The organism is Streptomyces sp. NPDC087906, from assembly GCF_055584925.1.
The window spans coordinates 1-57,671 of sequence record NZ_JBVJLC010000002.1 but is presented as its reverse complement, the minus strand read 5'-3'; the positions used below and the strand labels follow the sequence as shown (position 1 = coordinate 57,671).

The following is a 57,671-nucleotide window of genomic DNA, read 5'->3' as shown; positions in this document are numbered from 1 at the left end:
CCGTCGCCGACCAAGGGCGGCGAGGTGGGAGCGGCGCAGACGACGCCGCCCGCGCACAGCGGCACGAAGGCGTCCCGCAGGAAGGCGTCGAAGCCGGGCGAGGTGAGCTGGGAGACCCGGGTGCCGGTGGTGGCACCGAACTCGGCGATCTCCCAGGCGACGAAGTGGTGTACGGCGCGCAGGCTGCCGCGGATGCCCTTGGGACGGCCGGTCGTACCGGAAGTGAAGTACACGTAACCGCCGTCGGCGACACCGGAGTTGATCCAGTCGTCGGCCGACCACCGCCCTGACGCCACCTCGTCCGGACGCAGGATCTCAAGTGCGCCCCCGGGCGCCGCCGCAGCGAGCCGGGCCGCGGACTCCTCGTCGGCCACGGCGGTGCCGGGGCGGAGGGTGTCGAGTATCGCGTCGAGTACGCCCGCGGGGGTGTCGGCCGAAATCGGGGCGAACGTCCGCCCGGCCGCCATGCATCCGAGCATGGTGGCGATCACCTCGGCGGGGTCGGCGGACATCAGGAGCACCGGCGACGCCTCGGCGCGCCGGCCGCCCAGCCGTGCCTGGTAGCCGGCGACCCGTCCGGCCAACTCGGCGTAGCTGATCTCACGGTCCGCCGTGGCGATCGCGCACGCGGGGCCGAGCCGGGCGAGCCGGTGCGCCCACGTGCTCAGGATGGTCGACTCGGTCATAGCACTCCGTCCCTGATCTGTCGGGCCACAAGGGCCATGGGGTCGATGCTGGGCAGGACCGCCGACCGTCCGGCCGCCTCGATCGCCCGTGTCACCAGGTGCAGTTCCGTACAGCCCGCGATGAACGAGGTGACCCCGTACCGAGGCAGCACCCGCTCGACGAAGCGGACGGCGCTGCTCGCGTCGCCGTCGCGCTTGAGCTGGTAGAGGCGCCGGTGCAGCCGGGCCTGGTCGGCCTCGTCGGGCAGCACCACCCGCCCGCTCAGCTCCGCCCAGCGCTCGTGCCCGGTGAAGACCCCGCTGCTGCGGCTGCCGTCGGTGCACAGCAGCAGATGCCGCTCCGGGCGCAGCGCCAGCTCGTCGAAGACGAGATCGACCAGGGACACACAGCGGGACTTCATCGTCGCAGGCAGCAGTCGTACGGCGTGATGCGCGGTGACGCAGGCGACGACCACCCGGTAGGCGCCGGCCGCGAGCAGTTGGCCGACGGAGCGCTCCAGCGAGTCCGCCACCGCGCGCAGCCTGCCGGCGCTGATGGCCTCGGTACGGTCGTCCACGGCCGGATCGGACCACAGCAGGACGCGCGGGGCGCGCTGCTCGACGGCGGGTGGATCCAACCGGTAGATGGTGCTGAGCAGTTCGGCCGAGGCCAGCGGGCCCATCCCGCCGACCACACCGATCAGCGGGAGTCCGGCCCCCGCCTCGGGGTCGTGCGGCTCGGTCCGTGGCAGCAGGCGAGGCCCTGCGTCCGCGTGATGCGTCATCCCAGGCACGGCAGTTCGAACTCCTCCACGAAGAGGGCGAATGTGGCGGCGACCATCAAGTAGTCGGTGTCCAGGTGCGGGTGGACCTGGTGGGCGCCCGACCGTTGGCGCTGGACGAGGGAGGCGATCGTGCCCGGGTCGAAGTAGCCCTGGCGGCGGACCGTCGCGGGGGACAGCAGCTCGGCGAACCATTCGGAGCCGAGCAGATCGGTACTGGTGTGCCCGCGGAAACCGAACTTCTGACGGCGCAGCACCTCGGGGGGCACAAGACCGTCGGAGGCGCGGTGCAGCACCGCCTTCTCCTGCCCGTCGCGCACCATCAGCGACGGCGGGATCCGGGTGGCGTACTCCACGACGTCCCGGGCGAGGAAGGGAAAGCGCATCTCGACGGCGTTGGCCAGGGCCATGCGGTCGCCGTGGTCGCCGAGCAGATGGTCCGAGAGGCGGAGCCGGAAGTCCAGGTACGAGCGCTGGTGCAGCGGGTGGCGGCCGGTCAGCCGAGCGGGGTCGACGAGGCGCTCGGTGGTCACGGCGAAGGTGTCGAGGCCGGCCGCCAGGTCGGGGCTGTAGATCGGCCGGCGGCGCTCCAGCGCCGCGGCCTGATCCTGCTCGTAGCGCAGATCCAGGCCGAACATGTGCCGGTTGGCCTCACCCTCCAACTGCTCTTCCAGCAGGTCGCGCTGGGCAGCAGGGCCGGGCGTGCCGCCGGGGCCGCCCGCATCGAAGCGGTAGCCGGGGTAGCCGCCGAACAGCTCGTCGGCGCCCTCGCCGCTGAGGACGGCCCGGGTCCCGCTCGCGCGGGCCCGCCGCGACAGCAGGTAGGAACACACGTTGTAGGACTCGCGTACGGGGCACTCGGCGTGCCTGACCATGGAGCGCAGGACGTCCACAGCGGCCTGCTCGTCCAGGTGCACCTCGTGGTGGCGGGTGCCCAGCTTTTCCGCGACAAGACGCTGGTGCTCCGCCTCGTCGTACGACCCGCCGGGGAACGAGACGGAATAGCTGGGCCAGGCGTGCTCGGGGCGGGCCGCGGCCATCAGCCCGCCGATCAGACTGGAGTCGAGACCCCCGCTGAGGTAGAAGCCGACCGGGACGTCCGAGACCAGCCGCGATTCGACCGACTGCTCCAGCAGTTCGCGTACGCGTCCTGCGTGGTGGTCGAGTTCGGCGTCGGCATCGGACCACGGGCCGTCGAGATCGGCCGCCTGCGGGTAGTCGAGTTCCCAGTACAACTCCTTGCGGAGTACGCCGCGTTCGGCGGTGATCAGCTCGCCGGGTCGGACGGAAGCGACGCCCTCGAACATGGTCCGCGGGCTGACCAGACCAGGCAGCGACAGCACTTGGTCGAGGCCGCGCAGGTCCACCCCGCGCGGTACCCGCGGGTGCCGCAGCAGGCTCTTGACCTCCGAGGCGAACACCAGCTCCTCGCCGACGCGGGTGTAGAACAGCGGGATGACCCCGCAGCGGTCGCGGCACAGCAGCAACCGCCGATTGCGCCGGTCGTAGAGCGCGAACGCGAACTGCCCGTCCAAGTGCTCGGTCAGGCCAGGTCCGTACTCCTCGTAGAGGTGCACCAGCACCTCCGTGTCGGAGTGGGACCGGAAGCGGTGGCCCTTGCGCTGCAAACGGTCGCGCAGCTCGCGGTGGTTGAAGATCTCACCGTTGCACACCGAGACCACCGAGCCGTCCGTGGTGGCGTGCGGCTGACCGCCGCCCTCCAGGTCGATCAGCGCGAGCCGCCGGAAACCCAGGGCCACGGGCCCGTCCGCGAACGATCCGCCGGAGTCGGGGCCGCGGTGGGCCAGCTCGGCCGCCATCGCGGCGACATCCTCGGGGCGCGGGGAGGCTCCGTCGAGCCCGAATACACCTGCTATTCCGCACATGTGAAAGGTCCTCGCCTTAATTGCCGTGTTCCGGCCGGCTGATTCGTTCGGCATTCTTCACGTGTCGGTAATGATCTGCGGCAAGCGTAGGAGCGACCGGCTCGAAAGGTCAATGAAGAAAGGGCTGTTCGAAAGTGCAGTCTTTGCCCTGTACGGAAGTCGTGGGCCGATGTTGTTCCTGCGGCGGGGGGAAAATCCCGGCCGGCGGCCTAGGGTCGTAGAGCGTAGACCACGTGCCGACGACCGCGAAAGTGGACACGAGATGCGAATTCTTGGCTACAGCGGAATGCACAACGGAACAGACTTCAAGAGGCGGGCATTTCCCGACGCGGACCCGCGAATTCAGCGGTTCGCGCAGGGCTACGAGTCGGCTGCCGCCCTCGTGGTGGACGGCGAGACCGTCGCGGCAGCGGCTGAGGAGCGATTCACCGGAGAAAAGACCACAGGGGCGTTCCCCGTCAACGCGATCCGGTACTGCCTGGCGGAAGCCGGCCTCAAACTCGACGACATCGACCGGCTGGCGCACGGCTTCGCCTACCGCCCGTCGGGCCTGCCCGGCGAGCACGCACTCTCCGCGGCGCGCTACCGCGAGGTCTACTCCAAGGAGGCGCAGGTGCGCTGGGCCGAGGAGTTCCTCCCCGGCCGCTCCTGGGACGAGCGCTTCACCCCGGTCCCGCACCACCTGGCACACGCCGCCAGCACCTTCTACCCGAGCGGCTTCGACCGCTCCCTCGTCGTCGTCAGCGACGGCATGGGGGAGACCGAGAGCCTCAGCGTCTTCCTCGGCGCCGGCGACCGGCTCGAACCCGTCTCCACCATCCCCGCCATGCACTCCATCGGCATCCTGTACGCCCTGCTGACGCACCACCTCGGGTTCGTCCCCTTCATGGACGAGTACAAGGTGATGGGTCTTGCCCCCTTCGGCGACGCCAAGCGGTACTTCGACACCTTCGCCGAGCTGGTGCGGCTGCGCGACGACGGGACGTACACCGTCCCGCTGCTGGCCCGGGACCGCACCGCCGAGGAGCAGGAGACCCACGACGGTGTGCTGCGGGAGCTGGCGGAACGGCTCGGCCCCGCCAGGAAGCCCGGCGCCGAGGTCACCCGCGAGCACATCGACATCGCCGCCGCCCTCCAGGCGACCATCGAGAGCTCCCTGCTGCACGTGCTGCGCGCCGCCCGCGAGCAGACGGGGGAGCGCCGGCTGTGCCTGGCCGGAGGTGTCGCGCTCAACTGCTCGGCCAACGGACTCGTCTCCCGCAGCCGCCTCTTCGACGACATCTTCGTGCAACCCGCCGCCAGCGACGACGGCAGCGCCCTGGGCGCCGCCCTCCAGGCGGACGCGACAGCCTCGGCGCGCGCCGGCCGGATGGGGATGCCCTTCTGGGGACCCGGCTTCTCCGACGAGGAGCTGGCCGCGGCCGCCGGCGCGCCCGAGGGGTGCACCGTCCGGCACATCGGCACCGGCAGCACCGAACACACCGGCGGCACCGAACACACCGAAAACACCGGCACTGCGGACATCGCACTCGACGGCGACCGCGAACTCGCCGAACACGTCGCCGAGTTGCTGGAGGAGGGCCTGATCGTCGCCTGGTTCCAGGGCCGGATGGAATTCGGGCCGCGCGCCCTGGGCAACCGCAGCATCCTCGCCGACCCCCGGCAGGAAGGCATGCGGGACCGGATCAACGCGGTGGTCAAGGAGCGGGAGAGCTTCCGGCCCTTCGCCCCCGCCGTACGGGTCGAGGACGCGGCCGACTACTTCGACATCGCCCGCGGCTCCGAACACCGCTACGCCCACATGCTGTTCGTCACCAGCACCCGGGCCGAGCACCGCGCCGGGCTCGGCGCCGTCACGCACGTGGACGGCACCGCCCGCGTGCAGACCGTACGGGCCGAGGACAACCGCCGCTTCTGGGAGCTGATCGGTGCGTTCGGCCGGCGCACCGGAACGTCCGTCGTCCTCAACACGTCCTTCAACCTCAAGGGCCAGCCCGTCATCGCCACCCCCGAGGAGGCACTGCGGACCTTCCTGCGCTCCAAGCTGGACGTCCTGGTCCTGGGCCGCACGGTGATCCGTAAGGAGGCGCGCCGCGATGCCCGGTGACCTTGCCCGCCGCACCCGGGTGAGCCTCCCGTACGACCGCCCCCGGCCCCCGGTGCCCCAGTACCTGCGGGAGACGACGAGCACCGACCCCACCACCGGGAGCCTGCTCGCGAAGGCCGCAGCGCAGAACGGCGCGTCCCCGGCGGCGGTCGCCGTCGCCGCGGTCGCCGCCGTCCTCGGCGGGCGGACCCGCACCTCCCGTATCCCGCTGGCCGTCGCCGCTCCCGAGGCCGGGCCCGGTCTGCGCGCCGTGACCGTCGACGCCGCCGACCCGCTCGCCGCCGTCGTCGCGCTCGCCGCCGTCGAAGCCGGCCTGGCAGCCGCCGCGCCGCCCGGACAGGAGGCGGGCGTCGCCGTCCTCGTCCTCGCCGAGTCGGACGGCACCGGACCGTCCGACCTCGACCCCGATCTCGCCGACCGCGACCTGGTGCTCACCTTCACCCCCGAGGGCCCGGCCCACTGCGCGTACGACCGCGACCTGTACGAAGCGGCCGGCGTGGCCGCGTTCTGCGACGACGTGGGGCGGGTGCTGCGGCGGCTGCTGGACAGCCCGGACCTCCCCCTGGCCGACGACCCCGCCGCCCTCGGCGCCGGAACCCCGCAGGAGGAGCAGCCCCACCCCGGCCCCGAAGCGGCCCAGCCACCCGCCCGCGCACTCACCCCGACCGAACGCGTACTCGCCGAGGTCTGGGCCGAGGTCCTCGGCACCGACGCGCCCCATATCGACGCCGCCTCCGACTTCTTCGCCCTCGGCGGCCACTCCCTCCTCGCCGCGCGCACCGCCATGCGCGCCGGCCGCCTGCTCGGCGTCGAGATCGCCGTCGAGGACGTCTTCCGCGCCCCCACTCTCGGCGAACTGGCCGCCTTCGCCGACCAGGGCGCCCGCGCGCCCCTGGCAGCGCCCATCCCGCCCGCCCCGCAGGACGCGCCGCTGCCGCTGGCCCCCAGCCAGAGCGGCATCTGGTACGCGGAACAGGCCGACCCCGGCACCTCCCGCTACCACGTGCCGATCGCGTGGGAGCTGACCGGCCGCGTCGACCCCGACGCGCTGCGCCGGGCCCTGGAAGAGGTGATCCGGCGTCACGAACCGCTGCGCACGGCCGTCCTCGACGCCGGCGGCAGCGACGGCCCCCGCCAAACGGTCCTGCCGCCAGGCCCGGCCCCCCTGACCGTGCACGACCTGACCGGCACGCCTCCGGACACCCTCGAAGCGGCCGTGGACGCCGTCGTGACCCGCACGGCGGGCACACCCTTCGACCTCGCCGCCGCACCGCTGCGCGCCGCGCTCGCCTCCGTCGCCCCCGACAGGCACGTCCTCGTCCTGGTGGTCCACCACCTCGTCTGCGACCAGTGGTCGCTGGCCCAGGTGGTCCGCGACCTCTGCGCCGCCTACCGCGCCCCCGGCGGACCCGAGCCCAGGCCCACCCTCCGCTTCGCCGACTGGGTGCACTGGCAGGACACCCGCCTCGCCGACCGCATGCCCGAGCTGACCGCGTACTGGGCCGAGCGGACCGCCACCGCACCCAGCCCCCCGATCCCCGGGGCCCGGCTTCGCACCGCGGCCACGGACCGGACCGCGGGCACGCTCCGCTTCGACCTGCCTGCCGGCCTCGTCGCCTCGCTGCACACACTCGCCCAGGAGTGCGGCACCACCCTGTTCACCACCCTCTACACCGGCTTCCTCGCCCTCTTGCACCGCGCCGGCGGCGCGCGCGACATAGCCATCGGCACCTCGGTCGCAGGACGCGACCACCCCGCCCTTGAGGACCTGGTCGGCTCCTTCGTCAACATGGTGCTGCTGCGCACCGAGGTCGACCCCGGACTCGCATTCCGCGACCTGGCGCGGCAAGCCCGTACGACCGTCCTGGACGCCTACACACACCAGGACTATCCGCTCCAGGAGGCCCTGCGCGGGCGACGCGAGCGCGGCACCCCCGGTCCTTCGCCGCTCAATTCGGTCGTCTTCGAACTGCTCAGCGTCGATCCGGTGGAGCTCGACCTGCCCCAGGTGCGGGCGCGCGAAATCCCGGTGCGGGCCGGCGCGGCCAAGTACGACCTGCTGGTCACGCTCCAGTACGACGGCCCTGACCTGTACGGGATCGTCGAGTACGACACCGGCGTCCTGGACCACCCGGCCGCCGAGCGCCTCGCCGCCGACTACGCCGCGCTGCTGCGGGCAGTGGCGGACGACCCCGACCGGCGGATCGACACCCTCCCCGCCCCGGCGGCCGCCCCGCCGACCGTCCCCACGGAGCCGGTCGAGGCCGCGCCGACCACCGCCGACGAGGCAAAGGCCGAGGACCAGGCGCACCTCACCCCGCTCCTGGCCGTGCTGGAACGTGTCTGGGCAGAGGAACTGGGCCGCGACTCCGTCGGCGTGCACGACAACTTCTTCGACCTGGGCGGCTACTCCCTCTCCGCCACCCGGGTCCTCGCCCGGCTGCGCGACATGCTCGCGGTCAGAATCCCTCTGCGCGTGATGATCGGTGAAGGCACCGTCGCCGCCCTGGCCGCCCACATCGAATCCCACGTCGAGAACGCGAGCAGCCTCGACCGCGCGGTCCGCGTCGCCCGCATCATGCAGGCCGGCGAAGGCCGCACCGCCGCCGGGCGAGCCGTACGAGACGAAGGACTCCCCTCATGACCCTCACCGGACTCGAACCGTCGAAGCCGCAGCCGGCACCGCGCCCGCTGGCAGGCGCGCAGCGCACCGTCTGGCTCGCCCAGCAGGTCAACCGCGAACCGGCCCTCTACAACGTGCCGTTCGCCCTGCGGATCACGGGCCGGCTCTCGCTGCCCGCGCTGCGGCACGCACTTGGCGAGCTGACCCGGCTCCACGGCGAGCTGCGCTCCACCGTCCGCACCGTCGACGGCGAACCGTTCCGTGCCCCCGTTCCGCAGGCGCGGATCCCGCTGACGCTGCGCGAGGTGCGCGACGAGGACGAGGCCGGTGCCGTGATGGCCGAGGAGTCGGCCGTCCCCTTCGAACCGGCGGGCGAACCGCCGCTGCGGGTCCTGCTGCTGCGCCTGGCGGAGGACGACCACATCGTCCAGTTCACCGGCCACCACCTGGCGATGGACGGCTGGTCGGTCGGCATACTGGTCGAGGACTTCGCCGAACGGTACGCGCGGTACTTGCGGGCCGGGGCCGACCGGCTGCCGGACGGGACCCCGCTGGACGCGCCCGAGGCCCCGACGGAAGCTGGCGCCGCGCGCGTGCCCTCCGTCGAGGACGAACAGGAGGACCTCGACTTCTGGGTGCAGGTCCTGCACCACGCACCAGAAGGAGTCGAGCTGTCTCTCGGCAGCCCCCGCCCGGCCGTGCGTTCGTTCCGAGGCGCCACAGCCGAGCACCACGTCCCCCGCGAACTGGCCGACCGGATACGCGACTTCAGCCGCCGGCACCGGGTCAGCCCCGCGATGACCCTGCTGGCCGGGTTCGCCGTACTCCTGCACCGCTACACGGACCGCGACGACCTCGTACTGGGCACCTCGCTGGCCGGGCGGGACGACCCGGCGACCGAACGCCTGGTGTCCTGCCTGGTCCGTACCGTGCCCCTGCGCCTCGCCGTGGCTCCCACCGACGGCTTCGCCGCCGTACTCCACGGCGTGCGCGACGCCTTCGCCGACGCGATGGAGCACCAGGACGTCGCGATGGAGCGGCTCGCCGAGCGGCTGCGGCTCGCTCACGACCCCAGCCGCTCCCCGCTCTTCCAGATCGTCTTCGGCTACGAACGGGACACCCCCGCCCCCACCGTTCCCGGCGCTGACCTGCGCCGCCTCCCGCTCAGCACGCCCACCGCCAAGTACGACCTCACCTGGAACGTCGTCGACGACGGTGCGCGGATGCGTGTCGAGGCCGAGCACAGCACCGACCTGTTCGACGCCGCGGCCGTCCGGCAGTTGTTCGAGCACTGGGTGCGGTTGCTCGACGCGTGCACCGCTGTCCCCGAGACGCCGGTCGGGCTCGCCGAACTGCTCACGCCCGCAGAGCGGGACCGCATCGCCGACCGGACTCCGGCGATCGCCGAACTCGCCACCGCGCCGCGGTTGTTCGCGGATCAGGTGGCGGTGCGGGGTGGGTCGTTGGCGGTGGTTGACGGTGGGGGTGGTTCGTTGTCGTACGCGGGCTTGGATGCGTGGGCGGAGGTGGTCGCTGGGCGGTTGCGGGGTCTTGGGGTGGGGCGTGGTGATCGGGTGGGGTTGTGTTTGGGGCGTGGTGTGGGGATGGTCGCTGCGGTGCTGGGGGTGTGGCGCTGCGGGGCTGCGTATGTGCCGGTAGATCCGGTGTATCCGCGGGACCGTGTGGCGTTCGTGTTGAAGGATGCCGGTGTGCGTGTGGTGTTGGGCGAGGCGGGTGTCTTTCCGGAGCTGCCGGTGGGGGAGTGGGAGGTGGTGGAGCTGGGGGAGCCGCCGGTGCCGGGTCAGGCGCCGGAGGGTGATGTGTCTGCGTCACGGCCGGTGGTGGAGGGTCCCGGGCCGGATGATCCGGCGTATGTGATCTACACCTCGGGCTCCACCGGCACACCCAAGGGCGTCGAGGTGAGCCACGGCAACCTCGCAGCGCTCATCGAGGCCGGCCGCCGCACGGCCGACCCGGGCGGCGACGACGTGTGGACCCTGTTCCACTCCTTCGCCTTCGACTTCTCCGTGTGGGAGATCTGGGGGGCCCTCGCCTTCGGCGGACGCCTGGTCGTCGTGGCCGACGACACCGCCCGCGATCCCGGCGCCTTCGCCGACCTGCTGGTCAGGGAAGAGGTCACCGTCCTCTCCCAGACCCCGTCGGCGTTCCGTCAACTGGACGCGGAAGACGCCGCGAGGCCCCGCGACGGCCTGCGGCTACGGCTGGTGGTCTTCGGCGGGGAGGCACTCGACGCCGCCGCCGTGCGCGCCTGGCACCGCCGGCACCCTGCGGGCAGCCCGCTGCTGGTCAACATGTTCGGCACCACCGAGACCACGGTGCACGTGACGGCCGTGTCCCTGACCGAGGAGTCGCTGGCGCCGACCAGCAGCCCGATCGGCCACGCCATACCCGGCTGGAGCGTCCTCGTCCTCGACCGGTTCGGCAACCCGGCGCCGCCGGGCGTCACCGGTGAACTCTGCGTCGGCGGGGCCGGCGTGGCACGCGGCTACCTGGGCCGCCCCGGCCTCACCGCGGACCGGTTCGTGCCCGACCCGTACGGCGGGTCACCAGGCGCGCGCCTGTACCGGACGGGCGACCTGGGCCGATGGCTGCCGAACGGCGTCCTTGAGTACCTGGGCCGCGCCGACCAGCAGGTGAAGGTGCGCGGCTTCCGCATCGAACCGGGCGAGGTGGAGGCCCGGCTCGCCGAGCACGCGCAGGTCGCCGCGTGCGTGGTGGCAGCCGTGGGGGAGGGCGCGGAACGGCGCCTGGCCGGCTTCGTCGTGCCGTACCGCGGCGGCGCCGACCCCAGCGCGGACGACCTGCGCGCCTGGCTCGCCGCGCGGCTTCCGGCGTACATGGTGCCTTCGCTGTTCGTGCCGCTGGAGTCACTGCCGACGACGCCCAGCGGCAAGACCGACCGGGGCGCCCTGCCCGCCCTCGCGGGCACGGTGCGGGCGGCGGCCGTCAGCGGCTACCGGCCACCGCGCACCGGCACGGAGCGCACGCTCGCCCGGATCTGGGCCGAGGTCCTGCACGCGGACCGGGTGGGCGTCGACGACGACTTCTTCGACCTCGGCGGCGACTCGATCCGCGCCGTACGCATCAGCGGCGCGGCCCGCGAGAGCGGCATGCCCGTGTCCATCCCCGACCTCTACGAGTGCCGCACCGTCGGCGCGCTCGCCCGGCGTGCGGACGAGGCACCCGGTACGCGCGACGGCGAGGGAGCCGTACGAGAGCGCTCCGCACCGTTCTCACTCCTCGACCCCGAACGGCGCGCCGACTTCGGCGACGACGTCGTGGACGCCTACCCCATGACGACCCTTCAGCTCGGCATGGTCTACCACATGGCCTCCGACCCCGAGCGCCTGCCGTACCACAACGCGGCCGGCTACCGCGTGCCGCTGCGCTTCGACGAGGAGAGCTTCCGGCGCGCCCTGCGGGCCGTCGTGGCACGCCATCCGGTGCTGCGCACCGCCCTCGACCCGACCGCAGCGCCCGAACCGCTGCAAATCGTGCTCCGCGAGGCGGAGCCGGTCCTCGCCGTCACCGACCTGCGCGGGCTGCCGAAGACGCAGCAGGAGGAGCAGATCGACCGGGCGGTCGCGGCCGAGCGCCGGCAGCCCTTCGACCACCTGGCGCCGCCGCTGCTGCGCTTCGCCGTCCACGTCTGCGACGACAGCGCGTTCCACTGGACCGTTGTGGAGCACCACGCCATTCTCGACGGCTGGAGCCTCTGGTCGACGCTCTCCGAGATCCTCGCGCACTACCTCGGCCTGCTTGAGGGGCGCGCACCCGCCGAGGAGCCGCCGCCCGCCTCGGTCTTCCGCGACTTCGTGGCGGCCGAGCGCAGGGCCGTCGATTCCGCGGGCGCCGCCCGGTTCTGGGCGGAGACACTCGCCGGTTACGACCCGCTCACCCTGCCCGCACCGCCACGGCCCGCCGCCGGAACAGGGCGCAGGGACACCCATGTCCCGGTGCGACTGGCAAGCCAGGTCGAGGCCTTCGCCCGACGTCTCGGCGTCCCGGAGAAGACCGTCTACCTCGCCGCACACCTGCGGGTGCTGGCCGGACTGACCGGCCGCCAGGACGTGTGCTGCGGCATCACACTCAACGGACGGCTGGAGGAGACGGGCGGCACGGACGTGCGCGGCCTGTTCCTCAACACCGTCCCGCTGCGCACCCGGGTGGACGCCGAATCCGGTACGGAGCTGGTCGAGCGGGTCTTCGAGGCCGAGCGCCGCATCCTGCCGCACCGCAGGACGCCGCTGGCGCGCATCCACCAGATCGCCGGGCGGCACGAGCTGTTCGCGACGAACTTCGTCTACAACAACTTCCACGTGGCACGCGAGACCCTCGGCGCCGAAGGGGCCAGGCTGCTCGCCGACCTCGGCGACCTGACGGCCGCCAGGCGCGAGGAGCCGGCCGACGTGCCGCTGACCCTCACGATCTTCAAGAACCCGCTGGTGGGCGGCGTCCAGCTCTGCATGGACCACGACACCGAATACCTCCCGGCCGAGCAGGCCGACAGCGTCGCCGAGCGGCACCTGCGCGAGCTGGCGACCCTCGTCGGCGCCGAGCGGGACACCGTCCGCCAGGACCTGGTCGCCGAGTTGTTCGCGGGTCAGGTGGCTTTGCGGGGTGGGGCGTTGGCGGTGGTCGACGGTGGGGGTAGTTCGTTGTCGTACGCGGGTCTGGACGCGTGGGCGGAGGTGGTCGCTGGGCGGTTGCGGGGTCTTGGGGTGGGGCGTGGTGATCGGGTGGGGTTGTGTTTGGGGCGTGGTGTGGGGATGGTCGCGGCGGTGCTGGGGGTGTGGCGTTGCGGGGCTGCCTATGTGCCGATTGATCCGGCCTACCCGCGGGACCGTGTGGCGTTCATGTTGAAGGATGCCGGTGTGCGTGTGGTGTTGGGCGAGGCCGGTGTCTTTCCGGAGCTGCCGGTGGGGGAGTGGGAGGTGGTGGAGCTGGGGGAGCCACCCGTGCCGGGTCAGGCGCCGGAGTGTGATGTGTCTGCGGCACGGCCGGTGGTGGAGGGTCCTGGGCCGGATGATCTGGCATATGTGATCTACACCTCGGGCTCCACCGGCACACCCAAGGGCGTGCAGGTCGAACACCGCTCGCTGGACAACCTGGTGGACGTCGTGCGCCAGGTGATGGACCTGTGTCCCGAGGACCGGCTGTGGCAGTTCGCCTCCTTCGGCTTCGACGTCTCCGTCGGCGACATGGTGGCCGCCCTCACCACCGGCGCGACCCTGCTGGTCTCACCCGGCGGGGCGCAGCGGGTCGGCGAAGGACTGCGCGAGTCGATGCGGGCACTGAGCCCCACCGTGCTGTCCCTGCCGCCCAGCGTCCTCGCGGGACTCGACCCCGCCGAACTGCCCCAGGTACGGCGGGTCGTGGTGGCGGGTGAGGCGCTGCCGCCGGCCCTCGCCGCCCGCTGGAGCCCCACGGCCGAGGTGGTCAACGCCTACGGCCCCACCGAGGACACCGTCTACGCCACCAGCCACCTCTGCGACCGAGCGGAGGAGGCGCCCATCGGCCGCGCCGTCCCGGGCACCACCGCGTACGTACTCGACGCGCGGGGCCTGCCCGTGCCCGACGGCGAGCGCGGTGAACTCTGCGTCGGCGGGGCCGGGGTGGCACGCGGATACCTGCGGCGTCCCGGGCTGACCGCGGACCGCTTCGTACCCGACCCGTTCGGCGAGCGGCCCGGGGCGCGGCTGTACCGTACCGGCGACCTGGCCCGGCGCCGTCCCGACGGCGTCCTCGACTACCTCGGCCGCGCCGATCAGCAGGTCAAGGTGCACGGCCAGCGCATCGAACCGGGCGAGGTTGAGGCCCGGCTGACCGAGCATCCCGGGGTCGGCGCCTGCGCGGTCGCGGCCGTCGGGGAAGGCACCGAGCGGCGCCTGGTCGGGTTCGTGGTGCCGGAGCGGGACGCTCCCGTTCCTGACCCGGCGGACCTGCGCGCCCGGCTGAGTTCACAGCTCCCGGCGTACATGGTGCCGACGGCGTTCGTACCGCTGGACGCCCTGCCGATGACCCCCAGCGGCAAGATCGACCGTGCGGCGCTTCCGCGCCTCGCCGACGCGGGCCAGGACACCGCACCAGCCGCCGCGGACGCCGGCCACCGGCCGCCCCGCACCGACACGGAACGCACGCTCGCCCGGATCTGGGCCGAGGTCCTGAAAGTGGAACTGGTGGGCCTCGACGACGACTTCTTCGACCTCGGCGGCGACTCCATCCGAGCCGTCCAGATCGCCTTCCGCGCCCAGCGGGAGATCGGACTCGCGCTGAAACCGGTCGACGTGCAACTCCACCCCACCGTAGCCGAATTGGCCGGCATCGCCGGAACCTGACCTGACCAACGAGGAGACCGACATGTTCGACGACGCACTCGGCCTGGACTACAAGGTCGTGCTCAACGACGAGGAGCAGTACTCGATCTGGCCCGCCGACCGCGAGAGCCCCGCCGGATGGCGGGAGGCCGGCCGGCAGGGCCCCAAGCCGGACTGCCTGGAATGGATCGAGCGCACCTGGACGGACATGCGCCCCCGCAGCCTGCGCGAGGCGATGGACCACTAGGGCCTGATCCGAACGACAGGCCCCAGCTCGTGTCCGCGAAGTCCATGAACTGGTCCGGCCCCTGACCTGATCAGGAACCACCAGCCAGAGAGGTGACGGCCGAAGCCGCCGTCCGGATGTGTGGAGGACGACCCGTGCCACGCGACACCGCTTCACTCGTGTACCAACCGAACGACACCACCCGTCCGTCCGGCGCACGGCCGGCTCCGCTGCCGGTGTCGTACGCCCAGCGCCGCCTGTGGTTCCTGTCCCAGGTGGAGGGCGTCGGCGCGACCTACAACCTGCCCTGGGCGACCCGGCTCACCGGCCCGGCCGACCCGGCCGCGCTGGAGGCGGCGCTCCGTGACGTCCTCGCCCGCCACGAGGCACTGCGCACCGTGTTCGAGGAACGTGCGGGCCTGCCGTACCAGCGCGTGCTGGACGAGCACGAGGCCGCGGGGCTCCTCGACTTCGCGGTGGTCGACGCGGGCAAGGACACGGACGCGGCCGTCGACCTGGCCGCGAGTCACGTGTTCGACCTTGCCACCGAACTGCCGCTGCGCGCCCGCCTGTTCCGCCGCGGCCCGCACGACCACGTACTGCTCCTGGTCCTGCATCACATCGCAGCGGACGGCTGGTCGCTGGGACGGCTGGCCCACGACCTGGCGACCGCCTACGCCGCCCGCAGGGCCGGCGAGTCCGCCGGCTGGCACCCGCTGCCCCTCCAGTACGGCGACTACACGCTGCGCCAGCGCTCCGTCCTCGGCGCCGAGGACGACCCGGACAGCGCCTTCAGCGTCCAACTCGCCCACTGGAAGGCGTCCCTGAGCGGCCTGCCCGAGGAGATCGCGCTGCCCGCCGACCGGCCCAGGCCGGCCGTGCCGGGCCGCGGCTCCGGCGTGGTTCCCTTCCGTATCGGCGCGATCGCGCACCGGCGGCTCGCCGCGCTCGCCCGCACCTGCCGTACCAGTGTGTTCTCCGCGTTCCAGGCGGGTCTCGCCACGCTGCTCTCGCAGTTGGGCGCGGGCACGGACATCCCGATCGGCTCCGTGGTCGCCGGGCGCACCGACGCGGACGTGGACGACCTGATCGGCTGTTTCGTCAACACCGTGGTGCTGCGCACGGATTGCTCTGGCGACCCGTCCTTCCGGGACCTGGTGAAGCGGACAGGGCGCGCGGACCTCGCCGCCTGGGCGCACCAGGACGTGCCCTTCGAGAGCGTCGTGGAGGCCGTCAACCCGCCGCGCGTGGCCGGGCGCACCCCGCTCTTCCAGGTCAGCCTCTCGGCCCAGGACGCGGCCGGCGCCGAAGGACCGGACCACGTCTCCTGGGCCGGTCTGCACGCCGAGCCGCATCAGGTGGGGCTCCAGCAGGCCAAGTTCGACCTCAGCTTCGGCTTCGCCGAGGACCGCTCGGCCGACGGCGAGCCCGCCGGGATACACGGCGTGGTGGAGTACGCCGCCGACCTGTTCGACCACGAGACGGCCGCGCTGATCTCCCGGTGGCTGGTCCGCGTCGTGGAGCGACTCGCGGCCGACCCCGAGCTGCCGATCGGCAGCGTGTCCCTGCTCTCGCCCGCCGAGCGGCGTGCGGAGCTGGAGCGCGGCGAGGACCCCGACAGCGCCTCGATCGCCGCCGCCTCCGCCACGAGCGTGCCCGCGCTGTTCGCGGCACGGGTCGCGGCCACTCCCTCGGCCGTGGCGGTCGTCGGCGACACCGGCGCTCTCACCTACGCCGACCTCGACAACCGGTCCGAACGGCTGGCCGCCGGGCTGGCCGGCCTCGGGGTGGCTGCCGGGGACGCCGTGGTCGTCGACATGGAGCGCTCCGTGGCGCTCGTGGTCGCGCTGCTCGGCATCCTCAAGGCCGGCGCGCACTACGTACCGCTCCACCCCGACCACCCGGGCGAGCGCGTCGAGTTGATGGCCCGCGAGACGGGTGCCCGCACCGCCGTCGCGGACGCCGCCCGGTGCGGCGACGGGTCCCGGCTGCCGGCCCGTCTGCACGTGCTGGCCGTCGCGCCGGACGGCGCGTGGGCCGACACCGGTACGCGCGGTGACACCGGTGCCGGTAGCGACACCGGTCCTGACAGCGAGACGCGCACCGGCGGCTCCCCCTTCGTCGAGGCCCCGGACTCCGGCCACCCCGACCTGGCCGCGTACGTGATGTACACCTCCGGCACCACCGGGCGCCCCAAGGGCGTGGCGGTCCGGCACCGCGACGTGGCAGCGCTCGCGGCGGACCCGTGCTGGCAGGGCGGCGCCCACCGACGCGTGCTGCTGCACTCCCCGCACTCCTTCGACGCCTCGACCTACGAACTCTGGGTGCCCCTGCTCAACGGCGGCACCGTGGTGGTCCATCCGGCGGGCACCGTCGACGCGAGGAGTCTGCGGCGGTCCGTCACCGAGCGGGGAGTGACCGGCCTCTGGCTGACGTCGGCGCTCTTCGACCTGGTCACCGAGGACAGCCCCGACTGCCTGCGCGGGGTGCGGGACGTGTGGACCGGAGGCGACGTGGTGCCCCCGAACGCCGTGCGCCGCGCCCTGGCCGCGTGCCCCGGCCTGGTCGTCCACAACGGGTACGGCCCCACCGAGACCACGACCTTCGCCGCCCGGCACGAGATCCGCGAGCCGGACGAGGCGGCCGGCCCGGTTCCCCTCGGCCGCCCGATGGCGGGCAACCGCCTGTACGTCCTCGACAGCCGCCTTGAGCCGGCCCCGCCCGGTGTGGTGGGTGAGCTGTACATCGCCGGATCCGGACTGGCGCTGGGTTATGTGGCCCAGTCCGCGCTCACTGCGGGACGCTTCGTGCCGTGCCCGTTCGGTCCGCCAGGTGAACGCATGTACCGCACCGGCGACCTGGTGCGCGGGACCCGGGACGGGCTCCTGTCCTTCGTCGGGCGCGCGGACGGACAGGTGAAGATCCGCGGTTTCCGGATCGAGCCCGGCGAGGTCGAGGCCGCGCTCACCGCTCACCCCTCGGTCGCACAAGCCGTCGTGACCGCGCCGCGCGACGCCTCAGGCGGCGGGCGCAGGCTCGTCGCCCACCTCGTGCTGAAAGGGCAGGCCCCGAGCGGCCACGAGGTCACCGAACTGACCGACGCGGTGCGCGAGTTCGCCGCAGAGCGGCTGCCCGCCTACGCGGTCCCCTCGGCCCTGGCCATTGTCGACGCCCTGCCGCTCACCGCGAACGGCAAGGTCGACCGCCGCGCACTGCCGGCCCCCGAGGCCCCGGCAGCCGGCGGACGCGAGCCGGCCGACGAGCGGGAACGCGGCCTGTGCCGCCTCTTCGCCGACATCCTGGGCATGGAGCGGGTCGGCCCCGACGACGACTTCTTCCGCGTCGGCGGCCACTCCCTCGCCGCCGTGCGCCTGGCCAACCGGATCCGCGAGGCACTCGGTGCCGACGTCTCGGTGAGCGATGTGTTCCGCACCCCCACAGCGGCCGGTCTCGCCCAACTGATCGCCGCGGGCACGACCACGCCCCGGGCCCGGCTGCGCCCCGCGGACCGGCCGGGGCGTATCCCGCTGTCCCACGCCCAGCAGGGCCTGTGGTTCCTGTCGCAGATGGAGGACCGTCCCGGCACGTACACCGTCCCCGTCGTGCTCGCCCTGACCGGCCACCTCGACCCGGACGCGCTCACCGCGGCGCTGGCCGATCTCGTCGGGCGGCACGAGGCACTGCGCACCCTGCACCCGACCGCGGACGGTGTGCCCAGGCAACAGGTGCTGGGTGCGGAGGAGATCGGCGACCTGCTGCCCGTCGCGTACGAGCACTGCGCCGCCGAGGACCTTCCCGCCCACCTGGACCGGGCCGCCACCCACACCTTCGACCTGGCCACCGAGCTGCCGGTCCGCGCCTGCCTGATCAGGACCGGCCAGCGGAACCACGTCCTGGTCCTGCTGCTCCACCACATCGCGGCCGACGGCTGGTCCATGGCGCCGCTGGGGCGGGACCTCTCCACCGCCTACGCGGCCCGGGTCCGCGGTCGGGCACCGGACTGGCAGCCGCTGCCCGTGCAGTACGCCGACTACACGCTGTGGCAGCGAGAGGTGCTGGGCGACCCCGGGGACCCGGACAGCCCGCTCGTACGGCAGGTGGACCACTGGCGGGAGGCGCTGCGGGGCCTGCCCGAGGAGACGGTCCTGCCGACCGACCGGCCACGGCCGTCCGTACCCACCTATCGTGCCGGGCGCGTCGTCTTCGAACTGGACGCCGCGCTGCACGAACACCTCGCCGACCTGGCGCGGCGCAGCGGCGTCACGCTGTTCGTCGTCCTGCGCACCGCGCTTGCCGCGCTGCTGCAGCGGCTGGGTGCCGGGGAGGACATTCCCATCGGCACGCCGGTGGCAGGCCGGCACGACGAGGCGCTCGACGAGCTGGTCGGCTGCTTCATCAACACGCTCGTGTTCCGCGCGGACCTGAGCGGTGACCCCACGTTCCGGGCACTGCTCGGACGGGGACGGGAGGCCGACCTCTCCGCCTACGCCCACCAGGACGTGCCGTTCGAGCGGGTGGTGGAAGCGGTCAACCCGGTACGGGAAGCGGGCCGCAACCCGCTGTTCCAGGTAGGCATCCAGTTGGAGCAGACAGCCGACGCGGCCCTGGACCTCCCCGGGCTGACGCTACGTCCCGTCGAGGCCGGCGGCGGCACCGCCAAGTACGACCTGAACGTCGGCATCGCCGAGAGCCATGACCGAGGCCTCCCCTCCGGCCTGCGCGGAGTGATCGAGTACGCCGAAGACTTGTTCGACCGGGAGTCGGCCGAGGCGCTGGCTGAGCGGTTCGCCCGGCTGCTCGCACACGTGGCGAAGGATCAGGACGCGCCGCTCTCCCGGCTCGACGTGATGTCACCGGCGGAGCGGACGATGCTGGTGTCGGGGTGGAACAACACGGCGCTCGCGGTGCCGCCCGGGTCCGTGACCGGTGTGTTCGAGGACCAGGCGGCCAAGGAGCCCGCCGCGACGGCGCTGGTGTGCCACGGCCACCGGCTGTCCTTCGGCGAGCTGAACGCACGGGCGAACCGCGTGGCGCGGCTCCTCGCGGCCCGCGGGATCGGACCCGAGCACCGCGTGGCGCTGGTGCTCCCGCGCTCCGAACTGATGGTGGTGGCGCTGCTGGCGGTGCTGAAGGCGGGCGGGGCGTACGTCCCCGTCGACCCGGAGTACCCCGCCGAGCGCATCGCCTACCTGTGCGAGAACTCGCAGGCGACGCTGGTGCTGACCGAGAGCGCCGTGGCCGACCGCGTCCCGGCAACGGACGCCCGGCACCTCGTGCTGGACGCTCCGGACACCGTCGCCGAACTGACCACGCAGGCGCCAGAGGACCTGACGGACGCCGAACGCCGTTCCCCGCTGCTGCCCGCGCACCCCGCGTACGTCATCTACACCTCCGGGTCGACCGGCAGGCCCAAGGGCGTCGTCGTCGAGCACGGCGCGCTCACCAACCTGCACTGGGCGATGCGCGAGCGGATCTGCCCGGCCATGGGGCAGGCCGGCGAACGGCGCAGGCGCGTCGCCCACACCACCTCGTGGTCGTTCGACGTCTCCCTGGACGGGCTGTTCTGGATGCTCGCGGGCCACGAACTGCACCTGATCGACGCCGACACCCGCTTCAGCGCCGACCTGCTGGTGGCCTACCTCCACAAACACGGCATCTCGGTCCTCAGCCTCACCCCCACCTACCTCACCCAGCTCCTGCGCGCCGGCCTGCTCTCCGCAGGCGGCGCGGTCGACCACCTGCTGATCGCAGGCGAGGAGCTGCCGCCCGCCCTGTGGAAGCGGCTGAGCGCACAGCCGCAGGTCACGTCCATCAACCTGTACGGCCCCACCGAGTGCACCGTCTACGCACTCACCGCCCCCGTCAGCGCCGCCGCCGAACCGGTCATCGGAACACCGATCGGCAACATCCGCGCCCACCTCCTCGACGCCGCGCTCAACCCCGTACCGCCCGGCACCGCGGGAGACCTCTGGCTGTCGGGGGAGGGGCTGGCGAGGGGCTATCTCGGCAGGCCCGCACAGACCGCGGAGCGCTTCGTCCCCGACCCGTTCGGCGCGCCGGGCTCCCGGATGTACCGCACGGGCGACCGGGGCCGCCGCCAGGCCGACGGGCAGCTCCGCTACCTGGGGCGCAGCGACGCGCAGGTCAAGATACGCGGCCACCGCGTCGAACTCGGCGAGGTCGAGGCGGCCCTGGCACGCCGTCCGGACGTCGCCCAGGCGGCGGCCGTTGCCCGCACCGGGCCGTCCGGCGACAAACGGCTGCTCGGCTATGTCGTCCCGGCCGCGGCGGGCACAGCGCTCGACGGCGCCGCCGTCCTCGACCAGCTCGCCCAATCGCTCCCCGCCCACCTGCTGCCGAGCGCGGTCATGGTCCTCGACGCCCTGCCGCTGACCGGCAACGGCAAGGTGGACCGTGCCGCACTGCCGGAACCGGACTTCACCGCCGCCACCGGCCGACGAGAACCGGCCAACGAGCGGGAACGGCAGGTCTGCGACCTGTTCGCCGACATCCTGAGCCTGCCGCGCGTCGGCGCCGACGACGACTTCTTCCGCCTCGGCGGCGACAGCATCCTGTCCATCCAACTCATCAGCCGCGCCCGCAAGCTCGGGATCGCCCTGCGCCCCAAGGACGTGTACCGCCACAAGACCCCCGCCGCCCTCGCCCGCCTGGCCGGCCTGCCGGACGCCGGCCACGCCACCGGCGCGACCCGCCCGGCCGACCCACCGTCCGGGCGCGCCCCGCACACCCCGATCATCGCCTCCTACCTGGAGAACCTCCGCGGCGCCGAGCCGTTCTGCCAGTCGGTCCTGCTCCGTACCCCGCCCGCCGCCACGGAGGAGACACTGCGCACGGCCGTACGCACCCTGGTCCACCACCACGACGCCCTGCGCCTCCGGCTCGTCCGGGACGCGGACACCGGTCAGGGTCCCGCCGTCGACATCCTCCCCAAGGACTCCACCGACGCCCTCACCGACCTTGTCCGCTTCGACTCCCGAGGGCTGCGGGGAGCCGCGCTGCGCGAGGCCCACGCCCGCGAGCACGACCGCGCGGCCGGGCGCCTCGACTCCGCCGCCGGCCGGATGGCGACAGCCACCTGGTTCGACGCGGGACCCGGCAGCCCCGGCCAACTCCTCCTGGTGGTGCACCACCTGGCCGTGGACGGCGTCTCCTGGCGCATCCTCGGCGCCGACCTGGAGCGGGCCTGGCAGGCCGCGGCGGCCGGCCGGCCACCTGCCATGGCCGCCGTCGGCACCTCCTACCGCGCGTGGGCCAAGGCCCTGCGGGCCGAGTCCCGCACCGCCGCACGGATCGCCGAACTGCCCTGGTGGGAGCGGGTCCTGGCCGACCCGGGGCCGCCGCTCGGCCACCGGCCGGTCGACCCCGCGCGCGACACCTTCGGCACCGTCCGCCACCACACCTCCGTACTGTCCGAGGACACCACCCGCGCCCTTCTCGGACCCGCTCCCGCCGCCCTCGGCACCGCGATCGACACGATCCTGCTGGCCGCCCTCGGTAATGCGGTCGCCGGCTGGCAGCACGCCACCGGGCGGCCCACCGGCCCGTTGGTGGTCGAGATCGAGGGCCACGGCCGCCAGGAGTTCCACGACGGCCTCGACCTCTCACGCACCGTCGGCTGGTTCACGAGCTTCCACCCGCTGCGCCTGATGCCCGACCGGGACCCGGACGCCGCACTGCGCCAGGCCCACGGCGAGCACGAGGGCACCCCGGAGGACGGACTCGGCTTCGGCCTGCTGCGCCACCTCAACCCCGAGACGGCGCCGCGCCTGCGCCGCCTGCCCGCCGCACAGATCGGCCTGAACTACCTCGGACGCTTCACCACATCGGCGGCCCGGGACTGGACCCCGGCCCCCGACTCCGTGATCGGCAGCGGCGTCGACCCGGCCATGCCGGTCCTGCACGGACTCGAACTGTCCGCTCTCGCCGTCGAGAACGCGGGCACCGTCAGGCTGGAGACCACCTGGGCCTGGCCGTCCGGACTGTTCGACGAGTCCGACATCCACGCACTGTCCGCGCGGTGGGACCGCGCCGTCGATGCACTCACCGCGGGCGCGTCCCGCGCATCCAGCCAAGCTGCCGAATCCCGGCAAGACGCCCACGATCCACGAGACAAGGGGCCCGCATGACCACCGTCGATGCCGCTTACCAAGAGATCACGCAGGCCCAACTGCTGCCGCGGATGATCCGCCTGGGTGACAACCTCTACGGCGCGTCCTTCTCCCTCATGAAGCTCGTGCCGGCCCGCCACATCCTCCTCAAGGCCGTCGAGCGCGGCCTCCTCGGTCCCGACACCGAGATCGTGGAGACCACCTCCGGCACCTTCGGCCTGGCCCTCGCCATGCAGGCAGCGCTCCTCGGACGGCGCCTGACGCTCGTCAGCGACCCCGTGCTGGACGTCAACCTGCGCCGCCGCCTCCTCGACCTCGGCACCCGCGTCGAGGTGTGCGAGCAGCCCCTGCCCGTCGGCGGCTACCAGGAGTCCCGGCTGCGCAGGCTCGCCGAGATCCAGGCCGAGAACCCCGACACCTTCTGCCCCGAGCAGTACACCAACCCGGACAACCCCGCTTCCTACGCGATCGTCGCCGAGCACCTGGCGGCGACCGTCGGCCCGGTCGACTGCGTGATCGGCCCCGTCGGCTCCGGCGGATCGATGTGCGGCACCGTCGGAGCTTTGCGCTCGGCGCGCCCCGACGTCACAGCCGTCGGCGTCGACACCCACCGCAGCGTGCTCTTCGGGCACCAGGACGGCAGCCGCACCCTGCGCGGCCTCGGCAACAGCCTGATGCCCGCCAACCTGGACCACACCGCCTTCGACGAGGTGCACTGGTGCACACCCGCCGAGGCGTTCGCCGCCACCCGCAGGCTGCACCGGGAACACGCCCTCTTCCAGGGCCCGACCAGCGGCGCCAGTTACCTGGTCGGACGCTGGTGGGCCGCCCGCCACCCCGACGCCCGGTGCGTGGTGATGCTGCCGGACGAGGGATACCGCTACCAGGAGACGGTCTACGACGACAGTTGGCTGGCCGCGCAGGGCCACGACGTCCACGGCCTGCCCCAGGCGCCCGCCGAGGCCACCGACCCGACCCTGCCGACCCCCGCCTGGTCCCGCTACGCGTGGGGGCGCCGCAGCTACGAGGACGCCACAGGCCAGATACGGCCGCAGCGCGCCGTCGCCGCGGGGGCCCTGCGATGAGCGCCTCGCAGGGACGGCTCACCGCGACCGTCGGCAGGCGCACCCAGCGCCTCGTCTACGCCCAGCCCACACACGCGGAGATCAGCCGCGAGCTGCTGCTGACGAGCACCGTCGACCGCGCCCACCTGGTCATGCTCACGGACTGCAAACTCATCGACCCCGCGGACGCCCAGGCTCTGCTGCGGCAGATCGAGCGGCTGCGCGCCGACGGCTTCACCGCCCTGCACGGGGCGCCGGCCCCGCGCGGGCTCTACCTCGCCTACGAGAACCACCTGATCGACGCGCTCGGCGCCGAAACCGGCGGCCGGCTGCACACCGGCCGCTCCCGCAACGACCTGAAGGCCACGGTGCAGGCCATGGCCCTGCGCACCACCCTCGGCGAGCTGGAGTCCGAACTGGTCCGCCTGCAGGCGGTGCTGCTGGCCCGCGCCCGCACCCACCGGGACGTGGTGATGCCCGTACACACCCACTACCAGGCCGCCCTTCCCATCACCTACGGCTACTACCTGACGGGCGTGGCCCTGGCCCTCGGCCGCGACATCGCGGCGCTGCGCGACGCCGCCGCCGGTCTGGACCGCTGCCCGATGGGCGCGGCCGCCGCCGCCGGCTCCGAACTGCCCATCGACCCCGGGCAGGTCGCCCGACTCCTCGGTTTCGCCGGACCGGCGCGGCACGCGCTCGACGCGGTCGCCAGCCGGGACACCGCGCTGCGCGCCCTGGCGGCGGCGGCCGGGGCCGCGCTGACCGTCTCCCGCCTCGGCACCGACCTCCAGCTATGGAGCACGGCCGAGTTCGGCTTCATCACCTTCCCCGACCGGCTGGTCGGCGGCAGCTCGGCGATGCCGCAGAAGCGCAACGCCTTCCTGCTGGAACACGTCAAGGCCAAGGCCGGCACGGCGATCGGGGCCTGGACGGCGGCGGCGGCGATGACCAGGTCCACCCCGTTCACCAACTCCATCGAGGTAGGCACCGAGGCGATCGGCGCCGCGGCGCCAGGACTGCGCGCCGTCGCCGACGCCGTACAACTCGCGCAGAGCCTGGTCGTAGGGGCCCGTCCGGTGCCGGAGCGGATGCTCCGACGAGCGGAGGAGGGCTTCGTCGGGGCGACAGCCCTGGCCAATCTCCTGGTCGGGTCCGGCGTCCCGTTCCGCACCGCGCACCGGGACATCGGCGCCGCAGTGCGCCGCGCGGTCGAGCGGGGCGAGACGCGCCTCGCGCGCGAGGACCTGCCCGCCGAACTCGCCGACACGGAGCTGTCCCTCCCCGCCCTGGCCATGCGCCAGAAGTCGGGCGGCCCCGGCGACTTCCCGCAGTTGTACGACGACGCCCTCACCGACTGCCGAACCCACACAACACGCGCCGCCCACCGCCGAGCAGCCCTGGCGGCCGCCGACCAGTCCCTGACCGAGGCCGTAACGGCCCGCCTCGCCGGTGGTGACGCCCGATGACCCCCGCCCGATTCACCGCACCGGCCCCCGGAGCGTCCACATACAAGCCCGGCACCCCGCTGCCCGCCCCGGCCTTGGCGGACTTGGCCGAAGCCGCGACCGCCCGCGTCGCCAACAGCCCGGCCCGGACCGCTGGTGGTGACGTCCGATGACCCGCGCCCCATTCACCGCACCCGCCTCCGGCGCCTCGCTACCGACCCTGGCCGTGGGGGACGTGGCCGCCGCCGGCCAGGTCCTGGCCGAGGCAGTGACTGCCCGACTCGCCGACAGTCCGGCCTTGACCGCTGGTGGTGACGTCCGGTGACACGCGCCCCATTTACCGCCCCCGGCCCCGGCGCGTCGCTACCGGCCCTGGCCGTGGTGGACCCGGCAACCGCCGCTGGCCAGGCCCTGGCCGAGGCCGTGACCGCCTGCCTCATCGGCCGTCCGGCCCGGACCGCTGGTGGTGACGCCCGATGACCCACGACTCGTTCACCGCACCCGCCCCCGGCGCCTCGCTACCGACCCTGGCCGTGGGGGACTTGGCCGCCGCCGCCGGCCAGGCCCTGGCGGAGGCCGTGACCGCCCGCCTCATCGGCCGTCCGGCCTTGACCGCTGGTGGTGACGTCCGGTGACACGCGCCCCATTTACCGCTCCCGCTCCCGACCTGTCCCCGCACGAGGCCGTGACCGCCCGCCTCGCCGTCCTTCCGGCCCTGACTGTTGGCGGTGATGTCCGATGATCCGAGCCCCGTTCACCACACCCGCGCCCGGCGCGTCCCCGAACGAGCCCGGCTATCCGCTGCCCGTTCTGGCGCTGGTGGGCCTGGCAGCCGTCGACCGAGCCGAGGCCGAGGCCGTGACCGTCTGCCTCGCCGGCCGTCCGGTCCTGACCGTCGGTGGTGATGTCCGATGACCTGCGCTCCGTTCACCCCACCGGCCCCTGGCGCGTCCGAGTACGAGTCCGGCGCCCCGCTGCCCGCCCTGGCCCTGGTGGACTTGGCCGCCGACGGCCAGGCCTTGGCCGAGCCCGTGACCACCCGCCTTGCTGGCCCACCGACCCGGACCGCTGGTGGTGATGTCCGATGATCCGCTCCCCGTTCACCGCATCCGCCCCCGGTCCGTCCCTGTACGAGTCCGGCGCCCCGCTGCCCGCCCTGGCCCTGGTGGACTTGGCCGCCGACGGCCGGGCCTTGGCCCAGGCCCTAACCGCCCGCCTCGCTGGCCGTCCGGCCCGAACCGCTGGTGGTGACGTCCGATGACCTGCGCCCCATTCACCGCACCCGTCCCTGGTCCGTCCCTGTACGAGCCCGGCGCCTCGCTGATCGCACCGGCCTTGGTGGACTCGGCAACCGCCGTTGGCCAGGCCCTGACCGCCCGCCTCGCTGGCCGTCCGGCCCGAACCGCTGGTGGTGACGTCCGATGACACGCGCCCCATTCACCGCACCCGCACCCGCACCCGCCCCCGGCCCGTCCCCGTACGAGCCCGGCGCCCCGTTGCCCGTCCTGGCCCTGGTGGAGAGCAACACCACCGGCTCCGGCCGGGAGTTCTGCGCCGCCGCCCGGCGGCTCGGGCTGCGTCCCGTCGTCCTCACCGCGCGCCCTGAGCGCTACCCCTATCTGGCCCTCGACGCCGTCGATCACCTCCTCGTCGACACCGGTGACCCGGCCGCCGTACTGGAGGTCTCCGCGAAACTCGCCACCGACCCCGGGGGCCTGCGCGGCGTCACCTCCAGCTCCGAGTACTTCGTCGCCACGGCCGCCGCCACCGCCGCTGCGCTCGATCTGCCCGCCCCCGACGCCGCAGCGGTGGCCCGCTGTCGGCAGAAGGACGTCCAGCGCGCCGCGCTCGCGGCCGCGGGCCTCGCCCTCCGCTTCCGCGCGGTCGCCGATACGGCCGGCGCCCTCGAAGCCGCCCGCGACATCGGCTACCCCGTCGTCGCGAAGCCCACGACCGGGTCCGGCTCGGTCGGGGTGCGGCTGTGCGCCGATCCCGGCAGCCTGCTGCGGCACGCCCGTACCCTCCTCGCAGCCGAGACCGACGAACGCGGCCGGCCGGTGCCCCGCCGGCTCCTGGTCGAGCAGTACGTCGACGGCCCGGAGTACTCCGTCGAGACCTTCGACGGCACCCCGGTCGCGGTCATCGGCAAACACCTCGGCCCCGAGCCGCACTTCGTGGAGAGCGGCCACGACTTCCCCGCCGACGTGCCCGACGAGACGGCGGGCGCCCTGTGCGCAGCCGCCCTCGCCGCGCTCCAAGCGCTCGGCCTCGGCTGGGGCGCCGCCCACACCGAACTGCGCCTCGGCCAGGACGGGCCCGTCGTCATCGAGGTCAACCCGAGGCTCGCCGGCGGCATGATCCCCGCGCTGGTCCGCCTCGGCAGCGGCACTGACCTGGTGGCCTGCGCCGTCGCCGGCGCCGCCGGGGACACGGCCGTACTCCGCACGCGTCCACGCCGCCACGCGGCCATCCGCTTCGCCGTCGCCCGCGTGCCAGGAACGGTCGCCTCGCTCGACGGACTCGAAGCCGCCCGGACCGTCCCCGGCGTGGAACGCGCCGAGTTCACCACCGCTCCCGGCGACCAGATCACGATCACCCACTCCTTCCGCGACCGCGTCGGCTACGCCCTCGCCGCCGCAGACCTCACAGCCACAACCCCGTCGGCCGCCGGCCCCCACGCCCACAACACCCACACCGCCGCGGCGCGTGCCGAACGCGCCGCCGGCCTGCTGACCGTCACCACCGCACCGGAGAGGACGCCATGAGCGAGAGCAGCACCGCCACCGCGCCGAGCAAGCGGCTCCCCGCGACCAGAATCGGCCGCTGGACCGTTCCCGGCGACGCCACGGCCACCGGCCTCGGCCATGTGCGCGTGCCCGTGCACGAGGACCTGGCCTCCGCCGTACGGCAGTTGGCCGCAGCGGAGGGGACCGAGCCCGAGGCCGTGCTCCTCGCCGCCCATCTCAAGGTGATCGGGTCCCTTGCCTCCGAGCGCGAAGTCGTCACCGCGCTACGCCTACGGCCCGGCGGCCCGGCTCCGCGCTGCCAGGCGGCGCTCGTCGACGGACCCTGGCGCGCGCTGCTGGCCACCGCCCGCACCGCGCTCGACGCCGCGGCCCGCACCGCGCTCGACGCTGCGGCCCGCACCGCAGCCGACGCCGCCGCCCGCCCCGACCCCGTAACGTCGGCCGACAGCGCGGAACCCGAGGACGACCCCATCGAGACCCAGCTCGACCTGAGCGCCCTGCACGGCGCACCGCCCGCCGCCGACGAGACACCGGAACCGTACGTCGTCCTGCGGATCGCCTACGAGGCCGACGGCGACGGGTTCGCCCTGCGCGTGTCCTTCCGCCAGGACGCCTTCCGGCGCGACTTCGCCGAGCGCGTCGCCGGCTACGAGCTGACGGCCCTGCGCCTGCTGACCGCCGACCCCGCGGCCGCACACCACGAGCAGACCCTGCCGACGGCCGAAGAGGTGGCCCACCAGCGCGACGGACTCGCCGGCCCAGAACACCCTCTGACGGAGCGCACGTTCGCCGAGCTGTTCGAGGAGCAGGTGGCCCGCACCCCCGCGGCCGTCGCCGCCGTCCACGGTGACCGCCGCTGGACGTACGGCGAACTCAACCGCCGGGCGAACCGGGTGGCCCACCGCCTGCTCGACTCCGGCCTCGCCCCGCAGGACGTCGTCGCCGTGGTGACCGACCGCACCCTGGAGTGGCTCGCCGCTGTGTTCGGGGTCCTGAAGGCGGGCGGCGCCTACTTGCCCGTCCGCCCCGACTTCCCGCCCGCCCGGATCGCGACCCAACTGGAGCGCAGCGACTGCCGGTTCGCCGTCGTGGAACCCGCGGCGGAAGAGGCGCTGCGCACCGCCGCGAAGGAGGCGAGCCGTGAGTGCGCCGTCCTGCTGACGGGGCCCGACCTGGAGGACGCGCCAGGAGCCGGCATCGGCGTCGGAGCCGACACCGACACCGACACCGACACCGACCCGAACGTCCCCGTCGCCCCCGACCAGCTCGCCTACGTGTACTTCACCTCCGGCTCCACCGGCGCCCCCAAGGGCGCCATGTGCGAACACGCGGGGATGCTCAACCACCTCGCCATGAAGATCGAGGACATGGACATCCAGGCCGGCGACACCGTCACCCAGACGGCCTCCCAGTGCTTCGACATCTCCTTGTGGCAACTGGCGGCGCCGCTCCTCGCGGGCGGCACCACCGAGATCATCGACACCGGAGTGCAGCTCGACGTCGCACGCTTCACCGACCGGATCGCCCAAGGAGGCGTCCAGGTCATCCAGATCGTGCCCTCCTACCTCGACGTGCTGCTCACCCACCTCGAACGCCATCCGCGCCCGCTCGGGGACCTCAAGACCGTCGCCGTCACCGGTGAAGCGCTGCGCCACGAACTCGTCCGCCGCTGGTTCGCCCTCCACCCCGGCATCACCCTGGTCAACTGCTACGGAGCCACCGAGGTCTCCGACGACACCATGCACGGCATCCTGCACGCGCCGCCCGCCCGGGACTTCGTCACCGTCGGCAACAGCCGCCGCAACGTCGCGACCTACATCGTCGACGAACGGCTGCGCATGGTGCCGCTCGGCGCCCCCGGCGAGATCGTGTTCTCCGGCGTCGGCGTAGGACGCGGCTACATCAACGATCCCGAGCGCAGCGCGCACGCCTTCACCGCGGACCCCTACCGGCCGGGCTCCCGGCTCTACCGCACCGGCGACTTCGGCCGATGGCTGCCGGAAGGGGAGATCGAGTACCTGGGACGGCGCGACGAGCAGGTGAAGATCCGCGGCTACCGCATCGAGATCGGCGAGATCGAGAACCGGCTGACCCGCATGCCGTCCGTCGGCCAGGCCGCCGTCATCGTCGAGACGCACCCCGACGGCGGCCGGAGCCTCACCGCCTTCTACGCCGACCCGGACGGCGTCCCGGCGGCAGACGCCGTCGAGGCCGCCGACCTGCGCGACTTCCTCGCCGCAGGGCTGCCCGACTACATGATCCCGTCGTACTTCCACCGGCTCGACGCTCTCCCGCTCAACGAGAACGGCAAGATCGACAAACTCCGGCTGGCGGGCCGTGCGGCCGAACTACGCCGTGACGCCGACGCCTACGAGCCGCTCGCCACCCCGACCGAACGGCGGCTGGCCGCTGTCTGGGCCGAAGCCCTGGGCATCCCCGTCAGTCGCATCGGACGCAACGACGACTTCTTCCGGCACGGTGGGACCTCCCTGTCCGCCGTCCGCATGCTCGTCGGCCTGGACCGGGCGGTCTCGTTGCGCCGCCTGATGGCCAGTCCGGTCCTACGTGACGTCGCCGCCGCCGTCGACGAGCACACGTCCGACACGCACACCGGGACAGGCGCCACGGCGGCAGGCGCCACGGGGGCCGACGGATCCGAACTGCCCCTCCTGCAACCGATGTCGGCGCCCGAGCACACCCGGGCGACCCTGGTGTGCTTCCCCTACGCCGGCGGGAACGCCGTCAACTTCCAGCGCCTCGCCGCCGTCCTCACCCCGGCGGGGATCGCCGTCATGGCCGCGGAGCTTCCCGGCCACGATGTCGCCCGTCCCGGCGAGACCCTCGCAGACCCCGAGGAGGCGGCCCGCAGGGCCCACCGCGAACTGGCCTCCGTCGAGGGCGCCGTCCTGATCTGGGGCCAGTGCGCGGGCGCCGCTCCCGCCCTCGCGCTCGCCCGGCTCCTGGAACGGGAGGGCCGCCCCGCCGCGGGCCTCTTCCTCGCCGCCACCCTCCTGGAGGACCCCGAAACCCTCCGCGGCGAAGCCGCCGAGATCGGGGCCCTGACCGACCAGCAGATCGTCTCGCTCCTGCACGGCGATACTGCCTACGTCGAGTTGGACCTGCTCAAGGACGAGCGCGCCCGCCTCCTCGGCCGGGCCTACCGGCACGACGTCGCCACCGCCAACCGCTACCTGGCCGAGGTCCAGCACGACGCCGCGCCGAGGCTGAGCACCCCCGTCGTCGTCATCACCGCCGACGACGACCCCGCCACCCCCGCCGACCGGGCGCGCCACCACGACTGGGGGAAGCTCGCCACCACCGTCGACCTGCACCCGCTTGAGCGCGGTGGCCACTACTTCCTGCGTACGGCCCCCGAGCAGACCGCCGAACCCGTCCTGGGCATCCTCAGCACGGCGCCGCGACCGGCCCCTGCCGCCCCCGCAACCGGACGGCGGTCGGCCTGACGATGCCCAGCACCCTTCTCCCCGAAGCCGCCGTCCAGCCGGGCCGCCGTCGGGCCGTGGGCGTGAGCACCTGCTACGGAACGTTCGGCGAACTCCTGCAAGGCGCCCTGCCCAGCGACGGGAGCGACGGCGACTTCCTCGTCACGCTCCCGATCGCCCGCTGGTCCGCCGCGCGGTTCACCTGGGACGCCCCGGCGGCGGGTGTGCGAGTGCAGCCGGCCCACAAGCACAAGGCACAGCGGATGGCGGCCGCCGTGCTGGAGGCCTTCGGCGCCGCCCCCGGCGGTGAGCTGGTCATCGAAGGCGACCTGCCGGAGGGAAAGGGGTTCGCCAGCTCGTCGGCCGATCTGGTGGCCACCGCGCGCGCCGTCGCCAACGCCCTGTCCGTGACGCTGCCCGAACCCCTGCTGGAGCGGCTGCTGTCCCGGATCGAACCGACCGACGGCGTGCTCTACCCGGGCATCGTCGCCTTCGACCACCGCGCCGTCCGGCTGCGCTCCCGGCTCGGCAGCCTCCCCGAGGCCGTGATCATCGGGGTCGACGAGGGCGGCGAGGTCGACACCGTCGCCTTCAACCGCCACCTGCCCGCGTTCACCCGCCGTCAGAGGCTGGTCTACGCCGGGCTGCTGGAGGGGATGGCCGAGGCCGTGGCGCGCCGCGACCTGTCCGCGGTCGGCGCGCTCGCCACCCGCAGTGCGCTGATGAACCAGGACCGCTGCCCCAAGCGCATGCTGGAGCCGGTGCTGAGGATAGCGCTGGAGGTCGGAGCCCTCGGCGTCACCGCGGCCCACAGCGGCACGATGCTGGGCATCGTCCTCGACCCCGCCGACCCGGCCTACCTCGGCCGGTTCGCCGCTGCCCTGGACGCCTGCTCCGAACTCGAACGCGAGGTGACCCTGCATCGCACTCTGAGCTTCGACCACCGCTAGATCAGTTCGTCCTCCGGCCCGACGAGTCGGGCCGGAGGACGAACGGCGAGCACGGCCGCCGGGCCACCGTCAGGAGGACAGCAGCCGGCCCATCTCCGCGAGGACCTGTTCGGTGTGTTCCCGGAGGTAGAAGTGGTCGCCGGTGAAGATACGACGAGCGAAGGAGCCGCTGGTGAACGCCTCCCACCCGGCGATCAGTCCAGGGTCGGCCAGGAGGTCGTCCGCGCCGCCGAACGCGGAGACCGGGCACGAGACCGTCAGGCCCGGCTCCGGCCGCCACCGCTCCAGGAGGGTCAGGTCGGTACGGATCATGGGCAGCGCGAAGTCCATGAGTTCGGCGTTGCCCAGCACTTCCGGCGGCGTGCCGCCCAGGCCGGCCATCGCGTCGAGGAGTTCGCCGTCCGGGAGGGGATGGAGAAGACGCGCGGGGGGCACCCCAGGCGCACGGGAAGCGGACACGAACAGGTGCGAGACCCCGCCCGCACCGTGGCCGACGCCCTTGGCACGGGCGTCTTCGAGTGCCGTCGCGACGGCGAAGGCGATGTGCGCGCCCATGCTGTGCCCGAAAAGCGCGAACGGCTCTGTCTCCCGGCCGAACACCTCCTCGGCCAGCGCGGTGACCAGCCGGTCCATGGTCCCGATGGGCTCCTCGGTCCAGCGGGTGCCGCGACCCGGCAGCTCGACCGGCACGATCTCGACCCCGTACGCCGCTGACTGCTCCATCCAGGGCCGGTACACGCTGGCCGCGCCGCCCGCGTAAGGCAGGCAGTAGACACGCCGAAGCCCCACCCCGGGCGGCCCGTCCGTCCACGGGCGCCACTGATCGGCGCCTGCACGTACACGCATCACGCCTCGCATTTCAGGGCCGGCCCGCGCGCGAGCAAGTCGTTCTGGTACGCGAAGACCACCGCCTGCAGACGATCCCGCAGCCCGAGCTTCCGCAGCATCTGAGAGACGTGGTACTTCACGGTCGGCTCGACGATGTGGAGCTGCCGCGAGATCTCGATGTTCGACATCCCCACCGCCAGATGCGCGAGGATCTCCTGCTCACGATGGGTCAGAAGACCAGGAAACAACCCGGGCCCGGCCGCGCACCGCTGGCTGCGCATCCACCCGAAGACCTCCCGCGCCACCTCCGGCGCGAGAAAGGCGTTACCACTGGCCAGCACGCGGATGGCCCGTGCGAAGTCGTCCGGATGGCTGTCCCGCGCCAGCAGCCCACTCACCCCGGCGCCCACCGCCTGGAGCGGATGCTGCCAGCCCTCCGGCACGACCATGACGACCCCGGGTGTGCCGAGTTCCGTACCGTCGGCATGGATCGCCCTCACCACGTCGAGCCCTTCCATGTCGGTGAACTCAAGTTCACATACGACGACGTCGGGGGACAACTCCTTGGCCGCACGAATGGACTCGACCCCGGTGGACGACTCACCGACCACCCTGATGTCGGGCTCGGTCCGCAGAGCGATCTCCAGCCCGTAGCGCATCATCGACGAGGGAACTGCCAAGAGCACTCGAATACTCAACTCCTTGCCCTTCCTGTCGCGTCTCCCGTGCCGACGGCCCGGTCTGATCATCTCGATGGTCGCAGCGAGAAAAGGCCACGGCCAGGCAGCACCCCGGCAACTTCCGACCAGACCCGGCAAACACCGATCCCGAACGGACAGGTCATGCATGCGCGGAAGGTCACCGAGTCGGACGGCAACGGCGCAACGGCGGAAGCCACTTGTGTCTACGACGCAGCAGGCACTCGCCTTCTCCAGCGCACCGACGCGAGCATCACGCTCCCCTTCGGCTCCACCGAACGAGCGTGGGAGCGGTGAGGATGGAAGATGGTCGTGATGGACGGTGAAGGGCCGCGGCTGAGCGGCGTCGCGCGAGCCGAGGCCGGATCGGGAAGCGCCGAGGGTTTTCTGGAGAAGCTTGAGTGCAGCGGCATGCCGCCGCTGCCCCTGGCGACCGGCCCACGGGCGGGGACTTCCGGGCCGACGTGGTGAGTCGGAACGGAGTCGGTGACGTCGGAGGGCGAGTGCTTCCGCGACGCCCGCTCCGCACGTGCACGCGACAGCGAGCTGTGGCAGGTCGAGGTGGTGACACGAGGACAGGTACGTGCCGAGCAGGGTGGCAGCACCGCCGTACTGGGCCCCACGGACCTCGTCCTGATCGACCCGGGTGCGGTCCGCCAGCTCCGCGGGCGCGGACGACGCGGCGCGTCTGGTCGGCGTACGGATCCGTGGTGACCGGAGCCCTGGGGCTCTGGCGTCTTCGCTCGTCCGGGACATGACGCGGAGCGTGGACGGGTTCCGCGCGCATGAGGCGGACCGGTCGGCGTGACGCGGATCGGTGCCCTCATCGCTACCCGGGAGGGCGCTCGTTGCGCACCGGCGGTCCCTCGGTGTACCCCCGTACCCGGGCGGGCACAGCATGGAGCCCCAGGAATGAACGGGCGGGCGGCAGGAACCTAATCGTCGCAGCCGACCCGGCCGCCCCCGGAGTACCTGGCGCCGTTGACCTCCACCCACCCCGTGATCTCGGCGCAGTAGGTGTTGGTGCCTGAGACGTAGACGCCTCCGGCGTAGGTCGAGTACGAGCCCCTGTCGTACCAAGAGGTCTGCCAGACGTAGCGGCGGACGCGAATCTCCATGTTGTGCGAGCCGGCCCGGTTGTCGAAGGTCATCGCGCAGTAGGTGCCGCTCCCCGCGTCGTCCATCCAGACCTGGATGTACCCCACGTTGTCCGACAGAGGCATGCGGGGGAGTGGGGTGCCTTTGCATGATGAGAACGGTCCAGCGTAACCGGGCGGGGCGTCGGCCGGATCGGTCGCCGACGCGATGCCCGGCCCGCCCAGCACCATCCCCGCCGCGAGTCCGCAGACCGCCGCGACGGATAGGACACACCTTCGGATCCTGCTCATTACAAGCCCCCTTGAGCCGGTAGCGACTGGATTCCACCCGAGACCGGCCCACCGTAGCGAACGGTCTGGCACGCGAGAAGCTGCCGATCGGGCGACAAGTCGCACACCCGTACGATGATGTCCCGCCGTATGACTTCGACGGCCCGTCGCACGGCGGGCGGCGCTCCGTAGGCCGGTGCGATGCGGCATGGCACGTGTTGCTGCTCGTGAGGCTCACCCCGAACTGCGGTACCGGCCTGAGCCGTTCTTGATCCGGTCGATGAAGCCGTGCACGCACGGATTACTGCAGCAGGCTTTGACGCGGGGCCAGCCCGGTCCGGTTCGCCAATCACTGCCCGAACCGGAATCCAAAACCCGTCCGAACTCACCGCCGGCGACCTCCGTCACTGCCCCCCGAACCGTCAGGACTCCTCGCCGACCGCATCGACCCCGCACTCCTCCAACACCTGCACCTGCCCCCCGACGACCTCGCCGTACTGCGGGAACACTGTGCCCCGGGAACACAAGCACGGCGCCAAAACAGTTGAAAAGCCGAGCTGGTGCCGCATCGGACAACGTTCGCCGTATCGGCATCCACCCAGGGCCAAGGGAGACCGTGCCGGAATGCCGGGCGGTCCTGGACGCGGTTCAGCGACTCAAGCCCATTGGCGCCGGCCCGGTGGAGTTCTTGGTGCAGTGGGAGGATGAGCGGGTGCCGCGGGTTCAGAGCTTGGCGCTGTTCGACGCCTTGACCTCGGCCGAGAAGACCATGCACGCCGACCCCGGGAAGCACGGGGAGATCACGGCATTCGTACTGGAGAGCACGCTGAGGTTCTCCGCCCGGCACCTCGGCTGACACCGCCGCCCGCGGCCCGCGACGCGCTGACCGGGAAGCACCCGGGAAGGGGACGCGCGCCGTCGTTCCATCGCCGCACGCAGTCAGAAGGACGCACTCGTCGGACCGGCGACAACTGCCCTCCGGAGCGGGGAGACTGGTAGGCATGATGCCGCGCGTGGAATGCCCGTCCTGCCACCGGCCCATCGCTGCCGGCCCGGTTGCCGGGCGCCTAGGGGTGGGCCGGGTCTTTCGACATGACGAGCCGGGGATGCGCCGGGAGAACTCCGGCTCGCTGGTGTCCTGCCCCGGATCCTTGGACGTCGTGCCGCTGCCGGTGCCCGGTGTGCAGTTCGGCTTGTTCGCCGAGGACCAGGAGGAGCACGATGACCAGGAGGACCTCGTCCTCTTCTAGTCAGCTCCCGGCGTGGGCAGTCGGGCGTGATGGCGAACCCCCGTGCTGCGCGAGGGTGTGCATGCCGGACCGGCCAGGTCGCGTCGAAACTCTGCCCCGGGAGGGCGCGCTCGTCGACTCGCCGGGACACGGTGTCAGCGGATCCGGTCGACGTACGTCACTTGCCGACCAGGCTCATGTGCGTGGCGTTGTAGCGGTCGCCCTGGACGCCGATACGTTGTGCTGCGGCGTCCAGGTCCGCCTTCTCGTCGGCGGACAGGGCTACCTGGGTGGCGGCGGTGTTCTCCTCCACCCGCGTGATGCGGCGGGTGCCGGGGATCGGGACGACCCACGGGTGCTGGGCCAGCAGCCACGCCAGGGCCACCTGCCCAGGGGCGGCCCCCTTGGCCTCGCCCAGCGCCGCGACGTGGTCGACCAGGGCCTGGTTGGCGGCGCGGTTGGTCTCACTGAAACGGGGGATGGTGGTGCGCACGTTGCCGTCGGAGAACGTGGTCCGGGCGTCCACGGTGCCGGTGAGGAATCCCTTGCCGAGCGGACTGAAGGGTACGAAGCCGATGCCGAGTTCCGCCAGGGCGGGCAGGACTTCGCGTTCGGGGTCGCGGGTCCACAGCGAGTATTCGCTCTGCAGCGCGGTCACCGGGTGGACGGCGTGGCCCCGGCGGATCGTCGGCGCTGCCGCCTCGGACAGTCCGAAGTGGCGCACCTTGCCGGCCTGGACCAGTTCCCCGACGGTGCCGGCCACGTCCTCGATCGGCACGTCGGGGTCAACCCGGTGCTGGTAGAACAGGTCGATGGTGTCCGTGCGCAGCCGCCGCAGGGACGCTTCGGCGACGCGCTTGATCTGTTCGGGCCGGCTGTCGAGCCCGGTGGAGGCGTTGTCGATCCGCCAGCCGAACTCCGTGGCCAGCACGACCTGTTCGCGTACCGGAGCGAGGGCTTCTCCCACCAGCTCCTCGTTGTCGTAGGGGCCGTAGACCTCGGCGGTGTCGAAGAACGTGACGCCGCGTTCGACGGCGCCGCGCAGGACCGCGGTCATCTCGCGGCGGTCGCCGGGGTTGGGGCCGTAGCTCTGGGACATGCCCATGCAGCCCAGGCCGATGGCCGAGACTTCAAGGCTCTGGCCGAGTGTCCGTGTGTGCACGGTGGATCTGTCCGAGAGGAGCGCTTCGCCGTGGAACGGGCCGATCGCAGTAGGGTACGCAGGGCTGCGTCGCTCGACTCGGGGAGAGCCCATGTCGGCGCGGCGATCGTGACCGCCGCCCTGGGGTTCCTCGGCCCTTGCGTGGGCCTACGTGGACGGGGACGACGGTAGGCACGCACTTCAGCGTGCGTACAACGTCACCTTCGGGTGGGGTGTCGGATTCTGAGCAGGTCGGCCCCGCTCCTTCGCGGCGATCACCACTCCGGCAAAGTGGCTCGTTCTCACCCTCGTAGCGGCTCAGCCGCCGGGCTCGCCCAGAGCGCCAACCTGCTGCTCGACGACCTCGACGCCGGTAACCGACGGCCGGCCATCGCCGGCCGAGTTCGCCCCGTTCGCCAGTCGTACCCTGACTGACGCGGACGGTGTCCTGGGAACCCGAAGGACAGGGACAGTCAGGCCGCCTCGACGGTGGGGCGGCCGCCGAACTGGACGGGGGCCGGACGTTCTGGTCCGCCGGCGCAGACAGCGGTGCACCAGGCTCGGGCCCTGCCAGGCTGAGGGGTTGCCGAGTCTTAACGAGGCGTCAGCGGGACGCCCTAGGGCCTGTCTGACGCATCCCGCCTGGCTTGCGACGCCTGGCACGCACGCTCGCCGCGTTGTCGGCTCGGCGGGCTCGTCGGCGTATGTCCAGTACGAGGACGACCCTCCGCCTTGCGATCGCACGCACCAGACGCCGCAAGCCCCGCCCTGCGGGCGGACGGCGCTCCTAGGTTCTGGCGCCGTCCCGGCCGCCCTCGATGGACCGCCGCCACGGTGACAACCGCCTGTACCCACGTCGATGAGGGTTGGTCCTACCTGGCCGCCGTCATGGAACCGACCAACGTGTGGCGGGCTGGATGCCGGGGGCGATCAGCGCGGAGTGGTGTCCGCTTGGTGTGCGCGAACCTCTCCGTGCCGGTGGCGCACACCGCGGGGTGCGCCGGCGCCGACAGGCGAGAGGCCGGAGTCCGCTGGCACCGGCCCTTTGTCGGGAGACACCCCCGATCCGCCGAACGGCGCCGGCGTGCCGTCACCAGCCCGGGCGCGGCGACCGCCGTCCGTTCGCCGCCGACCGTAGCCTGGTCCAGGCGCCGGTGGACGGATACGCGGACGCGTCCCCCGGGCCGGCTACCGGCAGGACTTCCATGGCACCCCGTACGCACTGGCTCTTCGGCGACCAACTCGGTCCGCACTTCCTGGACCCGCGGCACGACGGGCCCGACCATGACGCCCCGGTGGTAATGATCGAGGCGCGTTCCGTGCTGCGCCGGCGGCGCTTCCACCGGGCGAAGGCGCATCTGGTGCTGTCCGCGATGCGGCACCGCGCGGCCGAACTGGGCGACAGGGTCCGCTACGTCCACGCGGAGACCTATACGCAGGGGCTCGCCGCGGTGCCGGGCCGTGGCAAGGACCGGCTGACGGTCTGCCATCCGACCTCACGCGCCGCGCTGGCCCTGGTCACCTCCCTGAAGGCGGTGCAGGTGCTGCCCGCGAAGGGCTTTCTGGTGCCGCACGCCGACTTCGCGGAATGGGCGGACGGGCACACCGGCGGACTGCGGATGGAGGGTTTCTACCGGTGGGTCCGCACCCGGCACGACCTGCTGATGGACGGTGGTGAGCCGGCGGGCGGCCGGTGGAACCTCGACCACGACAACCGCGAGCCCCCGCCGCGCGGAGCCGCGGCCCTGGACGTGGCGCGGCCGTGGAGCCCGGCCGAGGACGAGATCGACGCGGAGGTCCGCCGCGACCTCGACCGCTGGGAGCGCGACGGCGACGTCTCCTTCGTCGGCCGCGACGGACCACGGCGTTTCCCGGTCACCCGGCGCGAGGCGCTGGCCGCGCTGCGGCACTTCACCGACCACCGGCTGCGCGACTTCGGCCGTTACGAGGACGCCATGCTCGCCGCCGACCCGGTGATGAGTCACAGCCTGCTGTCGAGTTCGCTCAATCTGGGGCTGCTCGATCCTGCGGAGTGCGTGGAGCGCGCCGAGAGCGCCTGGCGCGCCGGTGACGCGCCGCTCAACAGCGTCGAGGGCTTCGTCCGGCAGATCGCCGGCTGGCGCGAATACGTCTGGCAGCTCTACTGGCACTTCGGTGAGGAGTACCGGGGTCGCAACGCGCTGGGACACCGCGAGCCGCTGCCCGGCTGGTTCCTCGACCTGGACGCCGACGCGGTTACGGCGAACTGCCTGTCCACGGTGCTGGCCCAGGTACGCGACACCGGCTGGACCCATCACATCCCGCGCCTGATGGTGCTCGGCAGCCGCGCGCTCCAGGACGGCTGGGACCCGGCGGCAGTCACCGACTGGTTCCACCGCTGTTTCGTGGACGGCTACGACTGGGTGATGCTGCCCAACGTCGTGGGCATGTCGCAGTACGCCGACGGCGGCATGATGACCACCAAGCCGTACACGTCCGGCGGCGCGTACATTCACCGGATGAGCGATCTGTGCGGCCCCTGCGCATACCGGCCCACCGATCGCGTCGGCGAGCACGCCTGCCCGTACAGCACCGGCTACTGGGCCTTCCTGCACCGCCATCGGGCGGAACTGGCCGGCAACCACCGGATGGCCCGCGCCGTCCAGGGCCTCGACCGGCTGAAGGACCTGCCCGAACTCCTGAAACAGGCGGACGACCGCGGCGGACAGGCGCCGTGAACCACACGAAGGCACCCGTCGGCCGGGGACCGGACGGTCCACGCGCGCGTGCCACCTCTCGTTCGGCACGTCCTGGTACGAGACAAGGACCACTCGACCGATCCTGGGAGCCCGTATGACGCCCCGCCCCGACGAGCCGCCGCAGCCGGACGCGCTCTTCGGCCCGGACGATCTCGTGCTACCGACCACCCCCCGCCGCCTTGAACCCCCTGCCGCCCCGGCCGGCCGCGCGCTGCTGGACATCCGCGAGATCCACGCGGAGCCGCAGGCCATGGCCTCCGACCGGGGCCGCGAGATCCTGGCCCGCTTCCCGCAGGCCCGCGTCGTCGAGGTCGCCTCACACTGGCGCATCCCTCACCTGCACGGCAACGAGGGCAACATCAACCGCTGGGTCCGGGTCAAGACCGAGGTACTGGTCCTCGGAGTGCGCAAAACGTTCACCACCCGTCCCAACGGCCGCTCCGCGGACTGGATCGCCCCCGGTCTGTCCAACGGCTGCACGATGGCCTGCGCCTATTGCTACGTTCCCCGGCGCAAGGGCTACGCGAACCCGATCACCGTCTTCACCAACCCCCGCGACGTCATCGCCCACCTCGGCCGTCACATCGCCCGTCAGGGCCGCAAACGAGAACCGAACCAGTGCGATCCGCACGCCTGGGTCTACGATATCGGCGAGAACGGCGACTGCTCTGCCGACGCGCTCATCAGCGACAACACCCTCGACCTCGTCGCCGCCTTCCGCCACTGGCCCACCGCCAAGGCGTCCTTCGCGACCAAGTACGTCAACCCGGCACTGCTCGCGTACGACCCGCAGGGCCGGACCCGGGTGCGGCTGTCGGTGATGCCCCCGGTCGATTCCCGCCTGCTGGACATCCGCACCACCCCGGTACCCGAGCGCATTGCGGCAGCGGGCGACCTCCTCGAAGCGGGCTACGAAGTGCACTTCAACCTCTCGCCCGTCGTCCTGCGCCCCGGATGGGAGAGCGCCTGGGCCGAGCTGCTCCGGCAGATGGACGACGTACTGCCCCAGGCCGTCAAGGCCCAGGCGGCGGCCGAAGTGATCATGCTGACGCACAACGAGGACCTGCACGAGGTCAACCTGGGCTGGCACCCACGCGCCGAGGACGTCCTGTGGCAGCCGCCCGCCCAGGAACCCAAGCGCTCGCAGAACGGCGACACCAACCTGCGCTATCGCGGCCCGGTCAAGCACGCCGCAGTGACCCGACTCGCCGAACTCATCGCCACACACGCCCCCTGGCTCCGCATCCGCTATGCCTTCTAGTCTGCCGAGTCAGGAATTCTGTTCAGACGGGACAAGGCGTTCGAGGACCAGGGCCTGGGGTCGGTGTTCCACGCTGAAGCATCGCGGTGCTCTGCCTGTGGTTGGACGCAGCGATGCCGACCAGGAGTTGCGAAGAAACTGTCGCCTTGATCTCTCTCGGCTTGCTGGGCATTTGAAGAAAGGGCCTGGACTCGCAATAGTTAGTTACAACGCTCACGTTGTTGTGCGCGGCGGCGACAGTGTGGGCAGTGGTCAACGGGCCTGGCGCGGGCGGGACATCTGGTTGTGGGCAGGTGATGAGGTCTTTTGCGGCTCCTGCCAGAGTCGGTGGGAGCCGCCTGGACAAGGTGTTCAGGTGCCGGGTGGAACGCGGCGACATCGGGCCGCAGTGATATGGCGCCGATGTCAGATACCGACCAGCACCCTGTAACACACGGTCGGGGGGGCGTTCGGTCCGGGCGGTGCGCGTTCGTCCAATCCCGCTTCGACCAACGAGCCGGTGATCTGTGCCAAGGGGCCCTAGTCTTGATTCGAGGTTCTGGCCTTGTTCAGCTTTCACAGTCTGGCTGTCTACGAGGAGTACCGACAACTGTGCGGTCACGAACCTGAGTTCATTGAGGCGGACCGCATTCGAGACCACAGCGGATGTGTAGTGCGCTATGACAGCACCTTTATGCGTCCGTTGCCCCCCGATGAGCCTGCGCCGATGAACGGCGCATAGTCGATGCCACAGGCCAGGCCAGCATGCTGGCGAGTGCCCGTGGTGGAGGACAGGACCAGAGCGCTGCTGAGCAGCGGCGTCCAGAAGCCTCTCGCGTCAAGGAAGCCGCTGGGCTTGGCGTGGAATCCGAACTGCCGCCAGGACCTAACATCGAAGCATTGTCGGTGGGCTCTGCCAGGGTGTGCGTCGTGGATGAACTGGTGGAGCGGGTCGACGATCAAGATCGTGTGTTGGGCGCGGTGGTCAGCCGCTGGGAGGCCATCCGAGAGGGTTGGCTGCACCGGGTCGCCGTGACGGTGTGCCGTGATGAGCGCGGGCGGATCCTCGTTCACCGGCGATCGGAGCAGTTGTCGCGCTTCCCCGGGCTGTACGAGGTCGTGGTCGGTGGTGCCGTGGTTGTTGGTGAGTCGTATGAAGAGGCCGCCGCGCGGGAGTTGGCCGAGGAGCTGGGTTTTCGCGTGCTGCCGAACTTGCTGTTCACGTTCCTCAACCGCAGCGGTTTGAGCCATCACTGGCTCGGCGTGCACGAAGCCGTGGTGCCGAACAAGGTGGCCGCCGATCCTGATGAGGTCGCCTGGCATGGTTGGCTGACCGAGCCGGAGCTGCGGTCGGCCCTGCTGAAGTGGCGCTTCACCCCCGACAGCCACGAAGCGTTCAGCCGGTATCTCGCGTTCCGGACCGCGCAGTCCTGACCTTGCCGCCTCCCGGGCTGGGAAGCGGGCTTGAGACCCGCATGGTGCGTGCGCCTGTTCGTGACAGGTGTCGGACCATTTCTGATCAGCGGTAGGCGTCGGCCGTGTTGGATGGGTTTATGAGTCAGGCAGATACCCTGCGCCTGCGGCGGGCCATCGCCCGGACCGAGGACGCAACGCGAAAGCATCCCCAGCGGGCGCCGCCCGGAGGAAGCCGATGGTCTGCGGGTACCTTCGCGACCGACGGTGCGCCGGGCTTCGATCCTTTCCCCTTCCTCCAAGCCCTCCAGGTCACCGGCTCGCGCGCGGTAGTCATCCGTCAGGTCGCCGCCATCATGCAAGGTTCCACCGAACTGACCGGGGATCTCTACCTGCTCTGGGACGGCACCCCTGACGAGACGCACACCTTACGCGACGCTTTGGCCCTGTGCGGCTGCGTTGACCTGCCCGATCTCGACCGCTCACAGGTGGGATACCAGGTCACCGGCGCCGGCGGGGACCTGTGCACGCGAATAGTGTTCGCGCCCCGGCGGCTAGGCCGTCCCATATGCCTGGGCACTGGGCCTTCGTCCGGAGGTGAGCGGCCGTCTCGGCGTCCTATCGCCACCTCGGACGCCTGGAGGAGCGCGGTCTCATCAGCCGCACCGGCCGCCGCTGGCGCTCCTGTCGCCTCGGCATCTGATCACAGGGCACCCAGCCAGCGCGATGCGACCAGAGGGACCATCGATCGCCGGGATGCCGGTGCGGGCTGCGGCGTTCGCGGCCCTGCATTCTGTGTCTTGGGGGAGTGGGAACTCCTGCGGGCAGCGGGGTGTCGGAAGGAACGTGGCTGCGGGGGGGCAGTGTCCCCGGGCCTCACCTATAGCCTCTGGGGAAGATCGTTGGGCTGAAGCCCCAGGGAGCCTTCCCGCCACGAGGCGACACCCTTCCGCGACCACACCCCCCTCATACCGCCCCGGCTGGTCCCCCCGTTCAGCCGGGGCTTCCTCTTGGCGACAAGCCCGAGGATGACAGCGTCCATCCTCTTTCCCGCCGGTCGGATATCGCTCAAGCAGGCCCGGCTCGGCCTCGCCTGGTGGGGATGTTTGCTGTCTATCTCGGTACCGTCGCAACCTTCGCCATCTGGCTGCGCACATGATCACCCGGACAAGCTCTGAGGGCTGTCCTGCGCGCGCCACCGGCCCACCGCGTGCGCTGCCGTACGCCGGGTCATCCGTATTCCTCCGTTCGCCGCCCGACCGCGCCGTCCGGCCGGACAATGCCTTGGATGGCGGAGCGAGTCGATAATCACGTGGGCGGCGGAGTCGTGCACGGGGCCGTGGTCCAGGCTGGGGTGGTGCACGGCGGAGTGCACCTGCACAGGGCGACGGCAGGCACGCCGCTGCCGCGGCGCTCCGGGCCGTTGGCGGGGCGGGCCGACGACCTCATACGACGAGCGGCGGCAGGCAGTTGCGTGCTGCACGGCACCGCCGGCGTCGGCAAGACCGCGCTGTACACGGTGAGCAGGCCACGTTCGGCCGGCGCGGCACGGTGGTCAGCGCGGCGCATCCCCATCTCGACGTAGTAGAAGTACGCGGCCCCCGGTTCGTTACTGGAGTCCTCGTACGACTTACGCAGCGCCCACTGCCGCACCCGCCCCACGACCGCTTTCGCCGAGAAGCCGGAGCCACAACCGCGTCCGGGCGCCCCTCGGGCGAGGAATGCGGCCCCGCCCTGGTAGCGACTGCGTCGGCCCTCTCAACTCCGGCCAGCCCCCTGACGGCCACCTGCCCGCAAAGGCACCAGGACGACATCTCATGCGCCGGTTGTTCCGTCGATCTGCTCGCGAATGAGATCGGCATGACCGTTGTGACGTGCGTATTCCTGGATCATGTGCACCATGATCCAGCGCAGGGAGACCCCCTGATCGCCCATAAAACCCGCTTCATGTTCGGACAGATGACCGGAATCGTCCAGCGATGCGTCGGCGATCACCTCACGGCCTCGGGCGACCTCGGCTTGCCAGGCAGCCGTCGCCTCGTCGAGCCCTCGGTCCGGCCGGAGCGCATAGCCGTCGACGTTGTTCTCCCCGAACACTGGCGGCACTTCCTGACCTGCGAATACACGCTGGAACCAGTTGCGTTCCACCTCAGCCACGTGCTGAACGAGACCGAGCAGCGTCATCGATGAGGGTGACGCTGCGGCAATCCGTAATTGATCATCCTTGAGGCCCGAACACTTCAAGGCAAGAGTTGCACGGTGAAAGTCCAGCCATGCCTCCAGCATGGCGCGCTCGTCAGCATGCGCGGGTGGGATAGGCCGTCCGTCCGGTGTTGTATTCATCGGCAAACCATGGCAGCAAAAGCCCTGGCCCACGACCGCCTTCGCTGGCGACGTACACGCGTCTCATCCGCTCCTGGGGCGAGCCAGTGACGTCAAAACTCGGTTCTGGCACAGATCTTGGGGAGCCGTCGCGGAGCGTGACATCGCTGTTCGATTGTGAGGGCCTGGCTCGTACGAGACGGCGTACGCCTTATCGCCTGACGACCGGAAGTGACGCTCCCTCAGGTTCAATCCGTTCGCTGCTGTAGTCAGCGGTGGACCGTGATGGTGCTAGTCATGCAGACCGACGCGCTGTTCTGGGACTCGCTGGTGTTCGAGGGGATCGACGAGGTGGAGGTTGAGGCGGTTACGGCCGCGTTCGGCACGGTCGAGGTGGTGGGGAGAGGTCGCGCGGTCGCGGTGGCATGTCCGGACTGCGACCTCCTCTCGGATCGAGTCCACGATCGTTACCAGCGCAGGCTGAAGGACCTCCCGCTCGCTGATCAGTGCTTTGTGATCCGACTGACGGTCAGGCGTTTCATCTGCGGGTCGGAAGACTGCCCGCGCCGGACGTTCGCCGAGCCGTTCTCCCGGCTGGCCGCCCCGTACGCTCGGTTCACCACGCGGCTCAACCGTGCTCTGGAACGGGTGGGTCTCGCCCTGGCGGGGCGGGCCGGAGCTCGGCTGACGGCCCAGCTCGGCTTCGGTGTGGGGCGGATGACCTTGTTACGCAGGGTCATGGCACTGCCCGATCTGCGGTTCAGTACTCCACGGGTGTTGGGCGTGGACGACTTTGCGATCCGTCGCGGCCAGACCTACGCCACGGTCTAGACCAGCGTCGAAGACCGTCGCGTGGTCGATGTGCTCCCGACCCGCGAGGGCGGACCGCTGGCCGCCTGGCTGATCCGCCACCCGGGCGTGGAGATCATCTGCCGGGACCGGGCGGGCGCCTACGCCGAGGGCGGCCGCCGCGGCGCCCCTGATGCTCTGCAGGTCGCTGACCGGTTCCATCTGTGGCAGGGCCTCGGCCGGGCCGTAGAGACCTGCGTCGCCGCCCATCGCGACTGCCTGCGCAACCCGATACCCAGCGGCACGCTGCCGCAGGACACCCCACTGGCTTCCGATCGGACGCAGAACGGCGCGGTGCCGGTCGGCCGGCGAGCCGAGCGAAAGAAGGCCGTACATGCCCTGGTCCACGAGATGCTCACCGAGGGGCACTCACGTCGGGCGATCGCCCGGCACCTGGGCTGGAGCCTCAACACCGTGCTCCGATACGCGAACGCCGCACGTTGGCAGGACACCATGCGCGAGAGCCAGCCCCGGCCCAGCAGGCTGGACCCCTACAAGCCCTTCCTGGAGCGACGCTTCGCCGAGGGATGCACCAGCGTCACCCAACTCCATGGCGAGCTGGTCGCCGAGCAAGCTCCTGTCACCTACGGCATGGTCCGCGCGCACATCGCCACCTTGCGCGGGGTTCCGGCCGAGGCGCCGCCCCGGCCGCCGACGGTGCGGCAGGTGACCGGCTGGCTCACCCGGCACCCCACCGCCCTGACTGAGGAAGACCGGGCCGGCCTGAAGGACGTCCTGGCCCGCTGCCCCGAACTGGACACGGCCGCCAGACATGTCCGCGGCTTCGGCGAGATACTTACCGACCGCCTCGGCTGCACACTCCCCACCTGGATCTACGCGGTCGACGCCAGCCACCTGCCCGGCCTCACCGGCTTTGCACTCCACCTGCTCCGAGACCTCGATGCCGTGACCGCCGGGCTCACTCTCGACTGGAGCTCCGGCAGTATCGAAGGCGCCGTCAACCGCATCAAGAAGATCAAGAGGCAGCTCTACGGCAGGGCAGGGTTCGAACTACTCCGCAAGATGATCCTGCATCAGTGACTCTCCGCGACTGCGACCCCAGATGTTGCGCCAGAAACGCCGTCGGGCCTCAAACGTCAGAAGCGCGGTCCGACAGTGGGATGTGAGACCAAGGCACGGGCCGCGACTTGCAGTTGTCCTTCCCATGCCGCCTCATCGATCCCCAGCGTGTACTCGATGCAGCACGCGCATGGCGGGAGTAGCGCCACGAATGCTTGCTCCTCAGCGGTCTCGACCTCCGTCTCCGACCACTCGTCCGATGCCAACTCGGCGAGATCCACCTCCCCGGCGGTGAATCGCGCAGCCAGCCTGCGCAGCGCGTATCGTCGGGCCACGTGGTGATCGGGCAGCTTGATCCCCAATTCTTTAAGAGCCTGCTCGAATGTGCCACGGATGTCCCGGGGGTCCGCATGACTCGGCAGACCAGCGAGCTCGCACAAGGCCGGCGTGTCCATTCCGATTGCGAGTGCCTGGGCAGCGGTCATCGGCAGGTCTTCCGGACACACCTGATCCGCCTGATACAGCCACGCTGCCTCCAGCAGGGGCGGATAAGCGCTGCGGACAGGGCGGTCAGTCTCGGATGTGTCGTCTATCGCTGCCATGATTCATACGATGCCAGCATGGCTCGCGAGAGTGCCCGGAAATTTCGACTGTCCCGGCAAACCGCCCTGCGGGCTGACCCAACTCGTGCTGCCCCGGCGACACTCCGCGACGGCTCCCCAAGATCTGTGCCAGAACCCAAAACTCGCTGACATTGATCTTGCTGAGGCACACGAGGTGACTCCCGGAAGCACCTCCAAATGACTCCCCAACGAAATGACACAGCCAACCTGCCTTCGGCTACGTCGTCGAGGGCGCGGTCCGCTTCAAACTCGAAGGCGAGCCCGAGCGCGTCGTCGAGGCCGGCGGGACGTTCTGGGAGCCCGGTGGCGACGCGATCCACTACCAGGACGGCAACGCGCTGCCGGACGCGCCCACCCGGTTCGTGGTGACCATGATGTGCGCGCCCGGCAAGCCCATGCTCGAACTCGTCGAAGAGGAGGAGCCGACCCGGCGGGCCCACCTGCGCGCACCGTGCCCCGTCACTGACGAGTCCCCGCGGCTCACGGCCACGCCGGCTTCCCGCACGCCGTCGTGGCCCAGGGGGGCATCCCCGCAGTCACATGACTGATGTTTACCACTGCGCCCCCAGCCGACAGTGTGACCGAAAAGTGTCAGTACGGTCTGCGTCGCAGACCGCCGTCAGTTCAACACGAGCGGGGACAGCGGGATGACGCGTCGGGTCTCGCTGGGGCCGACAACAGGCTGGACAGCTCACTTCTTCGTACGGCGCCCAGCCGGGCGTGCGCCGCCTAGTGACCCCGCACGGCGGCGTCAAGCACCTTTGTCTGGGCGGCGATGAGGTCAGAGGGTAGCTTCGCGGGCTTTCTGGGCCGATCGGCGATCGACTTGTAGACCGCCACCGTCGATCCATGGCGTTTCACCAGCACACTGACCGCGACCCTCAGAGGGTCGGAATCGGCATTCATGACCATGGTGAGACCGAAGGCGACACTGTTCTCACCTTGCGCCGGACCGTCGAGGCCTTTGACGTCTTCGTAGGCGACGGTCGGCAGATCCACTGTGTAGGCCGTGCAGGTGCGCAGCGCGGTCCGCAGGTCGGTAAGGACCCGCACAGCATCGGTCGGCCGGTACGACACCAGCGTGAGGATCGCGGAATGCCCCGGCGTGCCCGCCGCGCGCTGCACACTGCCGATGGGTGCGTATCCACTGGCCCCCTCAAGCGTATTGCGGACCGGAGCGCAGACGGCAGGGTGCGTGATCGAGCTGGGGAAGGCCTTGACGACGCCGTTGCCGAGCCCGTCCGTGCCCTCTCCGATCTCGTTCGCCGTGACGCCAGGGAGGTCGTGCTCGTCCACCACGGCGTCCTCAAGCTGAGCTTGCGTCAACACCGCAGCCTGCGGGGTCTGTTGTCGACTGCCCGGCTGCTTCGCCGCTACGGCACCACTGCCACCCCCATCATGCCCACCCGCACAACCCGCACCCGCCAGGCCGACGAACACCAGCCCCACAGCGGCCATACGTCTTCGCACACTGTTCTTGCTCACGTTTCCTCCCCTTGATCACTTGGTAGGGAGGAACGATACGACAGGGGGCAACGTCGAGGATCTGCCACGGCGCCGTGCGTACCGGCCGCGCCGGGCCGAGCCGTGGCAGATCCTGACGTCCCATCAGATCAGCGCGGACCGATGACCTCAGGGACCGGGCGTTCGGCGCCACCCGTCGGGTGGTTGCGTACGACCGGGTCGCCGGTCGCGGTCCCGGGTCACCAGGGTCGACGAATCGCCGCCGTCCAGGTTCGCGATGTGCGGGACAGCGCTGAGACAGAGCTGCGCTGCCGCGCTGGGATCGGATGCAGTGCGTGCTACCTGCAACCTCAGCAACCCGGCCAGCACGGCAGAATCGACCGCTTCCTCAATGATCTCGTCCATAGCGAACTCACCGGTGGCCACCAGCTCGTACAGCAAGTCGGCGGCCTCCGGGGAGCTCAGCCACCGCGCGGCGAACTCGTCGTCGGCGCTCGCCAGGTCGATCGCAGCGGATTGCTCCACCGTCGGGAGGGGCACGCTGCCCTCGTCGGACGGGCCGGTCTGCTCGGCGAGATCCTGGGCAGCGGCCACAGCGCACCGCGCGGCGTACGTGCGCCGAGAGTCTTCCCGCTCCCGCGCCACGGCTGTCGGCCACCGGGCGTCATCTTCGGAGCGGGCCAGGTCGAGCAGAGGGGCGGCTGTGAGACTGACCTGGATGCACGGCAACAGCGCCACCTCGACGGCCTCTTATTCGGCCGGTACACCGCGCCCGCTGCTTCGGCACAGGCACCGATCAACGTGGTCAGAGCGGCGATCAACCGTGCGTTGCGGCGCCGATGAGCGGGCAGTTCCATACGGTCCGGCGTCGTAGTCACCTCCGCACTATGCACGGCCACACCCGCCGCGCGACCACTTTCGGCGAGAAACCGGACCCACCAGGCGCGTCCGGGGTGCGCATCGGGCGAGGGATGCGGCCCCGCCTGGTAGCGCCTGCGACGACCCCCTCAACTCCGGCCAGCCCCCTGACAGTCACCCGCCCGCAAAGGCACCAGGACGACGATCCGTCACTCGAACGTCTGGCTGAGCACCCACCACGCCCAGACCACTACGCCGGCAGGAATGACCACGGCCAGTGAGCCGAGTGCGACACCGGCTCGGGCGCGGCGGCGGTCCACCGTTTCGTCCCCGCGGGCGGACCGCAGCTCCGCCAGGCCGGAGACGATCGCCCAGATCCCGACGGGCACGACGAAGTACATGGGGAGGTAGCGGATCATGGGTGTGTCGAGGGGCAGCCACGGCCATCCGAGTATCCCGACGGCGACGATCCCCAGGGCCAGGGACCAGGAGCCGACCCGACGCTGTTCGGGGTCGGTCGGGCGGCGTGCTCGCAGGGACTGTAGGGAGTTCATGTCCGCGAGCGTAGGGAAGGCGGGGGCTCCCGCACCTGAGCCCGGCTACTCAGCCCGAGCTGGGTATCCATGGTCTGCCGCACGTCGAAGGCGAAGCCAGCTCCACGCTCGGGCGGGCTGAAGGATTGGGCACGATCGGCCCTTCGGTACCTGACGAGCTTCGGTGCCTGGCCTGCCCTCCCCCGGGGAGGCGGGGAGGGACGGCCAGGGGTGACGGCAGCGAACTGGCTGCCGCGCCCCCGAACCTAGACCCGAAAGCCAGGGCGCGCGGCCACTCTCGACGAAACACCCCCGCGCGGGAGATCCCGAACGGGGGTCTGGAGTCGGCGGAGCATCGGCTTCGAGGTGATGGGCCCCCGACATCATCCAGGATGGCAGCTGATCGTCCGTTGCTCCCCGGAGCGGTCACGGACGCTGACCAGAGGTCGCCGAGTCAGCACGGTTTCACCCACCAGACGGGGGTCCAGTCGAGATACCCGTGCTGTCCCGAGTCAGCAAAGCCGGAAGAACCACCGTCAGCTTCGTACCACTATGCCCACCGACCGTTTCGATCACACTTAGGACCAACGCCGGCTGCCTGACCGTGGTCTTCTTCGCGGCCGTTCCCTTCGAGGCGGTCTCCTTGGCCAGTGGCCCTACGGGTTGGGCGGTGTGGCCCGCGTGCGAGTGGTCCCGCCGTCGGATTACGGCGGCGGGACCATAGAAACGCAGCGGCCAGTCTGGTCTGTGTGTATCCTCAGGCCGCGTCCTACGGGTGGGCGGTGCGGCTCACTCAAGCAGTTCGGCGTTGACGGTGATGTTCTTGACGCCGGCCAGCGCCTTGCTCACGGGGCAGTTCTCCTTGGCGTTCTTGGCCGCGATCTGGAAAGCGGATTCGTCCAGGTCAGGAACGTGTGCCCTGACCTTCAACGCGATACCGGTGATAGCGGTGCCGGGCTCCCAGGTGACGTCGGCCCTGGTCTCCAGGCTGGCCACAGATTTTCCCGCCTGGGCCAGGCTGTGCGCGAGCGCCATGGAGTAACAGGAGGCTTGGGCGGCGAATCAGTTCCTCAGGCTGGTCTTGCCGTTCGCCTGCTCTGCACGGGCAGGCCAGGACACCTCGAACGTGCCGACGCCGGAGGAGTCGAGGCTCACGGTCCCTGAGCCGTCCAGAAGAGCACCGTGCCACTGCGTCGTCGCGGTTCGGGTCGTCGCCATGATCTCTCCAAAATGTGTGAAATCGAGGTGTAGTTGGGCTCTTGCGTCAGAGCTGCCCATGTCCGGCCCCGACAATCCACCCGTCCGAATGAAACCGCCCGCCGCTGCCTCCAAGGAGGCCACGAAGAGGACACCCCCCCATGGGCCGCCGGATTGCCCGGGCCGGTGACCGGCGGCTGCGACTTCGGCGCGGATGGCCGGTCGCGCGGGAAACCGACCCGGAGGACCTGGCGTACATCGAGCCCACCTGACCGAGCGCATCAACTGGTTCGGCGAGTACTCCACGTACGAGCTCGGCATCCAGTCCGACGTATACGACCCCCGACGTCGACTTCACCCCGCTACGCGAGCAGGGTCTGACGGCCGCCGGCCCCGAACTGGCCACGTGCCCCCGGGAGAGCCAATAGGATGGGCGGCTCCAGTCTCGTCATGAAAACGAGGGTCACGATGCGTGTAATGATTGGCCTAGGTTTGACTGGCGCGATTATCGCCTACGTCTTATTCGGCTGGATCGGAATGGGCACCTATATTGCCTGGATCCCGGGATCACTTGCCATTTTTTTCTGTTACTACTTCCATGGCTCGCCATTTACTACGTGCGATGGAGTGTGCTTCCCTCCCGCAGGTGTCGGAGGGTCGCCAAGGCTCACAATGCCGTCAGTCAGATCAAAGTAAGCGCACTCTCCGCGTCGGAGGTTATCATTCATGATTTTGGCGCAATCCGTCATCGAGACAGTGCCGAAAGAGCGCGCCCCCGAGTTGACTATGACGGCAGGTCGGCGGACGAGATTGGGGCGCTGCTCAACAAGCAGCTTTATATGATCATTACCCCCCAAAAGGTCGAACTGTGGCAACGCGTCAGATCCTCTTACGGCATTGTCGCAACGCTTGACAGGCAGCAGATCCGCAAGATCCGGGCGATCGACGACGAGGCAGATAAGATCTCTCTTCGGAATTCGGAGGCGACGCATCTACGGGGGGCAGCGGCCTGGAACTCCGGTTCAAGAATGGCAGCTACGTCAGCATTTCGCGCACCTGGATGGGAACCTAGGAATAAGGTCCCCATCGATCGGCGTACGGCCACTGGAGCGGAGAACCGCGGAGCATCACGCCGGACCCGGACAGCAACGTAGCTCGCGTCCCGTCGCCCTACTGGCAGTGCTCGGGCGGGCCCGGCACGGCGAAGTACCGCCGCAGTGTCCTCTACCGCAGACTGACGGTGTGAGCGCTCCCTGTGGAGCGGTCAGGACATAGCCCCGGCAGACACCGTGGAAGGGCAAGTCCGCGATCGAATCTGCGATCGGATCTCCTGGAGAGGTCTCCCGCGCGGCGAGCGCGTGCGCGGTTCCAGCACCTCCGGGATGATGGCTCCCGTCCTGCCCGATCACGTCCTCGAAGCCGCACACAGGCCCGGTGGAGGGCCGCTGTTCGGCGATCCAGTCTGGGACTTCCAGGGGTTCTTGCCGCGCAGCGCTGGCGGACGCACGATCGTGAGCGGCAGTCGCGGCCCGGATGGCGGGTCCGTACGGAGCGTCGTACACAGGAGTGACCGCACTGAGCGTCGGGAGGCGAGCGCGTGTTGCGTCCGGTGGTGGAGCCGATGCTGGCCAGCGCGGTCGATGTTCTGCCCGGCCCGGCCGCGTTCGGCCGTGTCGCCGCCGAGCTGAAGTTCGACGGTTTCCGGACCCTGCTGTTCACCGCGGCGAGCACGGGCGGCCCGGTCCTGGTCCAGTCCCGGCACGGCACCCTGCTCCAGGACGCCTTCCCCGACCTGGTGGCGGCAGCCCGTGAACAACTGCCCGAGGGACTGGTCCTCGACGGCGAACTGCTCGCCCTCGACGGAAAGGAGCTGTCGTTCGCGGCGCTGCAGCGACGTGCCACCGCCGGGGCCCGAGCTGCCCGTACGCTCGCTGCCGAGCTGCCTGCCTACTACATCGCCTTCGACGTCCTCCAGCTCGACGGCGAGAAGGCACTGTTGAACCGCCCCTACAGCGAGCGACGGAGCCTTCTGGAGAATCTGTTCGCCGAGCGGGTGCTGACGGCGCCGTGGACTCTGTGCCCGATGACGCGAGAGCGTGCGGTGGCGCAGGAGTGGCTGCGGGACTGGATCGAGATCCCCGGTCTCGAGGGGGTCGTGCTCAAGCCGGTCGACGGACGGTACACGCCGGGCAGGATCGGCGGCTGGTCGAAGATCCGGCGCAGGGACACGGCCGAGGCGATCGTCGGCGCGGTCACCGGCACGCTCGCCCGGCCGCAGGTCCTCGTCCTGGGCCGGTACGACACCCACGGCGTGCTGCGGTCGGTGGGCCGCACGACGACGCTGCGAACCGAGCAAGCCCGCGAGCTTGCAGGCCGCCTGACTCCAGCGGGCCCCGACCATTCTTGGACCGGGGTGCGGTTCACCACCGTATGGGGCCGTGAGCCCGTCACCCCGATCCTGGTCGAACCTGACCTCGTCGCGGAGATCAGCGCAGACACCGCCGTCGACCGCGGGGTTTACCGGCATCCGGTGCGTCTGGTCCGGATCCGAGACGAATTGCATCCCCTGCAACCTGAGCCGCTCCCCGATCCGGACGAAACCGAAGGTCGTCAACCTGACAACGATCCGAGTGACGGCCGCTGACCTGCTCCGCGAATGGGCGACGCCTACAGGCCGAGGTCCTGGGCGGCGAGTTCGGTGCCGCGCAGGCGGGCCTCGATCTTGGCGAAGGCCGTGTCCCGTGAGGTGGAGGTGTCGTCGGCGAAGGGGGCGAAGCCGGCGTCGTCGCAGGTGCCCAGCTGGTCGAGCGGGATGTGGCGGGCGGCCTCCAGGACGCGGTCGCGTACCTCCTCCGGGGTCTCGATGCGGGGGTCGATCGGGTCGGTAACGCCGACGAACGCGCGTGCCCCGGAGGGCAGTTGGGCGGCGGCGGTCTTCAGGACGCGCTCGCGGTCGGGCTCGCCGGCCAGGGCGAGGTAGAAGTTGCCGACCGTGAGGTGGAACAGCCTGGGCAGCAGTTCGGTGTAGTCGACGTCGAGGCTGTGGGTGGAGTCCTGGTCGGCTCCGGGGTCGGTGTGCACGCCGATGCGGGCCTGCTCGTCGGCGGTGAACCGGCCCAGGACGTTGTTGTTGAGGGCGACGAAGTCGTCGAGGAGAGTGCCGGAGGGGTCGAGCTTCAACGACAGCCGGCCCTCGGTGAAGTCCAGCTGCACGCGGTGGGCGCCCGCGTCGAGGCATCCGCGGATCTCGGCCTCGGCCTCGTCGGCGAGGTCGGCGAGGAACGCCTCGCGGGAGTATCCGGCGATGCCGCCGGCCGGGTAGAGCAGGCTGAGGGCCGAGGGTGCGACCACGGCCTGCTTGACGGGGAGGTCGGTGCGGGTGCGGGCGGCGCGGAGGTAGGTGTCGGCCCGCACCTGGTAGCGGAACGGTCCGTCGGTCAGGACCGGCAGTTGCCGGGTGTGCCCGTCGGCGAACGGGATGACGGCGCCGTCGGTGCCGAGGCCCGCCAGGCCGGTGAGGGGGTAGGTGAGCGAACTCGGCTTGTGCTGGTCACCGTCGACCAGAACCGGGCTGCCCAGCTCCGCCAGCCGGGACAGGGTGTTCGCGACGGCGTCGTCCTGGACGCGCGCCAACTCCGCCTCGCTCAGTCGCTCTTGGGCATGGTCGTTGTACGCCTGCACCAGTGCGTGCGGACGGGGAAGGCTGCCGATCGGCTCGGTAGGAATGCTCATGATCCGCACTCTAGAAGACACCGGCATACCCCCAGAACGGGCGTGAAACCCGCCCGATGACGCCGCACCCCCCGATTCCCGGGCCTACCGACGGGACGTCACCACAACTCATGGAACACGAGGTTCACCCGATCGAGCCGCTGGGCCCTCGAAGAAGGCCACGGCCAAGAGGACCGCGAAGAAGCCGCCCGCCAAGAGGGCTTCTCCGGCGCAGCACATAACGCGTGCCCCGGCACAGCGCTGGTGGTCGGCCGTTCCTGGCCACCCACATTTGGGTGACGTGACCTCCGGTACGAATGGTCACCGGGGGGGGCGGGAGTTGTCGCTCGGCCGTGACCGTGGCCCCGGCGAGCGTGCCGTGAAGAACCGGCACGGCCAACGCCCTTGAGAGTCCGTTCTCGGTGCGCCGATGTCCTCGGGCCGGGCGTGCGCCGTGTGGGTGGCGTGACGGCGGTGCCGGGCGTGGACGCGTGGTGGTGTGAGGGTTGGCTGTCCGGGTTCGTCCCACCCTCTGAAGTGGAACGAGGACCCTCTTTGCGTAGTCCCCTCGTCTCAGCGGCGGTCGCCGTCGTCGCGGTGATCGCTCTGTCCCCGCTCAGCCCGGCCTCGGCCGCCTCCGCGCCCGATGTCGGTGACATCGTCTGCAACGGCGGCTCGCTCAACGTGCAGTTCAACCCCGGCATCACGTTCACCGAGAACACGGTGCGGGTCTCCGCCAACGGCGACGTGGGCATCTGCTCCTCCCGCAAGTACCTGAAGATCACCGGTGGCAGTATCCGGATCGAAGCCTCCCTCACCGCAGCCTGACGGCACCCACGCCGCGGCCAGAGCAACAGATCGCACGACCGACGGTCCGCTCCATGCGCCGGCCGCCACAGGACGGTCGTCCCACCTACTTGCTTCTGGGAGTGCCCGCCCACCGTCCGATCACAGCGCAGAGGATCGTGAACAAGCTGCGAAAACACGGCCTGCAAGTCATCAGCGCCCGCAACACCGCCATGCTCGAAGCCGTGGCCGACCTTCCTACCATCGTGATCAGTGACCTCTTCGGCGTCAGCGCTTCCAGCGCTCACAGGTGGGCTCGGTTCGCCCCAGGACAGATGGACGGACTACCTCGCTGCCTGCCAGGCCACTGAAGAGGCTTCTTCGCGCCCTTTGCTGACGTTCCGAGGGACCGATCCGGCACTACTGTGCTGGCGAGACGACTGGTCTGGCAGGGGCAACGGGGATGATGGACGAACCATTGATGGCACTGGCCGCGGTAGGCGGGACCGCGGTGGTGCAAGCCGCAGGAACAGACGCATGGCGAGGGTTTCAGCGTTCACTGGCCCGCTGGATTGGCCGGGGTAACGAGCAGGTTGAACTGGAGCGCCTGGACCAAACTGCGTCCGCTTTGGAGACCGCAGCGACGGCAGAGGTTGAGCAGGTACGCGCCCGTCAGCAGGCCATGTGGCAGGCCCGTATCGAAATGGCACTCGAAAGGCTGAGCGACACCGAGCGTGCGCAGGCCGCCGGAGATCTTCGCGAGCTGCTGGCCCCATACGTCTCTCCAGGCGGAGAGGCTGTCGGCGGCAACGTGGACATCAGGGCTGAGCATGGCTCAGTCGCAGCTCGCGGCACCGGAGATGTGAACCTAGGCCGCCCCGTCGTCGGGCACACCTCTCCTGGGCCGGAGAACGATCCGGACGACGACTGGCCGCAGGAGTCCTGATCCGTGGGTGACATTGCCAAGGGCGTCCTTGGGGGCGGATGGGCGCCGGTCGTCGGCTGGGTACTGCCCACCGCACTCAATCTCGCGGTTTTCTTCCTTATTGTCGCCCCCAGTCTGCGGCGGACCGCCGCCGCGATGTCTACACGCCCGCCGGGCATCTTGTTCTGATCGCCGGACAGGACAAGGTGCCCGGACGGGGAGAAGAGCCTGGCCCTGTTCTTCGTCGAGGTGGTCTTGTTTTGTCAGGCTGGCAGGGCGATCACAGGGCGAGCATGAGTTTGCCGCCGGGGCGGCGGGATT

At 71.2% G+C, this 57,671-nt stretch carries 37 protein-coding genes and 4 pseudogenes (1 of these 41 running past the window's edge); 27 read left to right on the top strand and 14 right to left on the bottom strand.

The window, feature by feature from the left end:
* The 3 genes in view from ACZ63I_RS05530 to asnB are tightly spaced (each overlapping or abutting the next) and all read right to left on the bottom strand, a layout consistent with a single transcriptional unit that may run on beyond the window.
* Positions 1 to 686, bottom strand: partial view of a non-ribosomal peptide synthetase gene (locus ACZ63I_RS05530; protein WP_469335654.1) — the 5' portion only. Its footprint begins 1,132 nt before the window's first position; only the first 686 of its 1,818 coding nucleotides appear in the window; its start codon is at positions 684 to 686; the stop codon falls past the left edge of the window.
* Positions 683 to 1,450 (bottom strand): aspartate/glutamate racemase family protein, encoded by a 768-nt coding sequence (locus ACZ63I_RS05525; protein ID WP_469335653.1) that lies wholly within the window; start codon positions 1,448 to 1,450, stop codon positions 683 to 685. Before ACZ63I_RS05525 ends, ACZ63I_RS05530 begins: the two co-directional genes overlap by 4 nt.
* Positions 1,447 to 3,333: an asparagine synthase (glutamine-hydrolyzing) gene (gene asnB, locus ACZ63I_RS05520; RefSeq protein WP_469335652.1), complete on the bottom strand. Its 1,887-nt coding sequence runs from the start codon at positions 3,331 to 3,333 to the stop codon at positions 1,447 to 1,449. The genes ACZ63I_RS05525 and asnB overlap by 4 nt, the downstream gene beginning before the upstream one ends.
* Positions 3,334 to 3,619: 286 nt before the next feature.
* Between asnB and ACZ63I_RS05515 the strand changes: the two genes are divergently transcribed.
* The 13 genes from ACZ63I_RS05515 (at position 3,620) to ACZ63I_RS05455 (ending at position 32,408) form a co-directional block, all read left to right on the top strand.
* Positions 3,620 to 5,440 (top strand): carbamoyltransferase family protein, encoded by a 1,821-nt coding sequence (locus tag ACZ63I_RS05515; RefSeq protein WP_469335650.1) that lies wholly within the window; start codon positions 3,620 to 3,622, stop codon positions 5,438 to 5,440.
* Positions 5,430 to 8,084, top strand: a complete 2,655-nt coding sequence (locus ACZ63I_RS05510) for a condensation domain-containing protein (RefSeq protein ID WP_469335648.1) — start codon at positions 5,430 to 5,432, stop codon at positions 8,082 to 8,084. Before ACZ63I_RS05515 ends, ACZ63I_RS05510 begins: the two co-directional genes overlap by 11 nt.
* Positions 8,081 to 14,422: an amino acid adenylation domain-containing protein gene (locus ACZ63I_RS05505; RefSeq protein ID WP_469335646.1), complete on the top strand. Its 6,342-nt coding sequence runs from the start codon at positions 8,081 to 8,083 to the stop codon at positions 14,420 to 14,422. The genes ACZ63I_RS05510 and ACZ63I_RS05505 overlap by 4 nt, the downstream gene beginning before the upstream one ends.
* A gap of 22 nt (positions 14,423 to 14,444) precedes the next feature.
* Positions 14,445 to 14,648 carry an MbtH family protein gene (locus tag ACZ63I_RS05500; RefSeq protein WP_469335644.1) on the top strand — a complete coding sequence of 68 codons (204 nt, stop codon included), beginning with the start codon at positions 14,445 to 14,447 and terminating at the stop codon, positions 14,646 to 14,648.
* Between the two features lie 134 nt (positions 14,649 to 14,782).
* A complete protein-coding gene (locus ACZ63I_RS05495) occupies positions 14,783 to 22,774 on the top strand; it encodes an amino acid adenylation domain-containing protein (RefSeq protein ID WP_469335642.1) in 7,992 nt (2,663 codons plus the stop codon).
* Positions 22,771 to 23,841 (top strand): pyridoxal-phosphate dependent enzyme, encoded by a 1,071-nt coding sequence (locus tag ACZ63I_RS05490; RefSeq protein ID WP_469335641.1) that lies wholly within the window; start codon positions 22,771 to 22,773, stop codon positions 23,839 to 23,841. The genes ACZ63I_RS05495 and ACZ63I_RS05490 overlap by 4 nt, the downstream gene beginning before the upstream one ends.
* Positions 23,838 to 25,289, top strand: a complete 1,452-nt coding sequence (locus ACZ63I_RS05485) for an argininosuccinate lyase (protein ID WP_469335639.1) — start codon at positions 23,838 to 23,840, stop codon at positions 25,287 to 25,289. The genes ACZ63I_RS05490 and ACZ63I_RS05485 overlap by 4 nt, the downstream gene beginning before the upstream one ends.
* A gap of 148 nt (positions 25,290 to 25,437) precedes the next feature.
* Positions 25,438 to 25,593 carry a hypothetical protein gene (locus tag ACZ63I_RS05480; RefSeq protein ID WP_469335637.1) on the top strand — a complete coding sequence of 52 codons (156 nt, stop codon included), beginning with the start codon at positions 25,438 to 25,440 and terminating at the stop codon, positions 25,591 to 25,593.
* A 151-nt stretch (positions 25,594 to 25,744) separates the two neighbouring features.
* Positions 25,745 to 25,903 carry a hypothetical protein gene (locus tag ACZ63I_RS05475; RefSeq protein ID WP_469335635.1) on the top strand — a complete coding sequence of 53 codons (159 nt, stop codon included), beginning with the start codon at positions 25,745 to 25,747 and terminating at the stop codon, positions 25,901 to 25,903.
* 103 nt (positions 25,904 to 26,006) lie between these two features.
* Positions 26,007 to 26,183, top strand: a complete 177-nt coding sequence (locus tag ACZ63I_RS05470) for a hypothetical protein (RefSeq protein WP_469335634.1) — start codon at positions 26,007 to 26,009, stop codon at positions 26,181 to 26,183.
* Between the two features lie 506 nt (positions 26,184 to 26,689).
* Positions 26,690 to 28,033, top strand: coding sequence for an ATP-grasp domain-containing protein (locus ACZ63I_RS05465; protein ID WP_469335632.1), 1,344 nt, complete (start codon positions 26,690 to 26,692; stop codon positions 28,031 to 28,033).
* Entirely contained in the window at positions 28,030 to 31,479 is a 3,450-nt protein-coding gene (locus ACZ63I_RS05460) for a non-ribosomal peptide synthetase family protein (protein ID WP_469335630.1), read from the top strand. Before ACZ63I_RS05465 ends, ACZ63I_RS05460 begins: the two co-directional genes overlap by 4 nt.
* Before the next feature lie 2 nt (positions 31,480 to 31,481).
* Positions 31,482 to 32,408 carry a GHMP family kinase ATP-binding protein gene (locus ACZ63I_RS05455; protein ID WP_469335628.1) on the top strand — a complete coding sequence of 309 codons (927 nt, stop codon included), beginning with the start codon at positions 31,482 to 31,484 and terminating at the stop codon, positions 32,406 to 32,408.
* 69 nt (positions 32,409 to 32,477) lie between these two features.
* Here the strand turns inward: ACZ63I_RS05455 and ACZ63I_RS05450 are convergent, their stop codons facing one another.
* Both ACZ63I_RS05450 and ACZ63I_RS05445 read right to left on the bottom strand, forming a co-directional pair.
* Positions 32,478 to 33,254 carry a thioesterase II family protein gene (locus ACZ63I_RS05450; protein ID WP_469335626.1) on the bottom strand — a complete coding sequence of 259 codons (777 nt, stop codon included), beginning with the start codon at positions 33,252 to 33,254 and terminating at the stop codon, positions 32,478 to 32,480.
* Entirely contained in the window at positions 33,254 to 34,084 is an 831-nt protein-coding gene (locus ACZ63I_RS05445; RefSeq protein ID WP_469335624.1) for a LuxR C-terminal-related transcriptional regulator, read from the bottom strand. Before ACZ63I_RS05445 ends, ACZ63I_RS05450 begins: the two co-directional genes overlap by 1 nt.
* Between ACZ63I_RS05445 and ACZ63I_RS05440 the strand changes: the two genes are divergently transcribed.
* A complete protein-coding gene (locus ACZ63I_RS05440; RefSeq protein ID WP_469335623.1) occupies positions 34,079 to 34,231 on the top strand; it encodes a hypothetical protein in 153 nt (50 codons plus the stop codon). The two genes, ACZ63I_RS05445 and ACZ63I_RS05440, sit on opposite strands and share 6 nt — an antisense overlap.
* 189 nt (positions 34,232 to 34,420) lie before the next feature.
* On the top strand, positions 34,421 to 34,648 hold the full coding sequence (locus tag ACZ63I_RS05435; protein ID WP_469335622.1) for a hypothetical protein: 228 nt from the start codon (positions 34,421 to 34,423) through the stop codon (positions 34,646 to 34,648).
* A 221-nt stretch (positions 34,649 to 34,869) separates the two neighbouring features.
* On the opposite strand, the gene ACZ63I_RS05430 is transcribed toward ACZ63I_RS05435, so the two are convergent.
* On the bottom strand, positions 34,870 to 35,157 hold the full coding sequence (locus ACZ63I_RS05430) for a hypothetical protein (protein WP_469335620.1): 288 nt from the start codon (positions 35,155 to 35,157) through the stop codon (positions 34,870 to 34,872).
* Positions 35,158 to 35,908: 751 nt separating this feature from the next.
* On the opposite strand from ACZ63I_RS05430, the pseudogene ACZ63I_RS05425 reads away from it, so the two are divergent.
* Positions 35,909 to 36,157, top strand: a pseudogene (locus tag ACZ63I_RS05425) (alpha/beta hydrolase); the annotation flags it as partial.
* 250 nt (positions 36,158 to 36,407) lie between these two features.
* A complete protein-coding gene (locus ACZ63I_RS05420; RefSeq protein ID WP_469335618.1) occupies positions 36,408 to 36,551 on the top strand; it encodes a hypothetical protein in 144 nt (47 codons plus the stop codon).
* Positions 36,552 to 36,708: 157 nt separating this feature from the next.
* Here ACZ63I_RS05420 and ACZ63I_RS05415 read toward each other — a convergent pair whose 3' ends face one another.
* Positions 36,709 to 37,692 (bottom strand): aldo/keto reductase, encoded by a 984-nt coding sequence (locus ACZ63I_RS05415; protein WP_469335617.1) that lies wholly within the window; start codon positions 37,690 to 37,692, stop codon positions 36,709 to 36,711.
* Positions 37,693 to 38,876: 1,184 nt separating this feature from the next.
* On the opposite strand from ACZ63I_RS05415, the gene ACZ63I_RS05410 reads away from it, so the two are divergent.
* The 4 genes from ACZ63I_RS05410 (at position 38,877) to ACZ63I_RS05395 (ending at position 44,647) form a co-directional block, all read left to right on the top strand.
* The gene (locus ACZ63I_RS05410) at positions 38,877 to 40,388 is read left to right on the top strand and encodes a cryptochrome/photolyase family protein (RefSeq protein ID WP_469335615.1); all 1,512 of its coding nucleotides are present in this window, start codon (positions 38,877 to 38,879) and stop codon (positions 40,386 to 40,388) included.
* Positions 40,389 to 40,503: 115 nt separating this feature from the next.
* On the top strand, positions 40,504 to 41,670 hold the full coding sequence (locus ACZ63I_RS05405) for a spore photoproduct lyase family protein (RefSeq protein WP_469335614.1): 1,167 nt from the start codon (positions 40,504 to 40,506) through the stop codon (positions 41,668 to 41,670).
* A gap of 909 nt (positions 41,671 to 42,579) precedes the next feature.
* Positions 42,580 to 43,083 (top strand): NUDIX domain-containing protein, encoded by a 504-nt coding sequence (locus ACZ63I_RS05400; protein ID WP_469335613.1) that lies wholly within the window; start codon positions 42,580 to 42,582, stop codon positions 43,081 to 43,083.
* Positions 43,084 to 44,350: 1,267 nt separating this feature from the next.
* Positions 44,351 to 44,647 carry a hypothetical protein gene (locus ACZ63I_RS05395; RefSeq protein ID WP_469335611.1) on the top strand — a complete coding sequence of 99 codons (297 nt, stop codon included), beginning with the start codon at positions 44,351 to 44,353 and terminating at the stop codon, positions 44,645 to 44,647.
* Between the two features lie 230 nt (positions 44,648 to 44,877).
* Here the strand turns inward: ACZ63I_RS05395 and ACZ63I_RS05390 are convergent, their stop codons facing one another.
* Positions 44,878 to 45,405, bottom strand: coding sequence for a DinB family protein (locus ACZ63I_RS05390; protein ID WP_469335609.1), 528 nt, complete (start codon positions 45,403 to 45,405; stop codon positions 44,878 to 44,880).
* 276 nt (positions 45,406 to 45,681) lie between these two features.
* Here ACZ63I_RS05390 and ACZ63I_RS05385 point away from each other — a divergent pair, with 276 nt between their 5' ends.
* Both ACZ63I_RS05385 and ACZ63I_RS05380 read left to right on the top strand, forming a co-directional pair.
* On the top strand, positions 45,682 to 46,215 hold the full coding sequence (locus ACZ63I_RS05385) for a transposase family protein (protein WP_469335607.1): 534 nt from the start codon (positions 45,682 to 45,684) through the stop codon (positions 46,213 to 46,215).
* 21 nt (positions 46,216 to 46,236) lie between these two features.
* On the top strand, positions 46,237 to 47,274 hold the full coding sequence (locus tag ACZ63I_RS05380; RefSeq protein WP_469335605.1) for an ISL3 family transposase: 1,038 nt from the start codon (positions 46,237 to 46,239) through the stop codon (positions 47,272 to 47,274).
* A 56-nt stretch (positions 47,275 to 47,330) separates the two neighbouring features.
* Here the strand turns inward: ACZ63I_RS05380 and ACZ63I_RS05375 are convergent, their stop codons facing one another.
* On the bottom strand, positions 47,331 to 47,855 hold the full coding sequence (locus tag ACZ63I_RS05375) for a hypothetical protein (protein WP_469335603.1): 525 nt from the start codon (positions 47,853 to 47,855) through the stop codon (positions 47,331 to 47,333).
* 218 nt (positions 47,856 to 48,073) lie between these two features.
* On the opposite strand from ACZ63I_RS05375, the pseudogene ACZ63I_RS05370 reads away from it, so the two are divergent.
* Positions 48,074 to 48,334: pseudogene (locus ACZ63I_RS05370) on the top strand (cupin domain-containing protein); the annotation flags it as partial.
* Positions 48,335 to 48,605: 271 nt separating this feature from the next.
* Here ACZ63I_RS05370 and ACZ63I_RS05365 read toward each other — a convergent pair.
* From ACZ63I_RS05365 to ACZ63I_RS05350, 4 genes and pseudogenes are all read right to left on the bottom strand, one after another.
* Complete coding sequence (locus tag ACZ63I_RS05365) at positions 48,606 to 49,361, bottom strand: hypothetical protein (protein WP_469335602.1); 756 nt, start codon at positions 49,359 to 49,361, stop codon at positions 48,606 to 48,608.
* Positions 49,362 to 49,489: 128 nt separating this feature from the next.
* A pseudogene (locus ACZ63I_RS05360) lies at positions 49,490 to 49,613 on the bottom strand (phosphodiester glycosidase family protein); the annotation flags it as partial.
* Between the two features lie 794 nt (positions 49,614 to 50,407).
* Positions 50,408 to 50,752, bottom strand: a complete 345-nt coding sequence (locus ACZ63I_RS05355; protein WP_469335600.1) for a hypothetical protein — start codon at positions 50,750 to 50,752, stop codon at positions 50,408 to 50,410.
* Between the two features lie 768 nt (positions 50,753 to 51,520).
* Positions 51,521 to 51,949: pseudogene (locus ACZ63I_RS05350) on the bottom strand (OsmC family peroxiredoxin).
* A gap of 1,576 nt (positions 51,950 to 53,525) precedes the next feature.
* Here ACZ63I_RS05350 and ACZ63I_RS05345 point away from each other — a divergent pair.
* Positions 53,526 to 54,572, top strand: coding sequence for an ATP-dependent DNA ligase (locus ACZ63I_RS05345; RefSeq protein ID WP_469335598.1), 1,047 nt, complete (start codon positions 53,526 to 53,528; stop codon positions 54,570 to 54,572).
* A 23-nt stretch (positions 54,573 to 54,595) separates the two neighbouring features.
* Here the strand turns inward: ACZ63I_RS05345 and ACZ63I_RS05340 are convergent, their stop codons facing one another.
* Positions 54,596 to 55,660 (bottom strand): cobalamin-independent methionine synthase II family protein, encoded by a 1,065-nt coding sequence (locus ACZ63I_RS05340; RefSeq protein WP_469335596.1) that lies wholly within the window; start codon positions 55,658 to 55,660, stop codon positions 54,596 to 54,598.
* Positions 55,661 to 56,194: 534 nt separating this feature from the next.
* Between ACZ63I_RS05340 and ACZ63I_RS05335 the strand changes: the two genes are divergently transcribed.
* Together ACZ63I_RS05335 and ACZ63I_RS05330 are read left to right on the top strand one after the other, a co-directional pair.
* Complete coding sequence (locus ACZ63I_RS05335) at positions 56,195 to 56,467, top strand: hypothetical protein (RefSeq protein WP_469335595.1); 273 nt, start codon at positions 56,195 to 56,197, stop codon at positions 56,465 to 56,467.
* 421 nt (positions 56,468 to 56,888) lie between these two features.
* Entirely contained in the window at positions 56,889 to 57,371 is a 483-nt protein-coding gene (locus ACZ63I_RS05330) for a hypothetical protein (RefSeq protein ID WP_469335593.1), read from the top strand.
* Positions 57,372 to 57,671: the final 300 nt, after the last annotated feature.

Coding starts and splice junctions, on each gene's coding strand:
- ACZ63I_RS05525 (WP_469335653.1), bottom strand. CDS start 1,450: ATGACGCATCACGCGGACGCAGGGCCTCGCCTGCTGCCACGGACCGAG.
- asnB (WP_469335652.1), bottom strand. CDS start 3,333: ATGTGCGGAATAGCAGGTGTATTCGGGCTCGACGGAGCCTCCCCGCGC.
- ACZ63I_RS05515 (WP_469335650.1), top strand. CDS start 3,620: ATGCACAACGGAACAGACTTCAAGAGGCGGGCATTTCCCGACGCGGAC.
- ACZ63I_RS05510 (WP_469335648.1), top strand. CDS start 5,430: ATGCCCGGTGACCTTGCCCGCCGCACCCGGGTGAGCCTCCCGTACGAC.
- ACZ63I_RS05505 (WP_469335646.1), top strand. CDS start 8,081: ATGACCCTCACCGGACTCGAACCGTCGAAGCCGCAGCCGGCACCGCGC.
- ACZ63I_RS05500 (WP_469335644.1), top strand. CDS start 14,445: ATGTTCGACGACGCACTCGGCCTGGACTACAAGGTCGTGCTCAACGAC.
- ACZ63I_RS05490 (WP_469335641.1), top strand. CDS start 22,771: ATGACCACCGTCGATGCCGCTTACCAAGAGATCACGCAGGCCCAACTG.
- ACZ63I_RS05485 (WP_469335639.1), top strand. CDS start 23,838: ATGAGCGCCTCGCAGGGACGGCTCACCGCGACCGTCGGCAGGCGCACC.
- ACZ63I_RS05480 (WP_469335637.1), top strand. CDS start 25,438: ATGACCCGCGCCCCATTCACCGCACCCGCCTCCGGCGCCTCGCTACCG.
- ACZ63I_RS05475 (WP_469335635.1), top strand. CDS start 25,745: ATGACCCACGACTCGTTCACCGCACCCGCCCCCGGCGCCTCGCTACCG.
- ACZ63I_RS05470 (WP_469335634.1), top strand. CDS start 26,007: ATGATCCGAGCCCCGTTCACCACACCCGCGCCCGGCGCGTCCCCGAAC.
- ACZ63I_RS05465 (WP_469335632.1), top strand. CDS start 26,690: ATGACACGCGCCCCATTCACCGCACCCGCACCCGCACCCGCCCCCGGC.
- ACZ63I_RS05460 (WP_469335630.1), top strand. CDS start 28,030: ATGAGCGAGAGCAGCACCGCCACCGCGCCGAGCAAGCGGCTCCCCGCG.
- ACZ63I_RS05455 (WP_469335628.1), top strand. CDS start 31,482: ATGCCCAGCACCCTTCTCCCCGAAGCCGCCGTCCAGCCGGGCCGCCGT.
- ACZ63I_RS05450 (WP_469335626.1), bottom strand. CDS start 33,254: ATGCGTGTACGTGCAGGCGCCGATCAGTGGCGCCCGTGGACGGACGGG.
- ACZ63I_RS05440 (WP_469335623.1), top strand. CDS start 34,079: ATGCATGCGCGGAAGGTCACCGAGTCGGACGGCAACGGCGCAACGGCG.
- ACZ63I_RS05445 (WP_469335624.1), bottom strand. CDS start 34,084: ATGCATGACCTGTCCGTTCGGGATCGGTGTTTGCCGGGTCTGGTCGGA.
- ACZ63I_RS05430 (WP_469335620.1), bottom strand. CDS start 35,157: ATGCCTCTGTCGGACAACGTGGGGTACATCCAGGTCTGGATGGACGAC.
- ACZ63I_RS05420 (WP_469335618.1), top strand. CDS start 36,408: ATGCGCCGGGAGAACTCCGGCTCGCTGGTGTCCTGCCCCGGATCCTTG.
- ACZ63I_RS05410 (WP_469335615.1), top strand. CDS start 38,877: ATGGCACCCCGTACGCACTGGCTCTTCGGCGACCAACTCGGTCCGCAC.
- ACZ63I_RS05405 (WP_469335614.1), top strand. CDS start 40,504: ATGACGCCCCGCCCCGACGAGCCGCCGCAGCCGGACGCGCTCTTCGGC.
- ACZ63I_RS05395 (WP_469335611.1), top strand. CDS start 44,351: ATGGCGGAGCGAGTCGATAATCACGTGGGCGGCGGAGTCGTGCACGGG.
- ACZ63I_RS05390 (WP_469335609.1), bottom strand. CDS start 45,405: ATGAATACAACACCGGACGGACGGCCTATCCCACCCGCGCATGCTGAC.
- ACZ63I_RS05385 (WP_469335607.1), top strand. CDS start 45,682: ATGCAGACCGACGCGCTGTTCTGGGACTCGCTGGTGTTCGAGGGGATC.
- ACZ63I_RS05375 (WP_469335603.1), bottom strand. CDS start 47,855: ATGGCAGCGATAGACGACACATCCGAGACTGACCGCCCTGTCCGCAGC.
- ACZ63I_RS05355 (WP_469335600.1), bottom strand. CDS start 50,752: ATGAACTCCCTACAGTCCCTGCGAGCACGCCGCCCGACCGACCCCGAA.
- ACZ63I_RS05340 (WP_469335596.1), bottom strand. CDS start 55,660: ATGAGCATTCCTACCGAGCCGATCGGCAGCCTTCCCCGTCCGCACGCA.
- ACZ63I_RS05330 (WP_469335593.1), top strand. CDS start 56,889: ATGATGGACGAACCATTGATGGCACTGGCCGCGGTAGGCGGGACCGCG.